The organism is Streptomyces beigongshangae (assembly GCF_019710745.1).
GTDB classification, from domain to species: domain Bacteria; phylum Actinomycetota; class Actinomycetes; order Streptomycetales; family Streptomycetaceae; genus Streptomyces; species Streptomyces beigongshangae.
The window spans coordinates 1-56,929 of sequence record NZ_JAHKJW010000039.1 but is presented as its reverse complement, the minus strand read 5'-3'; the positions used below and the strand labels follow the sequence as shown (position 1 = coordinate 56,929).

General features: G+C 72.2%; 47 protein-coding genes, 1 tRNA gene and 1 pseudogene (1 of these 49 cut by a window edge). 26 read left to right on the top strand and 23 right to left on the bottom strand.

The features are described from left to right. Nucleotides 1-213: the start of a DNA polymerase I gene (polA, locus tag KM933_RS26785; protein ID WP_221356609.1), read on the bottom strand. Its footprint begins 2,517 nt before the window's first position; 213 of the gene's 2,730 nt are visible here — the first part of the coding sequence; its start codon is at nt 211-213; its stop codon lies off the left edge, out of view. Nucleotides 214-417: 204 nt separating this feature from the next. On the opposite strand from polA, the gene KM933_RS26780 reads away from it, so the two are divergent. From KM933_RS26780 to KM933_RS26740, 9 genes are all read left to right on the top strand, one after another. Further along, the gene (locus KM933_RS26780) at nt 418-2,697 is read left to right on the top strand and encodes an FdhF/YdeP family oxidoreductase (protein WP_221356671.1); all 2,280 of its coding nucleotides are present in this window, start codon (nt 418-420) and stop codon (nt 2,695-2,697) included. A gap of 107 nt (nt 2,698-2,804) precedes the next feature. Beyond that, a complete protein-coding gene (locus KM933_RS26775) occupies nt 2,805-3,293 on the top strand; it encodes a PaaI family thioesterase (protein WP_221356607.1) in 489 nt (162 codons plus the stop codon). A 90-nt stretch (nt 3,294-3,383) separates the two neighbouring features. Continuing rightward, on the top strand, nt 3,384-3,812 hold the full coding sequence (locus KM933_RS26770; protein ID WP_221356605.1) for a hypothetical protein: 429 nt from the start codon (nt 3,384-3,386) through the stop codon (nt 3,810-3,812). Next, the gene (locus KM933_RS26765) at nt 3,809-4,504 is read left to right on the top strand and encodes a Tat pathway signal sequence domain protein (protein ID WP_308013555.1); all 696 of its coding nucleotides are present in this window, start codon (nt 3,809-3,811) and stop codon (nt 4,502-4,504) included. Before KM933_RS26770 ends, KM933_RS26765 begins: the two co-directional genes overlap by 4 nt. 212 nt (nt 4,505-4,716) lie before the next feature. Beyond that, nucleotides 4,717-5,949 (top strand): branched-chain amino acid ABC transporter substrate-binding protein, encoded by a 1,233-nt coding sequence (locus tag KM933_RS26760; RefSeq protein ID WP_221356602.1) that lies wholly within the window; start codon nt 4,717-4,719, stop codon nt 5,947-5,949. 112 nt (nt 5,950-6,061) lie between these two features. Continuing rightward, nucleotides 6,062-6,994 (top strand): branched-chain amino acid ABC transporter permease, encoded by a 933-nt coding sequence (locus KM933_RS26755; protein ID WP_221356600.1) that lies wholly within the window; start codon nt 6,062-6,064, stop codon nt 6,992-6,994. A 5-nt stretch (nt 6,995-6,999) separates the two neighbouring features. Further along, nucleotides 7,000-8,829 (top strand): branched-chain amino acid ABC transporter permease, encoded by a 1,830-nt coding sequence (locus KM933_RS26750; RefSeq protein WP_221356590.1) that lies wholly within the window; start codon nt 7,000-7,002, stop codon nt 8,827-8,829. 5 nt (nt 8,830-8,834) lie between these two features. Further along, complete coding sequence (locus KM933_RS26745) at nt 8,835-9,746, top strand: ABC transporter ATP-binding protein (protein WP_221356586.1); 912 nt, start codon at nt 8,835-8,837, stop codon at nt 9,744-9,746. Beyond that, nucleotides 9,743-10,459, top strand: coding sequence for an ABC transporter ATP-binding protein (locus tag KM933_RS26740; RefSeq protein ID WP_221356584.1), 717 nt, complete (start codon nt 9,743-9,745; stop codon nt 10,457-10,459). Before KM933_RS26745 ends, KM933_RS26740 begins: the two co-directional genes overlap by 4 nt. Before the next feature lie 79 nt (nt 10,460-10,538). Here KM933_RS26740 and KM933_RS26735 read toward each other — a convergent pair whose 3' ends face one another. Beyond that, complete coding sequence (locus KM933_RS26735) at nt 10,539-11,195, bottom strand: ANTAR domain-containing response regulator (RefSeq protein WP_221356582.1); 657 nt, start codon at nt 11,193-11,195, stop codon at nt 10,539-10,541. 101 nt (nt 11,196-11,296) lie between these two features. Here KM933_RS26735 and KM933_RS26730 point away from each other — a divergent pair. Continuing rightward, nucleotides 11,297-11,369 (top strand) — tRNA-Leu (locus KM933_RS26730). A gap of 110 nt (nt 11,370-11,479) precedes the next feature. Next, nucleotides 11,480-11,800, top strand: a pseudogene (locus tag KM933_RS26725) (transcriptional regulator); the annotation flags it as partial. Nucleotides 11,801-11,802: 2 nt separating this feature from the next. Here the strand turns inward: KM933_RS26725 and pyk are convergent. After that, nucleotides 11,803-13,245 carry a pyruvate kinase gene (gene pyk, locus KM933_RS26720; RefSeq protein ID WP_221356580.1) on the bottom strand — a complete coding sequence of 481 codons (1,443 nt, stop codon included), beginning with the start codon at nt 13,243-13,245 and terminating at the stop codon, nt 11,803-11,805. A gap of 141 nt (nt 13,246-13,386) precedes the next feature. Next, nucleotides 13,387-14,121: an SIMPL domain-containing protein gene (locus tag KM933_RS26715; protein WP_221356578.1), complete on the bottom strand. Its 735-nt coding sequence runs from the start codon at nt 14,119-14,121 to the stop codon at nt 13,387-13,389. Between the two features lie 139 nt (nt 14,122-14,260). Here KM933_RS26715 and KM933_RS26710 point away from each other — a divergent pair, with 139 nt between their 5' ends. Further along, the gene (locus tag KM933_RS26710) at nt 14,261-16,078 is read left to right on the top strand and encodes a bifunctional metallophosphatase/5'-nucleotidase (RefSeq protein ID WP_221356576.1); all 1,818 of its coding nucleotides are present in this window, start codon (nt 14,261-14,263) and stop codon (nt 16,076-16,078) included. Nucleotides 16,079-16,168: 90 nt separating this feature from the next. On the opposite strand, the gene KM933_RS26705 is transcribed toward KM933_RS26710, so the two are convergent. The 5 genes from KM933_RS26705 to KM933_RS26685 all read right to left on the bottom strand — a co-directional run bounded on the left by KM933_RS26705 (nt 16,169) and on the right by KM933_RS26685 (nt 23,610). Next, nucleotides 16,169-17,602 carry a lysine N(6)-hydroxylase/L-ornithine N(5)-oxygenase family protein gene (locus KM933_RS26705; RefSeq protein WP_221356574.1) on the bottom strand — a complete coding sequence of 478 codons (1,434 nt, stop codon included), beginning with the start codon at nt 17,600-17,602 and terminating at the stop codon, nt 16,169-16,171. Next, complete coding sequence (locus KM933_RS26700; RefSeq protein WP_221356572.1) at nt 17,599-19,059, bottom strand: pyridoxal phosphate-dependent decarboxylase family protein; 1,461 nt, start codon at nt 19,057-19,059, stop codon at nt 17,599-17,601. Before KM933_RS26700 ends, KM933_RS26705 begins: the two co-directional genes overlap by 4 nt. A gap of 328 nt (nt 19,060-19,387) precedes the next feature. Beyond that, nucleotides 19,388-21,931, bottom strand: coding sequence for an aminopeptidase N (gene pepN, locus KM933_RS26695; RefSeq protein ID WP_221356570.1), 2,544 nt, complete (start codon nt 21,929-21,931; stop codon nt 19,388-19,390). Between the two features lie 231 nt (nt 21,932-22,162). Beyond that, nucleotides 22,163-22,501, bottom strand: a complete 339-nt coding sequence (locus KM933_RS26690; RefSeq protein WP_221356568.1) for a chorismate mutase — start codon at nt 22,499-22,501, stop codon at nt 22,163-22,165. 314 nt (nt 22,502-22,815) lie between these two features. After that, nucleotides 22,816-23,610, bottom strand: coding sequence for a S1 family peptidase (locus tag KM933_RS26685; RefSeq protein WP_221356566.1), 795 nt, complete (start codon nt 23,608-23,610; stop codon nt 22,816-22,818). Between the two features lie 198 nt (nt 23,611-23,808). Between KM933_RS26685 and KM933_RS26680 the strand changes: the two genes are divergently transcribed. Continuing rightward, nucleotides 23,809-24,708: a hypothetical protein gene (locus KM933_RS26680; RefSeq protein WP_221356564.1), complete on the top strand. Its 900-nt coding sequence runs from the start codon at nt 23,809-23,811 to the stop codon at nt 24,706-24,708. Nucleotides 24,709-24,781: 73 nt separating this feature from the next. On the opposite strand, the gene KM933_RS26675 is transcribed toward KM933_RS26680, so the two are convergent. Together KM933_RS26675 and KM933_RS26670 are read right to left on the bottom strand one after the other, a co-directional pair. Continuing rightward, on the bottom strand, nt 24,782-25,804 hold the full coding sequence (locus KM933_RS26675; RefSeq protein ID WP_221356562.1) for an SDR family oxidoreductase: 1,023 nt from the start codon (nt 25,802-25,804) through the stop codon (nt 24,782-24,784). After that, a complete protein-coding gene (locus tag KM933_RS26670) occupies nt 25,797-26,549 on the bottom strand; it encodes an SDR family oxidoreductase (protein WP_221356560.1) in 753 nt (250 codons plus the stop codon). The genes KM933_RS26675 and KM933_RS26670 overlap by 8 nt, the downstream gene beginning before the upstream one ends. An 87-nt stretch (nt 26,550-26,636) precedes the next feature. Here KM933_RS26670 and KM933_RS26665 point away from each other — a divergent pair, with 87 nt between their 5' ends. Genes KM933_RS26665 through KM933_RS26650 form a run of 4 tightly spaced genes read left to right on the top strand, consistent with a single transcriptional unit; the run spans nt 26,637 to nt 30,073 of the window. After that, nucleotides 26,637-27,389 carry an enoyl-CoA hydratase family protein gene (locus KM933_RS26665; RefSeq protein ID WP_221356558.1) on the top strand — a complete coding sequence of 251 codons (753 nt, stop codon included), beginning with the start codon at nt 26,637-26,639 and terminating at the stop codon, nt 27,387-27,389. Further along, on the top strand, nt 27,382-28,245 hold the full coding sequence (locus tag KM933_RS26660) for a CoA transferase subunit A (RefSeq protein WP_221356556.1): 864 nt from the start codon (nt 27,382-27,384) through the stop codon (nt 28,243-28,245). Before KM933_RS26665 ends, KM933_RS26660 begins: the two co-directional genes overlap by 8 nt. Further along, nucleotides 28,242-29,012 carry a CoA-transferase subunit beta gene (locus tag KM933_RS26655; RefSeq protein WP_221356554.1) on the top strand — a complete coding sequence of 257 codons (771 nt, stop codon included), beginning with the start codon at nt 28,242-28,244 and terminating at the stop codon, nt 29,010-29,012. The genes KM933_RS26660 and KM933_RS26655 overlap by 4 nt, the downstream gene beginning before the upstream one ends. Then, complete coding sequence (locus KM933_RS26650; RefSeq protein WP_221356552.1) at nt 29,012-30,073, top strand: NAD(P)H-dependent flavin oxidoreductase; 1,062 nt, start codon at nt 29,012-29,014, stop codon at nt 30,071-30,073. The genes KM933_RS26655 and KM933_RS26650 overlap by 1 nt, the downstream gene beginning before the upstream one ends. 133 nt (nt 30,074-30,206) lie before the next feature. Here KM933_RS26650 and KM933_RS26645 read toward each other — a convergent pair whose 3' ends face one another. The 3 genes from KM933_RS26645 to KM933_RS26635 form a co-directional block, all read right to left on the bottom strand. Further along, nucleotides 30,207-31,364, bottom strand: a complete 1,158-nt coding sequence (locus tag KM933_RS26645) for an acetyl-CoA C-acetyltransferase (RefSeq protein ID WP_221356550.1) — start codon at nt 31,362-31,364, stop codon at nt 30,207-30,209. A 15-nt stretch (nt 31,365-31,379) separates the two neighbouring features. Next, the gene (locus tag KM933_RS26640; protein WP_221356540.1) at nt 31,380-32,033 is read right to left on the bottom strand and encodes a TetR/AcrR family transcriptional regulator; all 654 of its coding nucleotides are present in this window, start codon (nt 32,031-32,033) and stop codon (nt 31,380-31,382) included. 65 nt (nt 32,034-32,098) lie between these two features. Beyond that, the gene (locus tag KM933_RS26635; RefSeq protein WP_221356504.1) at nt 32,099-32,914 is read right to left on the bottom strand and encodes an SDR family oxidoreductase; all 816 of its coding nucleotides are present in this window, start codon (nt 32,912-32,914) and stop codon (nt 32,099-32,101) included. Between the two features lie 47 nt (nt 32,915-32,961). On the opposite strand from KM933_RS26635, the gene KM933_RS26630 reads away from it, so the two are divergent. After that, a complete protein-coding gene (locus tag KM933_RS26630; protein ID WP_221356477.1) occupies nt 32,962-34,128 on the top strand; it encodes an acyl-CoA dehydrogenase family protein in 1,167 nt (388 codons plus the stop codon). Then, nucleotides 34,128-35,195 (top strand): acyl-CoA dehydrogenase family protein, encoded by a 1,068-nt coding sequence (locus KM933_RS26625; protein WP_221356475.1) that lies wholly within the window; start codon nt 34,128-34,130, stop codon nt 35,193-35,195. Before KM933_RS26630 ends, KM933_RS26625 begins: the two co-directional genes overlap by 1 nt. Here the strand turns inward: KM933_RS26625 and qcrB are convergent. Continuing rightward, on the bottom strand, nt 35,167-36,801 hold the full coding sequence (qcrB, locus tag KM933_RS26620) for a cytochrome bc1 complex cytochrome b subunit (RefSeq protein ID WP_221356473.1): 1,635 nt from the start codon (nt 36,799-36,801) through the stop codon (nt 35,167-35,169). The two genes, KM933_RS26625 and qcrB, sit on opposite strands and share 29 nt — an antisense overlap. A 171-nt stretch (nt 36,802-36,972) precedes the next feature. Here qcrB and KM933_RS26615 point away from each other — a divergent pair, with 171 nt between their 5' ends. Then, on the top strand, nt 36,973-37,800 hold the full coding sequence (locus tag KM933_RS26615; RefSeq protein WP_221356470.1) for a chitosanase: 828 nt from the start codon (nt 36,973-36,975) through the stop codon (nt 37,798-37,800). 150 nt (nt 37,801-37,950) lie between these two features. Here KM933_RS26615 and KM933_RS26610 read toward each other — a convergent pair whose 3' ends face one another. From KM933_RS26610 to KM933_RS26600, 3 genes are all read right to left on the bottom strand, one after another. Continuing rightward, entirely contained in the window at nt 37,951-39,411 is a 1,461-nt protein-coding gene (locus KM933_RS26610) for a glutamate synthase subunit beta (protein WP_221356469.1), read from the bottom strand. Further along, a complete protein-coding gene (gene gltB, locus KM933_RS26605; protein ID WP_221356466.1) occupies nt 39,404-43,999 on the bottom strand; it encodes a glutamate synthase large subunit in 4,596 nt (1,531 codons plus the stop codon). The genes KM933_RS26610 and gltB overlap by 8 nt, the downstream gene beginning before the upstream one ends. Before the next feature lie 373 nt (nt 44,000-44,372). Next, the gene (locus KM933_RS26600; RefSeq protein WP_221356464.1) at nt 44,373-45,104 is read right to left on the bottom strand and encodes a VIT1/CCC1 transporter family protein; all 732 of its coding nucleotides are present in this window, start codon (nt 45,102-45,104) and stop codon (nt 44,373-44,375) included. Nucleotides 45,105-45,375: 271 nt separating this feature from the next. Between KM933_RS26600 and KM933_RS26595 the strand changes: the two genes are divergently transcribed. Genes KM933_RS26595 through KM933_RS26570 form a run of 6 tightly spaced genes read left to right on the top strand, consistent with a single transcriptional unit; the run spans nt 45,376 to nt 52,431 of the window. Beyond that, the gene (locus KM933_RS26595; RefSeq protein ID WP_221356462.1) at nt 45,376-46,383 is read left to right on the top strand and encodes an ADP-ribosylglycohydrolase family protein; all 1,008 of its coding nucleotides are present in this window, start codon (nt 45,376-45,378) and stop codon (nt 46,381-46,383) included. Next, nucleotides 46,380-47,759 carry an ADP-ribosylglycohydrolase family protein gene (locus KM933_RS26590; RefSeq protein ID WP_260334194.1) on the top strand — a complete coding sequence of 460 codons (1,380 nt, stop codon included), beginning with the start codon at nt 46,380-46,382 and terminating at the stop codon, nt 47,757-47,759. Before KM933_RS26595 ends, KM933_RS26590 begins: the two co-directional genes overlap by 4 nt. Before the next feature lie 7 nt (nt 47,760-47,766). Continuing rightward, the gene (locus KM933_RS26585) at nt 47,767-48,918 is read left to right on the top strand and encodes an ADP-ribosylglycohydrolase family protein (RefSeq protein WP_221356460.1); all 1,152 of its coding nucleotides are present in this window, start codon (nt 47,767-47,769) and stop codon (nt 48,916-48,918) included. Further along, a complete protein-coding gene (locus KM933_RS26580) occupies nt 48,915-50,345 on the top strand; it encodes an ADP-ribosylglycohydrolase family protein (RefSeq protein ID WP_221356457.1) in 1,431 nt (476 codons plus the stop codon). The genes KM933_RS26585 and KM933_RS26580 overlap by 4 nt, the downstream gene beginning before the upstream one ends. Continuing rightward, on the top strand, nt 50,342-51,550 hold the full coding sequence (locus KM933_RS26575; protein ID WP_221356456.1) for a CaiB/BaiF CoA transferase family protein: 1,209 nt from the start codon (nt 50,342-50,344) through the stop codon (nt 51,548-51,550). The genes KM933_RS26580 and KM933_RS26575 overlap by 4 nt, the downstream gene beginning before the upstream one ends. 44 nt (nt 51,551-51,594) lie before the next feature. Then, the gene (locus KM933_RS26570) at nt 51,595-52,431 is read left to right on the top strand and encodes an HpcH/HpaI aldolase/citrate lyase family protein (protein ID WP_260334198.1); all 837 of its coding nucleotides are present in this window, start codon (nt 51,595-51,597) and stop codon (nt 52,429-52,431) included. A 49-nt stretch (nt 52,432-52,480) separates the two neighbouring features. Here KM933_RS26570 and lgt read toward each other — a convergent pair whose 3' ends face one another. From lgt to trpM, 5 genes are all read right to left on the bottom strand, one after another. Beyond that, nucleotides 52,481-53,449: a prolipoprotein diacylglyceryl transferase gene (lgt, locus tag KM933_RS26565; protein WP_221356454.1), complete on the bottom strand. Its 969-nt coding sequence runs from the start codon at nt 53,447-53,449 to the stop codon at nt 52,481-52,483. Between the two features lie 155 nt (nt 53,450-53,604). Then, the gene (locus tag KM933_RS26560) at nt 53,605-54,378 is read right to left on the bottom strand and encodes a DsbA family protein (RefSeq protein ID WP_221356452.1); all 774 of its coding nucleotides are present in this window, start codon (nt 54,376-54,378) and stop codon (nt 53,605-53,607) included. 78 nt (nt 54,379-54,456) lie between these two features. Next, on the bottom strand, nt 54,457-55,272 hold the full coding sequence (trpA, locus tag KM933_RS26555) for a tryptophan synthase subunit alpha (protein WP_221356450.1): 816 nt from the start codon (nt 55,270-55,272) through the stop codon (nt 54,457-54,459). Next, nucleotides 55,269-56,561, bottom strand: a complete 1,293-nt coding sequence (trpB, locus tag KM933_RS26550; RefSeq protein ID WP_221356448.1) for a tryptophan synthase subunit beta — start codon at nt 56,559-56,561, stop codon at nt 55,269-55,271. The genes trpA and trpB overlap by 4 nt, the downstream gene beginning before the upstream one ends. Before the next feature lie 185 nt (nt 56,562-56,746). Then, nucleotides 56,747-56,929 (bottom strand): tryptophan biosynthesis modulator TrpM (trpM, locus tag KM933_RS26545; RefSeq protein WP_221356446.1); only part of this gene is annotated, 183 nt, incomplete at its 5' end.

Below are 56,929 nucleotides of genomic sequence, written 5' to 3'. Positions count from 1 at the left end.
GAAGTGCGTGGGCGCCTCGTCGCGCAGCGTGTTGGCGAGCATCGACGCGAAGCCGTAGATCGCGTTGGTCGGCTGGCCCGTCGCCGTCGTGAAGTTCTCCGCGGGCAGCGCGAAGAACGCCCTGTACGCCAGCGAGTGCCCGTCCATGAGCATCAGCCGCGGGCGCGCCTCGCCGGAGGTCTTCTCGGTCTTCTTCGATCCTGTCTCTGCCACACCCCGATCCTGCCACGCCCCACCGACAGTCGGCTCCGCCCCGCCGTCCGCGCCCGGGGCGCGCGCCCCGGGCGGCCCCCTCACGGGCCACCCGCGCGGCCGTCGCTCCCCCGCCCCGCCCCCCCCGCGCGGCACGATCGGTGTCACCACCACGTGGGAGGATCGCGGACGTACCGCACACGTGTGCTCGAAGAGGAGGCCGCGATGGCCGGCAAGCCGCCCCAGAACGATCCGGTCCAGGACGCGCCGCAGGTCACCGGGCCGAAGCACGCCGCGGCCGGGCTGCCGGCCGTCGGGCACACCCTGCGCGTCGCGCAGCGGCAGATGGGCGTGCGGCGCACGGCGCTGACGCTGCTGCGGGTCAACCAGAAGGACGGCTTCGACTGCCCGGGCTGCGCCTGGCCCGAGCCCGAGCACCGGCACACGGCGGAGTTCTGCGAGAACGGCGCCAAGGCGGTCGCGGAGGAGGCCACCCTGCGCCGCGTGACCCCGGACTTCTTCGCCGCGCACCCGGTCGCCGACCTCGCCACCCGCAGCGGCTACTGGCTGGGCCAGCAGGGCCGCCTCACACACCCCGTGTACCTCGCGGAGGGCGCCGACCGCTACGAGGCGGTGTCGTGGGAGCGCGCCTTCGGCATCGTCGCCGAGGAACTCACCGCCCTCGCCTCCCCCGACGAGGCGCTGTTCTACACCTCGGGCCGCACCAGCAACGAGGCGGCGTTCCTCTACCAGCTGTTCGCCCGCGAGTTCGGCACGAACAACCTGCCCGACTGCTCCAACATGTGCCACGAGTCGTCCGGTTCCGCACTGAACGAGACGATCGGCGTCGGCAAGGGCAGCGTCCTGCTGGACGACCTCCACCGGGCCGACCTGATCATCGTGGCCGGGCAGAACCCGGGCACCAACCACCCGCGCATGCTCTCCGCCCTGGAGAAGGCGAAGTCCGACGGCGCGCGGATCATCACGGTGAACCCGCTGCCCGAGGCGGGCACGGAGCGCTTCAAGAACCCGCAGACCCCCCGGGGCATGCTCAGGGGCGCCGCCCTCACCGACCTGTTCCTGCAGATCCGCATCGGCGGCGACCAGGCCCTCTTCCGCCTCCTGAACAAGCTGATACTCGACACGGAGGGCGCCGTCGACGAGACCTTCGTCGCCGAGCACACGCACGGTTACGAGGAGTTCGCCGAGGCCGCCCGCGCCGCCGACTGGGACGAGACGCTCACCGCGACGGGCCTCACGCGCGCGCAGATCGAGGAAGCGCTCGGCATGGTCCTCGCCTCGGAGCGCACCATCGTGTGCTGGGCGATGGGCCTCACCCAGCACAAGCACTCCGTGCCGACGATCCGCGAGGTCGTGAACTTCCTCCTGCTGCGCGGCAACATCGGCCGGCCGGGCGCCGGCGTGTGCCCCGTGCGCGGCCACTCGAACGTGCAGGGCGACCGCACCATGGGCATCTTCGAGCGCCCCGCGCCCGCCTTCCTGGACGCCCTGGAGAGGGAGTTCGGCTTCGCCCCGCCGCGCGGGCACGGCCACGACGTCGTCCGCGCCATCCGCGCGATGCGCGACGGCAAGGCCAAGGTCTTCTTCGCGATGGGCGGCAACTTCGTGTCGGCGTCCCCCGACACCGAGGTCACCGAGGCGGCGATGCGCCGCGCCCGCCTCACCGTGCACGTGTCGACGAAGCTCAACCGCTCGCACGCCGTCACGGGCGCCCGCGCCCTGATCCTGCCCACCCTCGGCCGCACCGAGCGCGACCTCCAGGCCGGCGGCGAGCAGTTCGTGACCGTCGAGGACTCCATGGGCATGGTGCACGCCTCACGCGGCCGCCTGGAGCCCGCGAGCGAGCACCTGCTGTCCGAGCCCGCCATCGTGTGCCGCCTCGCGCGCCGGGTCCTCGGCGAGGCGTCCCGCACGCCCTGGGAGGAGTTCGAGAAGGACTACGCGACCGTCCGTGACCGCATCGCGCGCGTCGTGCCGGGCTTCGACGACTTCAACACCAGGGTGGCCGACCCGGCCGGCTTCGCCCTGCCGCACGCCCCGCGCGACGAGCGGCGCTTCCCCACCGCCACCGGCAAGGCCAACTTCACCGCCGCGCCCGTCGAGCACCCGGAACTCCCCGAGGGCCGCCTGCTCCTGCAGACCCTGCGCTCGCACGACCAGTACAACACCACGATCTACGGCCTCGACGACCGTTACCGCGGCATCAGGAACGGCCGCCGGGTGGTCCTGGTGAACCCCGAGGACGCCCGCGAACTGGGTCTCGCCGACGGCTCGTACACCGATCTCGTCAGCGAGTGGAAGGACGGGGTGGAGCGCCGCGCCGCCGGTTTCCGCGTCGTGCACTACCCGACGGCCCGCGGCTGCGCGGCCGCGTACTACCCGGAGACGAACGTCCTGGTGCCGCTGGACGCCACCGCCGACACCAGCAACACGCCCGCCAGCAAGTCCGTCGTGGTCCGTCTGGAACAATCGGCCACCGGCTGAGCGTCCGCTCAGCCGCACGGTCCGGACACAGGCACAGGCACAAGTACAGGCACAAGTACAGGCACAGGCACCACGAGCACGACCGACGACGTAAGGAAGCGGACCCCATGGGCGAGCAGCACCACGTGAAGTTCCCGCAAGAGGTCATCGACGAGTACTCCGCACTGGGCGTGGACCTGGCCGCCCTGTTCTCCGCCGGGCACCTCGGCACGCGCATGGGCGTCCAGATCGTGGAGGCCTCCGCGGACCGCGTCGTCGCCACCATGCCGGTCGAGGGCAACACCCAGCCGTACGGGCTCCTGCACGGCGGCGCCTCCGCCGTGCTCGCCGAGACCCTCGGCTCGGTCGGCGCCATGCTGCACGGCGGCAGTTCCAAGATCGCCGTCGGGGTCGACCTCAACTGCACCCACCACCGGGGCGCCCGCTCCGGCCTGGTCACCGGGGTGGCCACCCCGCTGCACCGGGGCCGCTCGACGGCCACGTACGAGATCGTGATCAGCGACGAGGACGGCGGACGGGTGTGCAGCGCGCGGCTGACGTGCCTGCTGCGCGACGTGAACCCGGACGACGCCCGGCGGGCCGGCGCGACGGGCTGAGCGCCGGGCGGGCGTGGCCGGACGGGAGGCCGGACGGCCGGTGCGCGCACCGCCGTTGATCCCGGGCGCCCGGCGGCCTAACTTCGAGGGATGAGGACGGGTGGGGCCCCCTGGCGGGCGCCGGCACGGGCACTGGCGCTCCTGACCGGCGCACTGGTCACCGCGACCGCCGCGGTCACCGGATGCGGCGGGACCGGTACGCCGGAGACCACCCGCCGGGCCCCCGAGGGCGCCGGCGCGTCCGCGTCACCCACAGCGACCCCGCCCGAGGACCTGTGCACCCGTCTCGTCGCGCACTGGTCGCGGGAGATCCTCGACGGCGGGACCTACGGGGACTACCAGTCCATGGGCCTGTCCGACAGGCAGTACGAGATCGTGAGGGACGTCGTGGACGCCGCCAGGGCCGAGAGGGAGCGCGAGGACGCGCGGGCGGCGCGGCGGCTCGTCGACCGCACCGCGCGCGAACGCTGCGAGGAGCTGTACCGCGACGGCACACCGGGCGCAGGACCGTGGAGGTGAACGGGGTCGGTCCGGTCGAGCCGGGCGAGGGCACCCGCGTGTGGGACCCCGCCGGGCAGCCACCGCCGCCCGGCCACCGGCAGGCGTACGACCGCCTGTCCGCGTTCTGCGCCCGGCACCGCCGCGCCGTGCCGGCGGCCGCGGCGGCCGTCGTCCTGCTGGCGGGCGGCGGCTACCTCTTCGCGACCCGCGCGCAGGAGCCGCCCGCCGCGCCCTATCCGTCCCAGGCCATCGACATCCGCTACCTGGGCCGGGAGGGCCCGCCCGCGCACGCGCCGGGCGGGAGCTTCACCTTCGCCGTGCGGGTCACCGCGCTCTCCGGCCCCACGATCACCGTCGCCGGCATCTCCCAGCCCTACGCCGGCCTCTCCCTCACCTCGGTGCCCAAGCCGCCGTTCCGGACGAGGACGGGTTTCGGCCACAAGATCGTTGTCACCATGAATGTCACGGAATGCGCGAATACACCGCGGAACGCCGGACTTCCTTTCCTGGACGTAACTCTGCGTAATACGCGCGCAATAGAGGACCACAGTTACATCCTGGGGGAGCGCTATGCGCACGACTTCTCAGACGCCCTGCAAGTAGCCTGCAGCAACGATCCCCCGTCACTAGCAAAGCGTTGGAACGCTGCTGAAATCCCCGCCGTACGATCTGCGGGTTCTCACTATGCGGACCGGACGAATCGCCCGTAATTCCACTCATCCACCCACCGAGTACCGCTCTGCATTACCTCGTGTCATAACAAGAGCGTCACAGCCTTCGTCAGACACTCCTCCACGTTCCCCCCACACGCTTAGAGTCACGGCCAGTCACCGCGCCACCGGATTCGAAAACTCTTCGGCCCCAGCGCTCGACTCGGCCCGTTCCACGAGGAACGGCCGTGCCAGGGAAAGGACTGCTGATCGTGCGTCAACGTTCGCTCATCGCCATCACCGCCGCGCTGGCGGCGGGAGCACTCACCCTCACCGCCTGTGGCTCACGCGACGACGACGGCGGTTCCGACTCCGGCAGCGACGGCACCACTGTCGTCATCGGCGTCGACGCCCCGCTGACCGGCGAACTCTCCGCCCTGGGCCTCGGCATCAAGAACTCCGTGGACCTCGCCGCCAAGACCGCCAACAAGGACAAGACCGTCGAAGGCGTCACCTTCAAGGTCGAAGCCCTCGACGACCAGGCACAGCCCTCGTCCGGCCAGCAGAACGCCACCAAGTTCGTCGCCGACAAGGACGTCCTCGGCGTCGTCGGCCCCCTGAACTCCTCCGTCGCCGAGTCCATGCAGAAGGTCTTCGACGACGCCAAGCTCACCCAGGTCTCCCCCGCCAACACCAACCCGGCCCTCAGCCAGGGCACCAAGTGGAACGGCGGCACGAAGGAGCGCCCCTACAAGTCGTACTTCCGCACCGCGACCACGGACGCCATCCAGGGCCCGTTCGCCGCGCAGTACGTCTTCAACGACGCCAAGAAGAAAAAGGTCTACGTCATCGACGACAAGAAGACCTACGGCGCCGGCCTGGCCGCCACCTTCACCGACGAGTTCAAGAAGCTCGGCGGCAAGGTCGTGGGGACCCAGCACATCGACCCCGAGACCAAGGACTTCTCCGCCGTCGCCACCCAGGTCAAGAGCTCCGGCGCCGACGTCGTCTACTACGGCGGCGAATACCCGCAGGCCGGCCCGCTCAGCAAGCAGATCAAGGCAGCCGGCGTCAAAATACCCCTCGTCGGCGGTGACGGCATCTACAGCGCCGACTTCGTCAAGCTCGCCGGCGCCGCCGGCACCGGCGACCTCGCCACCTCCGTGGGCGCGCCCGTCGAGGACCTGCCCTCCGCCAAGGAGTTCGTCGCCAACTACAAGACGGCCGGCTACAAGGAGGCCTACGAGGCCTACGGCGGCTACTCCTACGACTCCGGCTGGGCGATCATCGAAGCCGTGAAGAAGGTCGTCGAGGACAACGACGGCAAGCTCCCCGACGACGCCCGCGCCAAGGTCACCGAAGCCATGCAGAACGTCTCCTTCGACGGCGTGACCGGCAAGGTCTCCTTCGACGAGTTCGGCGACGCCACCAACAAGCAGCTCACCGTCTACTCCGTCGAGGGCGGCGACTGGAAGGCCGTCAAGTCCGGCACCTACACCGGCTGACCCACACCCGCACCACACCACGAGCCGCGCGGGGCGCTGCAGGACAAGCGCCCCGCGCGGACCCACATCCGGTCACATCCCTCGACTATCCGAACGTCTCGGAGGACATGCGGTGAACGAACTGCCGCAGCAGCTGGTCAACGGCCTGCTACTGGGATCCATGTACGGGCTGGTCGCCATCGGCTACACGATGGTCTATGGCATCGTCCAGCTCATCAACTTCGCCCACGGCGAGATCTTCATGATCGGAGGCTTCGGCGCACTCACGGTCTACCTGTACGTACTGCCCGACGGCACCACCATGTGGATCGCCCTGCCCCTGATGCTCCTCGGAGCCATCATCGTCGCGACCACCGTCGCCGTGGGAGCGGAACGGTTCGCCTACCGCCCGCTGCGCACCGCACCACGCCTCGCCCCCCTCATCACCGCCATCGGCCTCTCCCTCGCCCTGCAGCAGGCCGTATGGGCGTGGTACCCCGAAGCGAAGCAGTCCATCAACTTCCCCGAGATCGAAGGCGGCCCCTTCAAGATCGGTGACGTCACCATCCAGACCGGCGACGTCTTCCTCCTCGTCGCCGCCCCCATCAGCATGGCGATCCTCGCCTTCTTCGTCATGAAGACCCGCACCGGACGCGGCATGCAGGCCACCGCCCAGGACCCCGACACCGCCAAACTCATGGGCATCAACACCGACCGCATCATCGTGGTCGCCTTCGCCCTCGGCGCGGTCTTCGCCGCCGTCGGAGCCGTCGCCTACGGCTTCAAATACGGCCAGGTCCAGTTCCGCATGGGCTTCATCCTCGGCCTCAAGGCCTTCACCGCCGCCGTCCTCGGCGGCATCGGCAACATCTACGGAGCCATGATCGGCGGCCTCGTCCTCGGCCTCGCCGAAACCATGGCCACCGCCTACATCGCCGACGTCCCCGGCATGGAACAGCTCGGTGGCCAGTCCTGGGCCAACGTCTGGGCCTTCGTACTCCTCATCCTCGTGCTCCTCTTCAGGCCCCAGGGCCTGCTCGGCGAGCGCGTCGCGGACAGGGCGTGACACCGATGACCACACACACCAACACCCCGCAGGCACCGGCCAAGGAGCCCACCGGCCCCGCCACCGGACTCATCGGCATCCCGCCGCACATCGGACGCGCCCTCGCCACCGGCGGCGGTGTCCTCACCATCGTCTCCGCCTTCCTCGCCTGGACCTGGACCGACGCCTTCCCCGGCGACCTCACCGTCTACGGCTACCCCGGCGGCCTCCAGGTCCTCGTCCTCATCGGCGGCGCCCTCACCGCACTGTTCGGCCTCGCCTCCTACGGCATCAAGGGCCTGCGCTGGCTGGCACCCGCCGGCGCCGACAGCGCCATCAAGTTCGCCGCGCTCGCCGCGTTCGCCACCGCCTGGTACACGGTCATCGCCATCGCCGTCGACCTCGGCGGCCTCGCCAACCTCGAACCCGGCGGCTGGGTCGCGGCCCTCGCCACCCTCGTGGCCCTGCTCGGCGCCCTCGCCCTGCCCTACGAACGCCCGGCACCCGACCCCATCGACCCGGACGACACCGGCTGGGAGCAGTTCCGCCACAAGGTCCGGCACACCGGCACCGTCGTCAAGGCGGCCTTCGCCTCCGGCACCACCAAGGCCCCGGCCCGCACGCTCCCCGCGTACGCCGAGATCCTCGTCATCGTCGCCGCCCTGGCCCTCGGCCTGACCGTCTTCACCTACGGCATCGGCACCGAGTACGACGAACTCTTCATCGGCTTCCTCATCACCGCCGGCTTCGGCTTCGCCGCCACCGCCAAAGCCGGACTCGTCGACCGGGTCGCCACCCTCACCGGCAAACACCGCAACGTCACGATGATCGGCGCGTTCGCCGCCGCCGCGGCGTTCCCCTTCACCCAGTCCGACGACCAGTACGCGACCATCGGCGTCTACATCCTCATCTTCGCCACCGTCGCCCTCGGCCTCAACATCGTCGTCGGCCTCGCCGGACTCCTGGACCTCGGATACGTCGCCTTCCTCGGCGTCGGCGCCTACACCGCCGCCATGGTCTCCGGCTCCCCCTCCTCGCCCTTCGACATCCACCTGCCCTTCTGGGCCGCCGCCCTCCTCGGCGCAGCCGTCGCCATGGTCTTCGGCGTCATCATCGGCGCCCCCACCCTGCGACTGCGCGGCGACTACCTCGCCATCGTCACCCTCGGCTTCGGCGAGATCTTCCGTATCGCCGTCCTCAACGCCGACGGCACCAGCGGACCCGACATCACCAACGGCTCCAACGGCATCTCCTCGATCCCGAACCTCAACATCTTCGGCTTCGACTTCGGCCAGGAACACACCGTCGCCGGCTTCACCATCGCGCGCTTCGCCAACTACTTCCTGCTGATGCTCCTCATCACGCTGGTCGTCGTCATCGTCTTCCGCCGAAGCGGCGACTCCCGCATCGGCCGCGCCTGGGTCGCCATCCGCGAAGACGAGACAGCCGCCCTCGCCATGGGCATCAACGGCTTCCGCGTCAAACTCATCGCCTTCGCCCTCGGCGCCGCCCTCGCCGGCCTCGCCGGATCCGTCCAGGCACACGTCACCTACACCGTGACCCCCGAGCAGTACCAGTTCGCCCACGTCGTCCCACCCAACTCGGCCTTCCTCCTCGCAGCGGTCGTGCTCGGCGGCATGGGCACCATCAGCGGCCCCCTCGTCGGAGCCGCACTGCTCTACCTCATCCCCGCCAAGCTCCAGTTCCTCGGCGACTACCAGCTCCTCGCCTTCGGCCTCGCGCTCGTCCTGCTGATGCGCTTCCGCCCGGAAGGCCTCATCCCGAACCGGCGCCGCCAGCTCGAATTCCACGAGGAAGCGGAAGCACCCACAGTCCTCAGCAAGGCAGGGGCCTGACCACCATGACCACCAACACCACCACCAAGGACACCGCCACGGGCCCCACCGCCCCCGGCGAGACCGTGCTCGACGCACGCGGCGTCACCATGCGCTTCGGCGGCCTCACCGCCGTCCGCAACGTCGACCTCACCGTCAACAGCGGCGAGATCGTCGGACTCATCGGCCCCAACGGCGCCGGCAAGACCACCTTCTTCAACTGCCTCACCGGCCTCTACATCCCCACCGAGGGAGAAGTCCGCTACAAAGGCACCGTCCTGCCGTCCCAGTCCTTCAAGGTCACCGCAGCCGGCATCGCCCGCACCTTCCAGAACATCCGCCTCTTCAACAACATGACCGTCCTGGAGAACGTCCTCGTCGGCCGCCACACCCGCACCAAAGAAGGCCTCTGGTCCGCCCTCCTGCGCGGCCCCGGCTTCAAAAAAGCCGAAAAAGCCTCCGAAGAACGCGCCATGGAACTCCTGGAATTCATCGGCCTCGCCCACAAGCGCGACCACCTCGCCAGGAACCTCCCCTACGGCGAACAGCGCAAGCTCGAAATCGCCCGCGCCCTCGCCAGCGAACCCGGGCTCCTCCTCCTCGACGAGCCCACCGCCGGCATGAACCCCCAGGAAACCCGCGCCACCGAAGAACTCGTCTTCGCCATCCGCGACATGGGCATCGCCGTCCTCGTCATCGAGCACGACATGCGCTTCATCTTCAACCTCTGCGACCGCGTCGCCGTCCTCGTCCAGGGCGAAAAACTCGTCGAGGGCGACAGCACCACCGTCCAGGGCGACGAACGAGTCGTCGCCGCCTACCTCGGCGAACCCTACGAAGACGCACCCGGCCAGGAAGAAGTCGCCGAGGTCGAGGCCGCCGAAGCACACGCCGACGCCCCCACGGACGGCGCGCCCCGCAAGGAGACCGACCGATGACCGCACTCCTGGAGGTCGAGGACCTCCGCGTCGCCTACGGCAAGATCGAAGCCGTCAAAGGCATCTCCTTCACCGTCGAAGCCGGCCAGATCGTCACCCTCATCGGCACCAACGGCGCCGGCAAGACCACCACCCTGCGCACCCTCTCCGGCCTCCTCAAGCCCGTCGGCGGCCAGATCAAGTTCCAGGGCAGATCACTCAAGAAGATCCCCGCCCACCAGATCGTCTCCCTCGGACTCGCCCACTCCCCCGAGGGCCGGCACATCTTCCCCCGCATGACCATCGAGGACAACCTCCGCCTCGGCGCCTTCCTCCGCAGCGACAAGGCAGGCATCGAGAAGGACATCCAGCGCGCCTACGACCTCTTCCCCATCCTCGGGGAACGCCGCAAGCAGGCCGCCGGCACCCTCTCCGGCGGCGAACAGCAGATGCTCGCCATGGGCCGCGCCCTCATGTCCCAGCCCAAACTGCTCATGCTCGACGAACCCTCCATGGGCCTCTCCCCGATCATGATGCAGAAGATCATGGCCACCATCGCCGAACTGAAGTCCCAGGGCACCACCATCCTGCTCGTCGAGCAGAACGCCCAGGCGGCGCTCTCCCTCGCCGACCACGGACACGTCATGGAGGTCGGCTCCGTCGTCCTCTCCGGCACCGGCCAGGACCTCCTCCACGACGAATCCGTACGCAAGGCGTACCTGGGCGAGGACTGAGCCCACCCCGTCGTACGGCTGTGGCCCGCACCCCCTGTCCTGGGGGGTGCGGGCCACAGCCGTACGGACCACTCGTGAGTCAGTCCTTCGCGGCCTTCTTCTCCGCCGCGTCCTGGATGACCGCCTCCGCCACCTGCTGCATCGACATCCGACGATCCATCGACGTCTTCTGGATCCACCGGAACGCCGCCGGCTCCGTCAGCCCGTACTGCGTCTGCAGCACCGACTTCGCCCGGTCCACCAGCTTCCGCGTCTCCAGCCGCTGCGTGAGATCCTCGATCTCCTTCTCCAGCGCCTTCAGCTCCGTGAACCGCGAGACGGCCATCTCGATCGCCGGAACCACATCGCTCTTGCTGAACGGCTTCACCAGGTACGCCATCGCACCCGCGTCCCTCGCCCGCTCGACCAGGTCACGCTGCGAGAACGCCGTCAGCATCAGCACCGGGGCGATCGACTCCTCCGCGATCTTCTCCGCGGCGGAGATACCGTCCAGCTTCGGCATCTTCACATCGAGGATCACCAGGTCGGGGCGGTGCTCCCGGGCCAGCTCGACGGCCTCCTCACCGTCACCGGCCTCACCCACGACCGAGTAGCCCTCCTCCTCCAGCATCTCCTTGAGATCGAGACGGATCAGCGCCTCGTCCTCGGCGATGACGACACGGGTCGTCAGCGGAGGCACGTGCGACTTGTCGTCATCGGACACGTCTGCGGGCTGGGGCGACTCGGGGGCGGTCACGGAGGGCTCCTCGTTGTGGGGCAGGTACTGCTCCCAAGAGCCTACCTAGCTGCGGTATGGTGGTGACACGGCGGGAGACCGCTGACCTTCGTTTCGAAGGGGCCCCGGTAGCCCAGCGGTAGAGGCCATGGATTCAAAACCCATACAGCGTCGGTTCGAATCCGACTCGGGGCACTTTTCCTTGGTTTCCAAGGTCACTACAAAAAAGCGGATGTTCCCATTCTCGTGAACATCCGCTTTTTACTGCACCACGCGGCGGTCAATCACACAGAGTGCCCGCATGGGGAATCGCCCTCGAACCCTGGCAACAGGAGATCGCGGCTGCCCACCCGTGGGAGTTCGTCCGGGGGCTCATCCACTCCGACGGGTGCCGCATCATCAACTGGACAACCCGGCTCGTGGCCGGTCAGCGCAAGCGCTACGAGTATCCCCGGTACTTCTTCACCAACGTCTCCGGCGACGTCCGGCCGCTCTGCACGGACACGCTCGACAAGCCGGGCGTCGAGTGGACGCACTGCACCCGCCGGGGCAATCCGTACGACATCTCCGTCGCCCGCCGCGCGTCCGTCGCCCTCATGGACGCCCACGTCGGGCCCAAGTACTGAGGTCAGGGCTGTTTCGGGGTGTCGTCCTCGCCTATGTGGTGGACGCGGACCAGGTTCGTCGAGCCGGAGACGCCGGGCGGGGAGCCGGCCGTGATGACGACGATGTCGCCCTTCTCGCAGCGGCCGTGCTTCAGGAGCAGCTCGTCGACCTGGTCGACCATCGCGTCGGTGGAGTCGACGTGCGGGCCCAGGAGCGATTCGACGCCCCAGGTCAGGCTGAGCCGGGAGCGGGTCGCCGGGTCGGGGGTGAAGGCGAGGAGCGGTATCGGGGAACGGTAGCGGGAGACGCGGCGGACCGTGTCGCCGCTCTGGGTGAAGGCGACGAGGAACTTCGCGTCGAGGAAGTCGCCGATCTCCGCGGCCGCGCGGGCGACCGCGCCGCCCTGGGTGCGGGGTTTGTTGCGGTCGGTGAGGGGCGGGAGGCCCTTGGCGAGGATGTCCTCCTCGGCCGCTTCGATGATGCGGGCCATGGTGCGGACCGTTTCGACGGGGTATTTGCCGACGCTGGTCTCGCCGGAGAGCATCACGGCGTCCGTGCCGTCGATGACGGCGTTGGCGACGTCGGATGCCTCGGCGCGGGTGGGGCGGGAGTTCTCGATCATCGAGTCGAGCATCTGGGTGGCGACGATGACCGGTTTGGCGTTGCGCTTGGCGAGTTTGACCGCGCGTTTCTGGACGATGGGGACCTGTTCGAGGGGCATTTCGACGCCGAGGTCGCCGCGGGCGACCATGATGCCGTCGAAGGCGGCGACGATGTCGTCGATGTTGTCGACGGCCTGGGGTTTTTCGACCTTGGCGATGACGGGGAGGCGGCGGCCTTCTTCGTCCATGATGCGGTGGACGTCGTCGATGTCGCGTCCGCTGCGGACGAAGGAGAGGGCGATGACGTCGCAGCCGGTGCGCAGGGCCCAGCGGAGGTCGGCTTCGTCCTTGTCGGAGAGGGCGGGGACGGAGACGGCGACGCCGGGGAGGTTGAGGCCCTTGTGGTCGGAGACCATGCCGCCTTCGACGACGGTGGTGTGGACGCGGGGTCCGTCGACGGAGGTGACTTCGAGGCAGACCTTGCCGTCGTCGACGAGGATGCGTTCGCCGGTGGTGACGTCGGCGGCGAGGCCGGTGTAGGTGGTGCCGCAGGTGTGGCGGTCGCCTGCCGTGTCCGGTTCGACGGTGATGGTGAAGGTGTCGCCGCGTTCGAGGAGTACGGGGCCTTCGGTGAAGCGGCCGAGTCGGATCTTGGGACCTTGGAGGTCGGCGAGGATGCCGACGCTGCGGCCGGTCTCGTCCGCGGCCTTTCGCACGCGCCGGTAGCGCTCCTCGTGCTCGGCGTGGCTGCCGTGGCTGAGGTTGAGGCGGGCCACGTCCATTCCGGCGTCGACCAGTGCTTTTATCCGGTCGTAGGAGTCGGTGGCGGGGCCCAGGGTGCAGACGATTTTCGCTCGGCGCATGTTTCGAGCGTAGGGCTTACCAGTGGGTAGGGAATTGGTCTTGTATGACTACTCAACGAGCGTTGCGTGAAGGGTTATTGACAACTGCCGAATTGTGCGCACACCCGCTCCGATGAGCATTTCAATAAGTCCGTGTGATGGTCAGAGTGCCGGTGGCGCCATGGTGAAGCGGGCGTCGACCTGTGCGAAGACGTGTTGCCGTTCGGGTTCGAGGTCGAGGGCCGGGGGCTGCTCGGGGGCGGCGGCGTCGAAGGTCATGGTGCGCAGGGAGCGGGCGGAGGTCTCGATGCCGTAGGGCTGGGCGCTCTGCACTCCGGTGTCGGCGAGTTCGACGAGGGCGGTGAGGGTGGTGCCGAGGGCTTCGGCGTATTCGCGGGCCCGCTGGACCGCTTCGCGCACTGCCTGCTGCCTGGCGCGGCGGTGGGCGGGTGAGTCGGGGCGCAGGGCCCACTGGGGGCCGTCGACGTGGGTGAGGTCGAGGTCGGCGAGGCGGGTGGTGAGTTCGCCGAGGGCGGTGAAGTCGGTGAGTTCGGCGGTGATGCGGACGCGGCCGTGGTAGGCGCGGACGCGTTCGCCGCGGCCGTGTCTGGTGAGTTCGGGGGTGAGGGAGAAGGCGCCGGTTTCGAGTTTCTCCACGGCGTCGGCGTAGGTCTTGACGAGGTCGAGGGCCGCGGTGTTGCGGCGGGTGAGGTCGGCGAGGGCGTCGCGGCGGTCGGTGCCGCGGGCCTGGACGGTGATGCCGAGGCGGGCGATCTCGGGGTCGACTTCGAGGTGGGCTTCGCCGCGGACGGCGAGGCGGGGGGCTTCGGGGGTGCCGTAGGGGGTGGCGGGTCCGGGGTGCTCGGGGTGTCCGGGGTGTCCGGGTGCTGGGGTCATACGTTCCACTCTGGCACCGGTGGGCCCTTCGTGGCTCCTGTCGGTCATCGAAATGAAACCTGTGGGGGGTGTCGCCGTGCGGGGTGGGCGGGTCAGAATCTACGCGCGTTGTTTCCGTTCCTCCGAGGGGTAGCCCGTCATGCCGTTGAACCGCCGGAAGTTCCTGAAGAAGTCCGCCGTGACCGGGGCGGGGGTCGCCCTGGCCGGTGCGGCGGTGGCGCCGGGCGCGGAGGCCGCGGTGGCTGCGGGGCACGGGAGGCCGGGGCAGGGGAAGCCGAAGCGGTACTCGCTGACGGTGATGGGCACGACGGACCTGCACGGCCACGTCTTCAACTGGGACTACTTCAAGGACGCGGAGTACCAGGACGCGGCGGGCAACGCGCAGGGGCTGGCGCGGGTGTCGACGCTGGTGAACGCGGTGCGCAAGGAGAAGGGCCGCGGGAACACGCTGCTGCTGGACGCGGGTGACACGATTCAGGGCACGCCGCTGACGTACTACTACGCGAAGGTCGATCCGATCACCGCCGAAGGCGGTCCCGTGCACCCGATGGCGCAGGCGATGAACGCGATCGGGTACGACGCGGTGGCGCTGGGCAACCACGAGTTCAACTACGGCATCGAGACGCTGCGGAAGTTCGAGCAGCAGTGCCGTTTCCCGCTGCTGGGCGCGAACGCGCTGGACGCGAGGACGCTGAAGCCGGCTTTCCCGCCGTACTTCATCAAGAAGTTCCCCGTGAAGGGCGCTCCGCCGGTGAAGGTGGCGGTCCTGGGGCTGACGAACCCGGGGATCGCGATCTGGGACAAGGCGTACGTGCAGGGCAAGCTGGTCTTCCCGGGTCTTGAGGAGCAGGCGGCGAAGTGGGTGCCGAAGCTGCGGTCGATGGGCGCGGACGTGGTGGTGGTGTCGGCGCACTCCGGTTCGTCGGGGACGTCGTCGTACGGTGACCAGGTGCCGTACGTGGAGAATTCGGCGGCGCTGGTGGCGCAGCAGGTGCCGGGGATCGACGCGATCCTGGTGGGGCACGCGCATGTGGAGATTCCCGAGCTGAAGGTGACGAACGCGAAGACCGGGAGGACGGTCGTCCTGTCGGAGCCGCTGGCGTACGCGGAGCGGCTGTCGCTGTTCGACTTCGAGCTGGTCTTCGAGCGGGGCCGGTGGACGGTCGAGTCGGTGGCCGCGTCGGTCCGCAACTCGAACACGGTGGCCGACGACCCGAGGATCACGAAGCTGCTGAAGGACGAGCACGACGTGGTCGTGGCGTATGTGAACCAGGTGGTCGGGACGGCGACGCGGACGCTGACGACGGCCGAGGCGCGGTACAAGGACGCCCCGATCATCGACCTGATCAACAAGGTGCAGGAGGACGTGGTCCGGGAGGCGCTGGCGGGTACGGAGTACGCGTCGCTGCCGGTGCTGTCGCAGGCGTCGCCGTTCTCGCGCACGTCGGAGATTCCGGCGGGGGACGTGACGATCCGGGATCTGTCGAGTCTGTACGTGTACGACAACACGCTGGTCGCGAAGTTGATGACGGGTGCGCAGGTGCGGGCGTACCTGGAGTTCTCGGCGGAGTACTTCGTGCGGACGGCGGCCGGTGCGGCGGTCGATGTGGAGAAGCTGACGAACGCGGGCAACCGGCCGGACTACAACTACGACTACGTGTCGGGGCTGACGTACGACATCGACATCGCGCAGCCGGCGGGGTCGCGGATCAAGAACCTTTCCCGCGGCGGTGTGGCGCTGGACGACGCGCAGCGGTTCGTGTTCGCGGTGAACAACTACCGGGCGAACGGCGGTGGCGCGTTCCCGCACGTGGCGTCGGCGAAGGAGCTGTGGGCGGAGTCGACGGAGATCCGTACGCGGATCGCGGAGTGGGTGACGGCGAAGGGTTCGCTGGACCCGGCGGAGTTCGCGTCGGTGGACTGGAAGCTGACGCGTGAGGGTACGCCGGTCTTCTAGTGGTCATGTGCTTCCGGTAGTTCTGTGGTCTCTGCAGTTTTCTGTGGTCTCTGTGTTTTCCGTGATTCCCGTGGTGGCCGGCTGTCTTCTTCAGTCGGCCACCAGTGGTGTGAGGGTCCTGGGCTGTCTGGCGGGCGGGATCTGGGGCTGCGGGGCGAGTCCGAAGGTGGTGAAGGCCGTCCGGCTCGGCAGGGGGTAGGAGTCTTCTCCGGTCAGCGAGTTGAGGATGCTCGCGCTGCGCCAGGCGATGAGGCCGAGGTCGGGGGCGCCGATGCCGTGGGTGTGGCGTTCGGCGTTCTGGATGTAGACGGAGCCGGTGACGGAGGGGTCGAGGACGAGGCGGTGCTGTTCGTCGATCCTGGGCCGTTCGGAGGCGTCGCGGCGCATGTAGGGGTCGAGGCCGGCGGCGATCTGGTCGAGGGGTCGTTCGCGGTAGCCGGTGGCGAGGACGACGGCGTCGGTGGTCATGCGGGTCCGGCCGGACTGCTGGACGTGTTCCAGGTGCAGTTCGATCTGGGTGGTGGCGATGCGTCCCGCGGTGCGGACCTGGACGCCGGGGGTGAGGACGGCGTCGGGCCAGCCGCCGTCGAGGGTGCGGCGGTAGAGCTCGTCGTGGATGGCGGCGATGGTGTCGGCGTCGATGCCTTTGTGGAGTTGCCACTGGGCGGGGACGAGGCGGTCGCGTACGGGCTCGGGCAGGGCGTGGAAGTAGCGCGTGTAGTCGGGTGTGAAGTGTTCGAGTCCGAGTTTCGAGTACTCCATGGGGGCGAACGCCTCGGTGCGGGCGAGCCAGTGGATCCTCTCGCGGCCCAGGGGGCGGTTTCTGAGGAGGTCGAGGAAGACCTCGGCGCCGGACTGTCCTGATCCGATGACGGTGATGTGGTCGGCGGCGAGGAGTTGTTCGCGGTGCTGGAGGTAGTCGGAGGCGTGGATGACGGGTACGCCGGTCGCTTCGACGAGGGGGCGGAGCGGTTCGGGGACGTGGGGGGCGGTGCCGATGCCGAGTACGACGTTCCGGGCGTAGGTGCGTCCGAGGGCTTCTGCTTCGCCGTCGGGGGCGATCTGGGTGTAGTCGACCTCGAACAGGTCGCGTTCGGGGTTCCAGCGGACGGCGTCGACCTGGTGGCCGAAGTAAAGCCGGGGGAGGTTGTCGCTGACCCAGCGGCAGTAGGCGGCGTATTCGGCGCGGTGGATGTGGAAGCGCTCGGCGAAGTAGAAGGGGTAGAGCCGTTCGCGGGTCTTGAGGTAGTTGAGGAAGGTCCAGGGGCTGGCGGGGTCGGCGAGGGTGACCAGGTCGGCGAGGAAGGGGACTTGGAGGGTGGCGCCTTCGAGGAGGAGGCCGGGGTGCCAGTCGAAGGCGGCGCGTTGTTCGTAGAAGACGGCGTCGAGTTCGTCCAGGGGGTGGGCGAGGGCGGCGAGGGAGAGGTTGCTGGGGCCGATGCCGACGCCGACGAGGTCGCGGGGGAGGTCGGGTGCGCGGCGGGTGGGGGGGGTGGCGGGTGTGGGGGGTGGCGTCGACCTCATCGGGCGGTGTGTCCTTCCACGAGTCTCAGGAGCGCGGCGAGGTCGCCGGGTCCGGTGTTGGGGTTGAGCAGGGTGGCTTTGAACCAGAGGCGGTCGTCGAGCCGGGCGCGGCCCAGGACGGCGTGGCCTTCGGTGAGGAGGGTGCGGCGTGCGGCGGCGACCGTGGTGTCGGGGGCGTCGGTGGGCCGGAACAGGACGGTGCTGATGGTGGGCCGGTCGTAGAGCTCGAAGTGCGGGTGCTGTCGGACGAGTTCGGCGAGGTCGGCCGCGTGGGCGCAGACCTGGTCGACGAGTGTGCCCAGTCCTCGGCGGCCGAGTGTCCTGAGGGTGACGGCGATCTTGAGGATGTCGGCGCGGCGGGTGGTGCGCAGGGAGCGTCCGAGGAGGTCGGGCAGGCCGGCCTCGGTGTCGTCGTCGGCGTTGAGGTAGTCGGCGGCGGGGTGGCCGAGCGCGGTGAGGTCGCGGGGGTCGCGTACGGCGAGGAGGCCCGCGGCGACGGGTTGCCAGCCGATCTTGTGCAGGTCGAGGGTGACGGTGTGGGCGCGGGCGAGGCCGTGGAGTTTGGGGCGGTGGCGGTCGCTGAGGAGGAGTCCTCCGCCGTAGGCGGCGTCGACGTGGAGGCGGGCGCCGTGGGTTTCGCAGAGGGTGGCGATCTCGGGGAGCGGGTCGATGAGGCCGGCGTCGGTGGTGCCGGCGGTGGCCGCGACGAGGAGGGCGCCGGGTGGGCCGGGGAGGGTGGTGAGGGCCTGGTCGAGGGCGGCGGGGTCCATGGTGCCGGCGGGGGCGGGCACGGTGACCGGTTCGGGGAGCCCGAGGAGCCAGGTGGCGCGGCGGAGGGAGTGGTGGGCGCTCGCGGCCTGGACGAGTTGTACGTGGCCGTGTTTCTCGCGGGCGAGGAGGAGGGCGAGGAGGTTGGCTTCGGTGCCGCCGGTGGTGACGAGGGCGTCGGGGCCCGCGGGGGCGGGATTTGTGGGGGTGGGACTTGCGGAGGTGGGGCCCGTGGGGACGGGGTTCGCGGGGACGGGGTTCGCGGGGACGGGGTTCGCGGGGGGATAGACCTCGCGGGCGAGGGCCCTGGTGACGAGGGTTTCCAGTGCCGACGCGGCGGGGGCCTGGTCCCAGGAGTCGAGGGACGGGTTGAGGACGGACGCGGCGAGGTCGGCCGCGGTGGCGACGGCGAGGGGCGGGCAGTGGAGGTGGGCGGCGCAGAGGGGGTCCGCGGGGTCCGCGGCGCCGGCCGCGAGCGCGTGGACCAGGGTGTGGAGGGCGTGTTCGTCGCCGTCGTCCGGGAGGGGGTCGCCGAGGGCCTCGCCCAGGCGGGCGGCGACCTCGGCGGGGCCTCCGGCTGGGAGGGGGCCGCGGCGGGCTTCGGCGCCGGTCGTCAGTGCGTCGAGCACGGTGGTGAGCAGCGGTCGCAGGGCGGCCGGTCCGTGGGGGCCTGACGCGAGCGGGCTCATTCGGTGGCCTCCGGGCGGCGGGACGTAGGGAGCAGTGGGAGCAGTGGGAGCAGTGGTGGTGGAGGTGATGGGGGTGGGTGTGGAGCGGGGCTTTCAGCTTGGCGCGTTTTGGGCGACGCGCCCGGGGGATCGGCGATCTGCACCCGAAAGGGGTACCGGGCTTTCAGCCGGAGTGGGGACCTCCGGTCAAGGCGGGTGACGTGCGGGCCCGCGGGGGGCCGGGCGCACGGTTTCCGTTCCCCGGGTGGGCGGGAGTCGCCGCGCGTGACGGAGCCCCGCGTCCCTTCGGAGGCGCGGGGCTCCGGGCCGGGTGGTCGGGGCCGGGTGGTCAGGACCGGCGTACGCGCAGGGCCCTTGCCAGGTCGTCCAGTTGGTCGGTGAGTTTGCGGTGGAGGGCCGGGGTGGGGTCGGCCTCGGTGAGGCACCGCTCGCCCAGGGCGAGGGTCTCGGGGGTGATGGCGTACGCGGGGAACGCCCAGCGGCCGGCGGCCTCGGCGATGGCGGGGCCCCGGCGGGCGGCGAGGGCGACGGCGTCCTCGAAGAAACGCGGCACGAACTCCCTTACGAGATCGGTCTGTTCGGGCTGCCAGAAGCCCTGGGCGGTGGCGGTGAAGAGGTAGTTGGACAGGTCGTCGTCGGTGAACATCGCCTTCCAGGCGGCGCGCTTGGCGGCCGGGTCGGGCAGGGCGGCGCGGCAGCGGGCGGCGCCCTCCTGGCCGGTGGCGCTGGGGTCCTGGACGAGTTCGGCCTCGATGACGGCGTCGTCGACGGCGCCGAGGACGGAGAGCCGGCCGAGGATGCGCCAGCGCAGTTCGGGGTCGAGTTCGGGTCCGCCGGGGACGGTTCCCTCGGAGATCCAGGCGCTGATGGTGTCGGGCTGGGCGGCGACGTCGATGAGGTGGCGCACCGCGACGAGGCGCAGTCCGGGGTTGTCGCCGTCCTCGGTGCGGCGGATCAGGTCGCGGCACAGGGAGGCCAGGGTGGCGAGGGCGGCGGGCCGTTCGTGCGCGGGCAGGTACCGGTCGGCGATCTGGGCGGCGGCGAAGGCGAGGACGCCCTGGACGACGGCGAGGTCGGTCTCCTCGGGGAGGTGGGCGCGGGCGGTCTCCAGGTAGGCGGCGGGGTCGAGGTCGCCGTCGCGGACCATGTCGCGCAGGGTGTTCCACAGGACGGCGCGGGTGAGGGCGTCGGGGACGCCGGAGATGCCGCGCAGGGCGGTCTCCTCGGACTCGTCGTCGAGGCGGATCTTGGCGTAGGTGAGGTCGAGGTCGTTGGGGACGACGAGGGCGGGGCGGGGCCCGGGGCGGGCCTCGGCGGGCTGGTTCTGCGGGATGTCCGTCTCGTAGCGCTCGCGCAGGACGAGGGCGCGGTCGCCGCTCATGCCGCGGTCGTAGACGCCGACGGTGACGCGGTGGGGGCGGCTGCCGTCGCGGTCGACGGTGAGGGTCCACTCCCCCGGCCGGGTGGCGACGGTCGCGGTGAGGGTGTCGACGCCGGTGGTGCGCAGCCAGGAGCCGGCCCAGGCGTGGACGTCGCGTTCGGTGGCCGCGGCGAGGGACTCGATGAAGTCGGCGAGGGTGGCGTTGCCGAACCTGTGGCGGCTGAAGTGGGTGTTGATGCCGGCGAGGAAGTCCTTCTCGCCGAGCCAGGCCACGAGTTGGCGCAGGGCGGAGGCGCCCTTGGCGTAGGAGATGCCGTCGAAGTTGAGGAGCGCGGAGGCGGTGTCGGGGACGGCTTCGGGGTCGGGGGCGACGGGGTGGGTGGAGGGCCGCTGGTCGGCGTCGTAGCCCCACGCCTTGCGGACGATCCCGAAGTCGGTCCAGGTGTCCGTGCCCCACTTCCTGGGACGAGTTCCCCCGGACCCGCCGAGGTTGGCTTCGGTGAGGGTCTGGTAGCCCATGTACTCCGCGAAGGACTCGTTCAGCCAGATGTCGTCCCACCAGCGCAGGGTGACGAGGTCGCCGAACCACATGTGGGCCATCTCGTGGGCGATGACCATGGCGCGGGTCTGGCGTTCGGTGTCGGTGACGGCGGAGCGGTAGACGAACTCGTCGCGGAAGGTGACGAGTCCGGGGTTCTCCATGGCGCCGGCGTTGAACTCGGGGACGAACGCCTGGTCGTAGGAGTCGAAGGGGTACGGCTCCTCGAACTTCTCGTGGTAGCGGTCGAAGCAGGCGCGGGTGACGTCGAGGATTTCGTCGGCGTCGGCGTCGAGGTGGGGGGCCAGGGAGCGGCGGCAGTGGATGCCGAAGGGCAGGCCGCGGTGTTCGGTGCGTACCGAGTGCCAGGGGCCGGCGGCGACGGCGACGAGGTAGGTGGAGACGGGCGGGGTGGGTGCCGCCCGCCAGACCCCGTCGTCGGTGCGGGTGGTGACGCTGTTGGCGAGGACGGTCCAGTGGTCGGGGGCCGTCACGGAGAGTTCGAAGACGGATTTGAGGTCCGGCTGGTCGAAGGCGGCGAAGACGCGCTGGACGTCGTCCATGAACATCTGCGTGTAGAGGTAGGTCTCGCCGTCGGCGGGGTCGGTGAAGCGGTGCATGCCCTCGCCGGTGCGGGAGTAGCGCATGGCGGCGTCGACGCGCAGTTCGTGCCGGCCCGGGGCGAGGCCGGTGAGGGGCAGCCGGTTCCCTTGGAAGGTGTCCGGGTCGAGGTGGTGTCCGTCGAGGCTGGCGGAGCGCAGTCCGGCGGGCTTGAGCTCGACGAAGGTGTCCTCCTCACCGGAGTCCCCGCGTACCGTGAAGGTGATGGTGGTGAGGGAGTCGAAGGTGTCGCCGTCGCGCGTCAGGTCGAGTTCGATCCGGTAGCGGTGGACGTCGAGGAGTGTGGCACGGGTCTGCGCTTCGTCGCGCGTCAGTACGGACATGGGTGCCATGCTGCCTGATGGGCGGGGCGCGGCACAGGGGCGGCCTGGTCCGCCGGTCCCGTGCGCGGTGGTCGTGCGCGCCGGATCCCCGGCGGTCGTGCGCCCGCGGCGGTTGCGGTCGCGCGCCCCTGTCCACGCGGTGTGGTCCTGTCCACGTGGTGTGGTCCTGTCCACGCGGTGTGGTCCTGCCGCGTGGGCCGGGGGCGGTGCCCGGCGGGGTGGGGTGGGCGGACTCGGGGGTCACTCCTGGGGGTTGGCGTCCTCCGCGATGCGTTCGTGGTGGCGGATGACCTCGGCGATGACGAAGTTGAGCAGTTTCTCCGCGAACGCCGGGTCGAGGTTGGCGTTCTCGGCCAGCCGTCGGAGCCGGGCGATCTGCTGGGCCTCGCGGGACGGGTCGGCGGGCGGCAGCTGGTGGGCGGCCTTGAGGTGGCCGACCTGCTGGGTGCATTTGAAGCGCTCGGCGAGCATGTGGACGACGGCGGCGTCGATGTTGTCGATGCTCTCGCGCAGCCGGGCGAGTTCGGCACGGACGGCCGGGGCGGCGTCGTCCGTACTGCCGGTGTTGCTGGTGGTCATGGAGAAACCCTACGGGGCGTGTCTCTGCGGGGTGTGTGGTCCCGGTCATCGGTGGGCGGCCGGGACCGGGGCCGGGACGCCGGTGCCGTTCGGGTCCGCCGTGGCGGGGGAACCGCGCGGCCTGGGGCCCCGGCCGAAGGTGGGGGACCACGGCGATGTCCTCACGGGTACGGCTCCCGCGGGCACGGTTGCCCGCGGGAGCCGTACCGGGTCTGCGGGCAGCGGCGCGGTTCCCCCTCCCCCGACGGCAGCGACGGCGTCGGCGTCGGCAGCGTCGACAACGACAACGGCAGCGGCGACGGCGACGGCGACGGCTAGAGTGCCGCCGCGGCCCGGGCTATCGCGCTCGCGAACGTGGACACCTCGGTGTACACCCCGGGCGTCATGGGCCGCGCGCACCCGTCGCCCCAGCTCACGATCCCGACCTGGATCCACTTACCGCTGTCGTCCTTGCGGAACATGGGCCCGCCCGAGTCCCCCTGGCACGTGTCCACCCCGCCCCGCGGGATCCCGGCGCAGAGCTCCTGTCCGGCGATCAGCCGGCCGCCGTAGTGCCGCTTGCACTTGAGGTCGGCCACGAAGGGCACCTTCGCCTTGAGCAGCTTCCTGGACCCGGTGTTCGCGTTCTCCGCGGTGTCGCCCCAGCCGGCGATCGTGAACGTCCCCCTGTTGTACCGGGTGTTCGTCGCGATCTTCAGCGTCGGCAGCTCGATGGGCCGGGCGAGCTTGACGAGCGCCCAGTCCTTGCCGTTGCCGTCGTAGCCGGGGGCCTGCACGACCTTGGTGGACTTGACCTTGATCGCTCCGGCGGCACCGAGGTCGGCGACGCCCGCGGTCGCGGTGATGCGGGTGGTGTTGCCCGAGCCGCTCACGCAGTGCGCGGCGGTCAGGACGACGTCCTTCTTGTAGAGCGAACCGCCGCAGCCCATGGAGAGGCTGACCATGAACGGGAACTCGCCCTGTCCGGCGGGCGTGCCACCGACTATCGGGGCGGGCGCGGCGTGCGCGGTGACGGGCTGGAGGCTGGCGGTCGCGAGGGCGACCGCGGCGATGGCCGCGGCCCGCCCGAAGGCCGATCTCCTGAGGAGACCGGGGGTTCTGTTGGTCAACAGGTTCCCTTTCACGAGTTCACGGGGGGGTGCGCGCAGGTGACTGGGCGCACAGGAGAGTGCACAGAAGTATGAAGATCATGCGACCGTGAGGGCAAGGGTAGATGTCACGTGACGGACAGCGAACCCAACCAATGAGAATCCGCTCGCGCCCCTCTAAGGTGGGAGGAGGTTCGGAACCTCCATGGGGGTACGGGCGTGACGAACGACGGTCCGGTCGAGCACGGCTACCCCCACCTGGAGACGGTGCGGGCGGCGGTCACCGCGCTGTACAGACGGCTCTCGTACGACACGGTCCGGACGTTCGCCACGAGCGTCCCCCCTGTCGACGTGGCGTTCCACGACACGGACGACCTGTATCCGGGCGCCCAGCGGGTGGCCCGTGAGCTGGTGCGCCACTTCAGGCTGCCGGACGCCCGGATGATCGTGGGCTTCCGCGAGATGCGGTACGCGGCGAGTGTCGAACTGGCCGCGGGCCCGGAGTACTTCATCGAGCTGAACGACCGCTTCCGTACCCACCGGCGGGACATCGGCGCGGCGCTGGCGCACGAGGTGATGCATGTCTACCTGCACCGCCTCGGGCTGTCCTTCCCGGGCACCCGCGACAACGAGATCCTCACGGACACGGCGACGACGTACCTCGGCGCGGGGTGGCTGCTGCTCGACGCGTACCGGGAGGACGCGTCGTCCTCGCAGAAGCTCGGCTATCTGACGCCGGAGGAGTTCGGGTACGTGCTGGCCAAGCGGTCCCTGGTGTTCGGTGAGGACCCGGCCACCTGGTTCACCAGCGCACAGGCGTACACGGCGTACACCCGGGGCATGGCGCGGGCCCGCGAGGACGGGCGGCAGCCGCCTCTGGCGGCCGCCGGGTGGGCGGGACGGCGGCGCTACGCGCGGGACCGGCGCCGTGCGCAGGACCGGGCCGTGGCCCGGGTGTCCGCGGACAGCGCCCCGTACGCCTTCACGCCGGACGGGCGGGGGCCACTGCGGGTCTCGTTCCCCTGTCCCACCTGCCATCAGCGGATACGGGTGCCGGTGCGGGGGCCGGTACGGGCCCGGTGCGGGCTGTGCCGGACGGTGCTGGAGTGCGACACGTGAAGGTCGCCCGCCGGGGGACACCGCGGGCGCGTTGTGGCTGATCGCGCAGTTTCCCGCGCCCCTTCGGAGCGCGCTACCGCGCTCCGTGGACGGGAGCCGGGGGCTGTGCCGCCGCCAGGAGGCGCAGGGCCGTGTCGCCCGCTTCGGCGGGGGTCCACCGGGCTCCCTTGTCCGCGCCGGGGCCCGGGTGCCAGCCGTCCATGACCGTGATCCGGCCGCCTTCCGTACCGAAGACCCGGCCGGTGACCCCGGCGCTCGCGGTGGAGCCGAGCCAGACGACGAGCGGTGACACGTTCTCGGGGGCCATCGCGTCGAAGCCGCTGTCCGGTGCCGCCATGGCCTGCGCGAAGGCCGTCTCGGTCATCCGGGTGCGCGCGGCCGGCGCGATGGCGTTGACCTGCACCCCGTAGCGGCCCGTCTCGGCGGCGGCCACCAGGGTGAGCCCGATGACGCCGGCCTTCGCCGCGCTGTAGTTGCCCTGTCCCACGGAACCCGAGAGGCCCGCCCCGGAACTGGTGTTGACGACGCGTGCCCGCGGCAGCCGCCCCGCCCTCGTCTCGGCCCGCCAGTGTGCGACGGCGTGCTTCAGCGGCAGGAAGTGGCCCTTCAGGTGTACGCGCACGACGGCGTCCCAGTCGTCCTCGTCGAGGTTCACCAGCATGCGGTCGCGGAGGAAGCCGGCGTTGTTCACGAGGGTGTCGAGCCGTCCGAAGGCGTCCACCGCCGTGCGGACGAGGGAGGCGGCGCCCTCGGTCGTCGCGACGTCCCCGGTGTGTGCGACGGCCTCGCCGCCCGCCGCCGTGATCTCCTCGACGACCTGCCGGGCCGGGCTGCCGGCCCCTGGCGAACCGCCGGGCCCGGGTGAACCGTCGGGTCCGACCCCCAGGTCGTTGACGACGACCCGTGCCCCCTCGGCCGCGAAGGCGAGCGCGTGGGCGCGGCCGAGGCCGCGGCCCGCCCCCGTGACGATCACCACCCGTCCGTCGCAGATCCCGGCGGCGGTGCCCGTGCCCGTGCTCGTCCCTGTTGCCGTGTCTGCCGTGTCTGCCGTGTCTGCCGTGTCTGCCGTGCCTGCTGCGTCTGCCGTGTCAGCCATGTCGGCGGTCCTCCTTGTCGACGTCGGCGGCCGCCGCGTCCAGGAAGGCGGGCCGCTCGCCGCCGCCGTGGACGAGGAGGCCGGCGCCGGTGATGTACGCGGCGGCGTCCGACGCGAGGAAGACGGCCGCCCCGCCGACGTCCGCGGGCGTGGCGAGCCTCCCCAGCGGGACGGTGCGGGAGACGGCCCCGATGCCGTCCTCTCCCCCGTAGTGGAGGTGCGACAGCTCGGTGCGGACCATGCCGACCACGAGGGTGTTGACCCGTACGTCCGGTGCCCACTCGACGGCCATCGAGCGCGCCAGGTTCGCCAGCCCGGCCTTGGCCGCCCCGTAGGCGGCCGTGCCGGGCGAGGGCCGGGTCCCGCTGACGCTGCCGATCATCACGACGGAGCCCCGGGCACGCTTCAGCCCGTCGTACGCCGCCAGGGAGGCCGTCAGGGGTGCGGTGAGGTTGAGGGCGATCACGCGTGCGTGCCGTTCGGCCTCCGTCCCGGCGAGCAGCCGGTGGGGGGTGCCGCCGGCGTTGTTGACCAGGACGTCGAGGCGGGGCAGCCGCCCGAAGAAGGCGCGCACCGCCGACGGGTCCCGCAGGTCGAGGGGGGCGAACCCGACGCCTTCCAGCGGGTCTCGGGGTGGTCTGCGTGCGCAGACCACGACCTCGTCCCCCGTGTCGGCGAACGCCCGGGCGATTCCGGCGCCGACGCCCCTGGTCCCGCCCGTGACCACCACGAGCCGTTTGTCCACAGGGCCTCCCGCTGACCGGCGCCGGCTGTTACCTTCACATCAGATCGCACCTAACAAACGTTTGGTGGAAAGGTAGCTGATGTCTCCATGGGTGTCTCCACCTCGTCCCCGGAAAAAGGGATTTCCGTCGTCACGGTCGACTTCCCGCCGGTGAACGCGCTGCCGGTGCACGGCTGGTTCGAGCTGGCCGGCGCGGTGCGCGCGGCAGGGCGCGACCCCGGGATCCGCTGTGTGGTGCTGGCCGCCGAGGGGCGGGGGTTCAACGCGGGCGTGGACCTCAAGGAGATACAGGCGCAGGGCGACAGCGCCCTGCTCGGCGCCAACCGCGGCTGCGCCGATGCCTTCGCGGCCGTGTACGAGTGCGAGGTGCCGGTGGTGGCGCAGGTGCACGGCTTCTGTCTGGGCGGCGGGATAGGTCTGGCGGGGAACGCGGACGTGATCGTGGCGAGCGAGGACGCCACGTTCGGGCTGCCCGAGCTGGACCGGGGAGCGCTGGGCGCGGCCACGCACCTGGCCCGTCTGGTGCCCCAGCACCTGCTGCGCGCGCTGTACTACACCTCGCGCACGGTGACCGCCGCCGAGCTGCACGGGCACGGGTCGGTGTGGCAGGTCGTGGCGCGCGACCGGCTGCGCCCGGCGGTGCTGGAGCTGGCCCGTGAGATCGCGGGCAAGGACGGCCGGCTGATCCGGCTCGCCAAGGCCGCGATCAACGGCATCGACCCGGTCGACGTGCGCCACAGCTACCGGTTCGAGCAGGGCTTCACCTTCGAGGCGGCCGTCGGCGGCACGGGCGGGCGGGTGCGGAGCACGTTCGGGGGAGGAGGGCCGTCGGGTGGGTGACAAGACGATGACCGCCGACGAGGCCGTCGCCCGGCTGGGGAGCGGGATGACCGTCGGCATCGGGGGCTGGGGCTCCCGCCGCAAGCCGATGGCCCTCGTCCGGGCGCTGCTGCGCTCACCGGTCACCGACCTCACGGTCGTGTCGTACGGCGGCCCGGACGTCGGCATGCTGGCGGCCGCCGGGCGGATACGGAAGCTGGTCGCCCCCTTCGTGACGCTCGACTCGGTCCCGCTCGAACCGCACTACCGGGCAGCGCGGGAGAGCGGCTCCCTGGACCTGATGGAGATCGACGAGGCGATGTTCATGTGGGGCCTGCGGGCGGCCGCCGTCCGGCTCCCGTTCCTGCCGGTGCGGGCCGGCATCGGCTCCGACGTGATGCGCGTCAACCCGGAGCTGCGCACGGTCACTTCGCCGTACGAGGACGCTGAGACGGGGGTGCACGAGACCTTCGCCGCCATGCCGGCCCTGCGGCTGGACGCGGCGCTGGTCCATGTGAACCGCGCCGACCGGGCGGGCAACGGCCGGTACCTGGGCCCCGACCCGTACTTCGACGACCTGTTCTGCGAGGCGGCCGGGGCGGCGTACGTGTCCTGCGAGCGGATCGTCGACACGGCGGAGCTGACGAAGGCCGCGCCCCCGCAGACCCTGCTGCTCAAACGGCTCCATGTGACGGGTGTCGTGGAGGCGCCTGGCGGGGCGCACTTCACGTCGTGCGCGCCCGACCACGACCGGGACGAGGGCTTCCAGCGGTTCTACGCGTCCACGCCGTGGCCCGAGTTCGCCGGGAGGTTCCTCGCGGGCGACGAGCCGGCCTACCGCGCCGCCGTGCGGACCTGGCACGAGGAGGGGCGGTGAGCGCGCCGCCGGGCGTCTGCCCGGACGGTTCCCGGCAGCGCGTCACCCGCGCCGAGTACTGCGTGATCGCCTGCGCCGAGGCGTGGCGGGGCGACGGCGAGGTGCTGGCCAGTCCGATGGGCCCGATCCCCTCGATCGGCGCCCGCCTCGCCCGGCTCACCTTCTCGCCCGACCTGCTGCTGACCGACGGCGAGGCGATGCTGGTGGGACCCGACGGCACCCCGGAGGGCTGGCTGCCGTACCGGCAGCACCTGGCGCTGGTGACCGGCGGGCGCCGGCACGTGATGATGGGCGCGAGCCAGCTGGACCGCTTCGGCAACCAGAACATCTCGTGCGTGGGCGACTGGGAGCGGCCCGCCCGGCAGTTGCTCGGGGTGCGGGGCGGTCCCGTCAACACGGTGAACAACCCGGTCAGCTACTGGGTGCCCGGACACTCGACGCGGGTCTTCGTGGAGAAGGTCGACCTGGTCGGCGGGGTGGGGTACGACAGCGCGGCGGCGGCCGGTCCCACGGCGACCCGTTTCCACCGCATCCCGCGCGTGGTGTCGAACCTGGGTGTGTTCGACTTCGCGACCCCGGACCGCTCGATGCGGCTCGCCTCGCTGCATCCGGGGGTGACGGTCGAGGAGGTCGCCGCGGCGACGGGCTTCGGGCTGACGGTCCCGGACGACGTCCCGTGCACCCGCGAACCGTCCGCGTCGGAGCTGGCGGCGATCCGCGAGGTCCTCGACCCGCGGGGCCTGCGCGACCGGGAGGTGAAGGGCTGATGGAGACCGCGTTCACCCGGCTCGTCGGCGTCCGGCACCCGATCGTGCAGACCGGGATGGGCTGGGTCGCGGGCCCGCGGCTGGTCTCCGCGGCCGCGAACGCGGGCGTGCTGGGCGTCCTCGCCTCCGCGACGATGACGCCGGACGGGCTGCGGACGGCGATCCGGGAGGTGCGCTCCCGTACGCGGGAGCCGTTCGGGGTGAACCTGCGCGCGGACGCGGGGGACGCCCGCGAGCGCGTGCGGATCATCGTGGAGGAGGGGGTGCGGGTCGCCTCCTTCGCGCTCGCGCCCTCCCGTGAGCTGATGGCCGAGCTCGGGGACGCGGGCGTGCTCGTCGTCCCCTCGGTCGGGGCCCGCCGCCACGCCGAGAAGGTCGCGGCCTGGGGAGCGGACGCGGTGATCGTGCAGGGCGGCGAGGGCGGCGGCCACACCGGCGAGGTGGCCACCACCGTGCTCCTGCCCCAGGTCGTGGACGCCGTGGAGGTACCCGTCGTCGCCGCCGGGGGTTTCTTCGACGGCCGGGGGCTGGTGGCGGCACTCGCGTACGGCGCCGCGGGGGTCGCCATGGGCACCCGTTTCCTGCTCACCTCGGACTCGGCGGTGCCGGACGCGGTGAAGGCCCGCTATCTCGCGGCCACGGTGCGGGACGTCACGGTGACGACCGCCGTGGACGGCCTGCCGCACCGCATGCTCCGTACGGACCTGGTCGACGCCCTGGAGGGAGCGGGCCGCACGAGGACGCTGGCCCGGGCGGTGCGCCGGGCCGCCGGCTTCCGGAAGCTCTCGGGACTCACCTGGTCCCGGATGATCCGCGACGGCCTGGCGGCGAGACACGGCAGGGACCTGACCTGGAGCCAGGTCCTCCTGGCCGCCAACACCCCGATGCTGTTGCGCGCGGCGATGATCGAGGGGAGGACGGACGTGGGGGTCATGGCGGCGGGCCAGGTGGCGGGGGTGATCGACGACCTGCCGTCGTGCGAGGTGCTGGTGGAACGGGTGATGGCACAGGCGCACGGAACACTGGACGCCCTCTCCGGTCCCTGGGGCCGGGGCCCTTAGATGCGCGGGGAACCGCGCGACCGGCCCCCACCGGCCCGCACCGGCCCGCACCCGACGGCCGACCGGAAGCCGCTCGACGGTTGGCGGACGGCGGACGGCGGACGGCAGGCGGCGGCGGACGGCAGGCGGCGGTCTAGAGCCGCTCGACGATCGTGACGTTCGCCTGGCCTCCGCCCTCGCACATCGTCTGCAGGCCGAACCGCCCTCCGCTGCGCTCCAGTTCATGGAGGAGGGTCGTCATCAGCCTCACCCCGGTCGCGCCCAGCGGATGCCCCAGGGCGATCGCGCCCCCGTTCACGTTGACCCGGTCGGGATCCGCGCCGGTCTCCTTCAGCCACGCCAGCACGACGGGCGCGAACGCCTCGTTGATCTCGACGAGATCGATCCCGTCGATCGGCATCCCGGTCCTCTCCAGGGCGTACGCGGTGGCGGGGATCGGCGCCGTCAGCATCCGTACGGGGTCCTCCCCCCGTACGGAGAGGTGGTGCACGCGCGCGCGTGGCGTGAGCCCGTGCTCGCGCAGGGCCCGCTCCGAGGCGAGCAGCATCGCGGCCGCCCCGTCGGACACCTGCGAGGAGCAGGCGGCGGTGACGGTGCCGCCCTCGACCACCGGTCGCAGACCCGCCATCTTCTCCAGCGAGGTGTCCCGCCGGGGTCCCTCGTCGACCGTGGCGTCCCCGAGCGGCACGGTCTCCCGCTCGAAGCGTCCCTCGTCGATCGCGCGCAGCGCCCGCCGGTGGGACCGCAGGGCGAACTCCTCCTGGTCCCGCCGGCTGATCCCCCACTCGGCGGCGATCAGCTCGGCGCCGTGGAACTGGTTGACGGGCTGTCCGCCGTACCGCGCCCGCCACCCCTCGCTGCCGGCGAACGGGCCCTCCGTGAGTCCCAGCGGCTCGGCCGCCCGGCGGGAGGCGAAGGCGATGGGGATCTGCGTCATGTTCTGGACGCCGCCCGCGACCACGAGGTCCTGCGTGCCCGAGAGCACTCCCTGGGCGGCGAAGTGCACGGCCTGCTGGGAGGAGCCGCACTGCCGGTCGACCGTCACCCCCGGCACCTCCTCGGGCAGTCCGGCCGCCAGCCAGGACGTCCGCGCGATGTCACCGGCCTGCGGTCCCACGGCGTCCAGGCAGCCGAAGACGACGTCCTCGACGGCGGCGGGGTCGATCCCGGAGCGTGCGACCAGGGCCTTCAGGACGTGCGCGCCCAGGTCGGCCGGATGGACCCCACCCAGGCCGCCCCCGCGACGCCCCACGGGTGTACGGACCGCTTCGACGATGTACGCCTCGGCCATGGCGACTCCCCTCGATCAGCTGCTGTCCGCGGCTGTCCCCCGCGGCTGCTTCCCGCGGTCGTTCCCCGCGGTGATCCCGTCCAGCACCATCGACAGGTACTGCCGGGCGATCTCGTCCGGGCTGTGCTGTCCACCGGGCCGGTACCAGGACGCGGCGACCCACACGGTGTCGCGCACGAACCGGTAGGTGAGCCGGATGTCGAGGTCGTCCCGGAAGACCCCGGCGCTCACGCCCCGCTCCAGCGTGGACAGCCACGCCTTCTCGAAGTTGCGCTGCGACTCGGCGAGGAACGCGAAGCGCTCCTGCGCGGCGAGGTGCCTGGACTCCTTCTGGTAGATCGCGACGGCCGCGCGGTGCCGGTCGATCTCCCGGAACGACTCGGTGACCAGGGCCTCCAGCGTCTCGCGGGGGCCGAGTTCGGCGTCCAGGACGGTGTCGTAGCCGTCCCAGAGCTCGTCCAGGAAGGTCCGCAGGATCTCCTCCAGCATCGATTCCTTGGAGTCGAAGTGGTAGTAGAGGCTGCCGGCGAGCATGCCGGCGTGGTCCGCGATCCGGCGCACGGTGGTGGCGTTGTAGCCCTGCTCGGCGAAGACCTCGGCGGCGGTGCCGAGGAGTTCACGGCGCCGCTCGGGCGAGGCGGCCGTCTGGGGCTTCTTCTTGGTGGGCACGGCTCCATTCTCATCCCGGTACGGGCCCGCCGGGCCCGGCGGCCCCGGCGGGCCCGGCGGAGCGCTCACGCGTGCTGGCTGCTCACGGAGACCACCTCACCCGTCAGGTAGGAGGAGTAGCCGGACGCCAGGAACACGATCACGTTGGCCACCTCCCACGGTTCGGCGTGCCGCCCGAATGCCTCGCGGGCCGTCAGTTCCGCCAGCAGTTCGGGGGTCGTCACCTTCACCAGGTGCGGGTGCAGGGCGAGGCTCGGCGCGACGGCGTTGACCCGCACTCCGAGCGCGGCCGCCTCCATGGCCGCGCACCGGGTCAGCGCCATCACGCCCGCCTTCGCGGCCGCGTAGTGCGCCTGGCCCGCCTGGGCCCGCCAGCCGACGACGGAGGCGTTGTTGACGATCACCCCGCCGCGGCCGCCCTCCCGGTAGGCCCGCAGGGCCGCGCGGGTGCACCGGAACGTGCCATTCAGCGTCACGTCGAGCACCTTCGACCACTGCTCGTCGCTCATGTCGACGAGGTTCGCCGTCCCGCCCAGTCCCGCGTTGTTGACCACGATGTCGAGCCGGCCGTGCAGCCGCACGGCCGTGCGGAAGAGCGCCTGCACCCGGGCCTCGTCGGTGACGTCGCAGACGAGCGCCGCGACACCCTCGAACTCCCCGGCCAGCTCCGCCTCGTACGCCTTCAGCCGCCGCTCGTGCGCGTCGCTGATCAGTACGCGCGCGCCCTCCTCCAGGAGGCGGCGGGCCGTGGCACCGCCGATGCCGGCGCCCGCGGCGGCCGTGACGACGGCGGTACGTCCCTCCAGCAGTCCGTGCCCGGGCGGGTACTCCGGGGCCTCGGCCGCTGGAGCCCCGGCCCTCGGGCTCTCGACGTCTGTCATGGACCCACGCTAACCTACCAAACACTTGTTAGGGAAGGTTGGCCGTCGTGGACCTCACGCACTCCCCCGCCGACGAGGCGTTCCGCGCCGAGGCCCGGGCCTGGCTCGGCGGACACGTGCCCACCGGACCGCTGCCCTCCCTGGAGACCGCGGAGGGCTTCGCGGCCCACCGCGCCTGGGAGGCCGAACTCGCCGCGGACCGCTGGGCGGTGGTGTCCTGGCCGGCGGCGTACGGCGGGCGGGACTGCGGGCTGGTCCGGTGGCTGGTCTTCGAGGAGGAGTACTGGGCGGCGGGTGCCCCGGGCCGGGTCGGCCAGAACGGCGTGAGCCTCCTCGCACCGACGCTCTTCGACCACGGCACCGAGGAGCAGCGCGCCCGGATCCTGCCGCCGATGGCCCGCGGCGAGACCGTCTGGGCGCAGGCATGGTCCGAGCCGGAGGCCGGGTCCGACCTCGCCTCGCTCAGGTCGAGAGCGGTGCGTACGGACGGCGGCTGGCTGCTGAGCGGGCACAAGACGTGGTCGTCCCGGGCCGCGTTCGCCGACCGCGCGTTCGGCCTGTTCCGCAGCGAGCCGAACCTGCCGAAGCCCCATCAGGGCCTCACCTACCTGATGTTCGACCTGCGGGCGCCGGGGGTGACAGTCCGCCCGATCGGCCGGCTGGACGGGAAGCCGGCGTTCGCCGAGATCTTCCTGGACGAGGTGTTCGTGCCGGACGAGGACGTGATCGGCGAGCCCGGCCGGGGGTGGCGGGTGGCGATGTCGACGGCGGGCAACGAACGCGGGCTGACGCTGCGCTCCCCCGGCCGCTTCCTGGCGGCGGCGGACCGGCTGGCCGCGCTCTGGCACGGGCGTGGCCGGGACCCGTCCACCCGTGACCGGGTGGCGGACGCGGTGATCGGTGCCCGCGCGTACCAGCTGTTCACGTACGCGGCGGCGGCCCGGTTCCTCGACGGCGCGCCCCTCGGGCCGGAGTCCAGTCTGAACAAGGTCTTCTGGTCCGAGTACGACATCGCCCTGCACGAGACGGCTCTGGACCTCCTGGGCGGGCAGGGGGAGGCGCCCGGCGGGGAGGGGGCGGACGGGGATGGCGGGGGCGGCTGGGGTGAGGGGTACGTCTTCTCGCTCGCCGGCCCCCTCTACGCGGGGACGAACGAGATCCAGCGCGACATCATCGCCGAGCGGCTTCTCGGGCTGCCGAGGGGGCGCCGCTGATGCGCTTCCTCCTGGACGACGGGCAGACCGCCTTCGCCCGCTCCCTGGACGCCCTGCTGACGGCGGCGGACACGCCCGCGGCCGTACGGGCCTGGGGCGCCGGGGACCCCGCGGCCGGGCGCGCGCTGTGGTCGCGTGTCGCCGACGCGGGGGTGTTCGCGCTGGCGGTGCCCGAGGCGTACGGGGGGTTCGGGCCGCGTCCCGTCGACCTCGTGGTGGCCTTCCTGGAGCTGGGGAGGCACGTGGTGCCGGGGCCGCTGGTGGAGACGGTGGCGGCGGCCGCGCTGCTGACGGAGCCGGGGCCCGCGGAGAGGTTCCTGCCGGGGCTGGCGGCCGGGGGGACGGTCGCGACGGTGGCCCTGCCGGGCTCCGGGCCGTACGTGCTGGACGGGGACGCGGCGGATGTGGAGTTCGCCGTGACCGGGACGGCGGGGACGGCAGGGAGTGCAGGGAGTGCGAGGAGCGCGGGTGGGGAGTTGTGGGTTCGGGGGTGTTCCGTTCCGTGTGTGCGGCGGTCCCTGGATCCCGCCCGCCGGCTGTGTCCTCCGCGTTCCGGTGGTGAGCTCGTGGCCGCCGGCCCCCGGGTCGTCGCGGGTGCCGCCGACGCCCTGCGGTGGGCGCGTCTCGCGGTCGCCGCCCAGGCCCTCGGGGTGGGGCTCGCCCTTCTCGACCGGACCGTGGCGTACGTCGGGCAGCGCCGTCAGTTCGGCGTCCCGGTCGGTTCCTTCCAGGCGGTCAAGCACCGGCTGGCCGACGCGTTGATCGCGTTGGAGTTCGCGCGTCCGCTGCTGTTCGGGGCCGCGCTGTCGATGGGCCCGGCGGACATCGCCGCCGCCAAGGTCGCGGCCTGCGAGGCGGCGTACGCCACCGCCCGTACGGCCCTGCAACTGCACGGGGCGATCGGTTACACCGCCGAGTACGACCTCTCGCTGTGGCTGACCAAGGCGCGGGCGCTGCGCTGCGCCTGGGGCGGCCCGGGCGAGTGCCGGGCGCTGGTGCTCGACGGCGACGGGTCCGGTGGTGGGCCCGGTGGTGGGGTCAGTGGGAGTGCTCGTCGTCGCCCGTGAGTTCGCGGTACTCCTCGACGGTCGGCTTGGGGACGTACGTGTTCTCTCCGTACATGGCGCGGGCGAGGCGGGCCCGCAGCCGCTGGGAGGCCCTGACCTTGCGTTCGACGCCGTTCGCGTCGACGAGCGGGCCCACGTCGTAGGGCGGGGCCTGCTCGTGCTGGGTGAGGGTGAACCGCTGTGCCGGGGTGAGGGGTTCGTGCACCTCCACGTACTCGCCGTGCGGCAGCCGCTTGATCCTGCCGGACTCCCTGCCGTGCAGGACCTTGTCCCGGTCGCGGCGCTGCAGGCCGAGGCAGACGCGTCTGGTGACGACGAAGGCGAGGACCGGCACCGCGAAGAACGCGATCCGCACGAACCAGGTGATCGCGTTGATCGACAGGTGCAGACGGGTGGCCACGATGTCGTTGCCGCCGCCGATCAGCAGCACCGCGTACAGGCTCAGCCAGGCCACGCCGAGCGCGGTGCGCGTGGGGACGTTGCGGGGGCGGTCCAGGATGTGGTGCTCGCGTCTGTCGCCGGTGATCCACGCCTCGACGAAGGGGTAGACGCCGATCGCCAGCAGGATCAGCGGGAACAGGGTGAAGGGGATGAAGACGCCCAGTGCCAGGGTGTGGCCCCAGGCGTTGATCTCCCATCCCGGCATCACCCGGATCAGCCCTTCGGAGAAGCCGAGGTACCAGTCCGGCTGGGCGCCGGTGGTGACCAGGTCCGGGCGGTAGGGGCCGAACGCCCAGACGGGGTTGATCGTGGCGATCGCGCCCATCATCGACAGCACGCCGAAGACCAGGAAGAAGAAGCCGCCCGCCTTGGCCATGTAGACCGGCAGGAACGGCATGCCGACGACGGACTTCTCGTCACGGCCGGGGCCCGGGTACTGCGTGTGCTTGTGGTAGAAGACGAGGATCAGGTGGGCGACGACCAGGCCGAGCATGATGCCCGGCAGCAGGAGGACGTGGACCGGGAAGAGCCGGGAGATGATGTCGTGCCCCGGGAACTCCCCGCCGAAGAGGAAGAAGGAGAGGTACGTGCCGACGACCGGCACGGACAGGATCGCGCCCTGGGCGAAGCGGATGCCGGTGCCGGAGAGCAGGTCGTCGGGGAGCGAGTAGCCGGTCAGGCCGGTGAGGATGCCGAGGAACAGCAGGGTCCAGCCGAAGAGCCAGTTCAGCTCGCGGGGCTTGCGGAACGCGCCGGTGAAGAACACGCGCATCATGTGCACGAGCATTCCGGCGACGAAGACGACGGCTGCCCAGTGGTGGATCTGGCGGATCAGGAGTCCGCCGCGCACGTCGAAGCTGATGTCGAGGGTGGACTCGTACGCCCTGGTCATGACGATGCCGTTGAGGGGCTCGTACGAGCCGTTGTAGACGACCTCGACGCCGCTCGGTTCGAAGAAGAGGGTGAGGTAGACGCCGGTGAGGATCAGGACGACGAAGCTGTAGAGGCAGATCTCGCCCAGCATGAAGGACCAGTGGTCCGGGAACACCTTGCGCATCTGGTTCCTGGCGAGGGTGTGGATGCCGAGACGGCCGTCGGCCCAGTCGGCCACGCGCTCGCCCTTGCCTGCGGCTGTCGCTGTCCTTGTGTCGTTCCGCCTGTCCATGAGTGGCCCTCCCCTGGGGTGAGTTCAGGGTGGCACGGGGCTCCGCGAAGCCAAAGGGGTCGTGTCGCGGCCGACCGCCGGTGGGGGCCGGCCGCGCCGTTCCCCGCGCCCCCGGGTGGGCGGGGCCACGCCGGATGTTCGTCCACCGGCCGGCGCTCGTACTCTTTGCGCATGGAACGCGCCGGCCGCCTGCTGTCCCTCGCCGTCTGCCTCCTCGCGGTGGCGGCGTGCTCCGCCGGATCCGGCGGGAGCGGTGACGGTGCGCGCCCGGACGCCCGGGTCTCCGCCCCGGCCCCGTCCGCGGGGCTGGACGCGCCGGGCAAGAAGGACCTGGCGCAGCGGATCGTGTCCAGTGCGGAGAACTCCAGCCTCGACTGGCGCGCGCAGTACGACTACGTCGAGGACATCGGTGACGGGCGCGGGTACACCGCGGGGATCATCGGCTTCACCACCGGTACGCACGATCTGCTGGTGCTGGTCGAGCGGTACACGAAGTCCCACCCGGACAACGCGCTGGCCCGCTATCTGCCCGCCCTGCGGGAGGTGGACGGCTCCGGCTCCCACGAGGGTCTGGGGGCCGGTTTCGAGGCGGCCTGGCAGGCGGAGTCCCGGAAGCCGGCGTTCGAGCGCGCGCAGGACGCCGAGCGGGACCGGGTGTACTTCGGTCCGGCGGTGCGGCTCGCGAAGCGCGACGGTCTGGGTGCGCTCGGCCAGTTCGTCTACTACGACGCCATGGTGATGCACGGGCCCGGTACCGATCCCGGTTTCCACGGCCTCCGCGAGCGGGCCGTCGCGCAGGCGGACACCCCTGCGGAGGGGGGCGACGAGAAGGCGTACCTCGACGTCTTCCTGGACGTGCGCCGCGAGGCGATGAAGTCGGAGGGCCGCGACACGTCCCGCGTGGACACGGCTCAGCGGCGTTTCCTGTACGACGGCAATCTGGGTCTGGAGACGCCGTTGAAGTGGGAGGTCTACGGCCAGCCGTACGAGATCCGCTGAGCGTCGTCGAGTTCAGGGGCGCTCTCCAGGGGCGCGGGGAACTGCACGGCCCGTGGACGCACCACGGCGCCCGCCAGTGTCCGGTCGGGGACGAGGGCGGGCGCCGCGTTCAGTTCCGTACGCCGTTGTACGGGACGTCCGGGGGGAGCGTCAGACCATCAGGGAACGGTCCGTGGGGCGGACCGGTGCCGGCAGTTCGCTGGTTCCGGTCAGGAAGCGGTCGACCCCGCGGGCGGCCGAGCGGCCCTCCGCGATGGCCCACACAATGAGGGACTGGCCGCGTCCGGCGTCACCGGCGACGAAGACGCCGGGGACGTTGGTCGCGTAGTCGCCGTCGCGTGCGATGTTGCCGCGCTCGTCGAGTTCGAGGGCGAACTGGGAGACCAGCCCGTTCTCCTGGTCGGTGCCGGTGAAGCCCATGGCGAGGGTGACCAGCTGGGCGGGGATCCTGCGCTCCGTGCCCGGCTTCTGCGTGAGCCGGCCGTCGACGAACTCGACCTCGACGAGGTGCAGCCACTGGACGTTGCCGTCCTCGTCGCCCTCGAAGTGGGTGGTGGAGACGGAGTAGACCCGCTCGCCGCCCTCCTCGTGCGCGGAGGTCACCTTGTAGAGCATGGGGAACGTCGGCCAGGGCTGGTGCGGGGCCCGGTCCGCGCCCGGCTGCGGCATGATCTCCAGCTGGGTGACGGAGGCCGCACCCTGGCGGTGGGCGGTGCCCACGCAGTCCGCGCCGGTGTCGCCGCCGCCGATGACGACGACGTGCTTGCCCTCGGCGGTGATGGGGGGCGCCACGAAGTCGCCCTCCTGCACCTTGTTGGCGAGCGGCAGGTACTCCATCGCGAAGTGGATGCCGTTCAGCTCGCGCCCGGGGACGGGCAGGTCGCGGGAGACGGTCGCGCCGGCCGCGACGACCACGGCGTCGTACCGCTTGCGCAGGTCGGTGGCCTTGAGGTCGCGGCCGATCTCGACGCCGGTGCGGAAGCGGGTGCCCTCCGCGCGCATCTGCTCGATGCGGCGGTTGATGTGCCGCTTCTCCATCTTGAACTCGGGGATGCCGTAGCGCAGCAGGCCGCCGACGCGGTCGGCGCGCTCGTAGACCGCGACCGTGTGGCCCGCCCGGGTCAGCTGCTGGGCGGCGGCCAGGCCAGCGGGGCCCGAGCCGATGACGGCGACCGTCTTGCCGGACAGGCGTTCGGGGATCTGGGGGGCGACGTTCCCGCCGTCCCACGCCTTGTCGATGATGGAGACCTCGACGTTCTTGATGGTCACGGGCGGCTGGTTGATGCCCAGCACGCACGCCGACTCGCAGGGGGCGGGGCACAGCCGGCCGGTGAACTCCGGGAAGTTGTTCGTGGCGTGCAGCCGGTCGGAGGCGGCGGACCAGTCCTCGCGGTACGCGAAGTCGTTCCACTCGGGGATGAGGTTCCCGAGCGGACAGCCGTTGTGGCAGAACGGGATGCCGCAGTCCATGCAGCGCGAGGCCTGCGTGGGGATGATCGGGAGGAGGGAGCCGGGGACGTAGACCTCGTTCCAGTCCCTGACGCGCTCCTGGACGGGGCGCGTCCTGGCGACCTCGCGGCCGTGGTGGAGAAAGCCCTTGGGATCAGCCATTGGTCGCCGCCTCCATCATCTTCTCGGTGATCGCGGACTCGTCGAGTCCGGCTCGCTCGGCGGCGTCCTTGGCGGCGAGCACTGCCTTGTACGTACTGGGGATGATCTTGCTGAAGCGGTTCACTGCGGTGTCCCACTCGGCCAGGAGCTTCTCGGCGACGGTGGAGGCCGTCTCCTCCTGGTGGCGGCGCACCACGTCGTGCAGCCACTGCTTGTCGGCGTCGTCCAGGGCCTCGACCGCGCCGAGGTTGCCGGCGTTGACGTTGTCGCGGTCCAGGTCGATGACGTACGCGACACCGCCGGACATGCCGGCCGCGAAGTTGCGGCCCGTCTCGCCGAGCACCACGGCGTGGCCGCCGGTCATGTACTCGCAGCCGTGGTCGCCCACGCCCTCGGCGACCACGGTCGCGCCGGAGTTGCGGACGCAGAAGCGCTCGCCGGTGCGGCCGCGCAGGAAGAGCTCGCCGCCCGTGGCGCCGTACGCGATGGTGTTGCCGGCGATGGTGGAGTACTCGGCGAGGTGGTCGGCGCCCCGGTCGGGGCGGACGATCACGCGGCCGCCGGAGAGGCCCTTGCCGACGTAGTCGTTGGCGTCGCCCTCCAGGCGCAGGGTGACGCCGCGCGGCAGGAACGCGCCGAAGGACTGGCCCGCGGAGCCGGTGAAGGTGATGTCGACGGTGTCGTCGGGCAGGCCCGCGCCGCCGAACTTCTTGGTCACCTCGTGGCCGAGCATGGTGCCGACCGTGCGGTTGATGTTGCGGATGGCGACCTGGGCGCGCACCGGCTGGGCGTCGGCGGGACCGGCCGCGTTGAGGGCGTCGGCGGCGAGCCTGATCAGCTCGTTGTCGAGCGCCTTCTCCAGGCCGTGGTCCTGCTGGACGGTCTGGTGGAGCGCCGCGCCCTCGGGCAGCGCGGGCACGTGGAAGAGCGGGGACAGGTCCAGGCCCTGCGCCTTCCAGTGGTCGACGGCCCGGGTGACGTCGAGCGCCTCGGCGTGGCCGACGGCCTCCTCGACGGAGCGGAAGCCCAGCTCGGCGAGGATCTCGCGGACCTCCTCGGCGATGAACGTGAAGAAGTTGACGATGTACTCGGCCTTGCCGGTGAACCGGTCGCGCAGGACCGGGTTCTGCGTGGCGATGCCGACCGGGCAGGTGTCCAGGTGGCAGACGCGCATCATGACGCAGCCGGAGACGACGAGCGGCGCGGTCGCGAAACCGAACTCCTCGGCGCCGAGGAGGGCGGCGATGACGACGTCCCGGCCGGTCTTCAGCTGGCCGTCGGTCTGCACGACGATGCGGTCGCGCAGACCGTTCAGGAGCAGCGTCTGCTGGGTCTCGGCGAGGCCGAGCTCCCAGGGGCCGCCGGCGTGCTTGAGCGAGGTGAGCGGGGAGGCGCCCGTTCCGCCGTCGTGGCCGGAGATCAGGACGACGTCCGCGTGGGCCTTGGAGACACCGGCGGCGACCGTGCCGACGCCGACCTCGGAGACCAGCTTCACGTGGATCCGCGCCTGCGGGTTCGCGTTCTTCAGGTCGTGGATGAGCTGGGCGAGGTCCTCGATGGAGTAGATGTCGTGGTGCGGCGGCGGGGAGATCAGGCCCACGCCGGGGGTGCTGTGCCGGGTCTTGGCGACCCAGGGGTACACCTTGTGGCCGGGCAGCTGGCCGCCCTCGCCGGGCTTGGCGCCCTGGGCCATCTTGATCTGGATGTCGTCCGCGTTGACGAGGTACTCGGAGGTGACGCCGAAGCGGCCGGAGGCGACCTGCTTGATGGAGGAGCGGCGCGCCGGGTCGTACAGGCGGTCCGGGTCCTCGCCGCCCTCGCCGGTGTTGGACTTGGCGCCCAGCTGGTTCATGGCGACGGCGAGCGTCTCGTGGGCTTCCTTGGAGATGGAGCCGTAGGACATGGCGCCGGTGGAGAAGCGCTTGACGATCTCGCTGACGGGCTCGACCTCGTCGAGGGGGACCGGCGGGCGGCCCGAGTCGAAGCCGAACAGGCCGCGCAGCGTCATCAGGCGCTCGGACTGCTCGTTCACGCGGTCCGTGTACTTCTTGAAGATGTCGTAGCGGTTGCTGCGCGCCGAGTGCTGGAGGCGGAAGACCGTCTCCGGGTCGAACAGGTGCGGCTCGCCCTCGCGGCGCCACTGGTACTCGCCGCCGATCTCCAGGGCGCGGTGGGCGGGCGCGATGCCGCTGGCCGGGTACGCCTTGGCGTGGCGGGCGGCGACCTCCTTGGCGACGACGTCGATGCCGACGCCGCCGATCTTGGTGGCGGTGCCGCTGAAGTACTTCCGCACGAAGGCCGAGTCGAGGCCGACGGCCTCGAAGACCTGGGCGCCGCGGTAGGAGGCGACGGTGGAGATGCCCATCTTGGACATGACCTTCAGGACGCCCCTGCCGAGGGCGTGTATGAGGTTGCGGATGGCCTGCTCGGGCTCGATGCCGGGCAGGAACGTGCCGGCCCTGACCAGGTCCTCGACGGACTCCATCGCCAGGTACGGGTTGACGGCGGCGGCGCCGTAGCCGATGAGGAGGGCCACGTGGTGGACCTCGCGGACGTCGCCGGCCTCGACCAGCAGGCCCACCTGGGTGCGCTGCTTGGTGCGGATGAGGTGGTGGTGGACGGCCGCGGTGAGCAGCAGCGAGGGGATCGGCGCGTGCTCGGCGTCGGAGTGCCGGTCGGAGAGGACGATCAGGCGCGCGCCGTTCGCGAGGGCGGCGTCGGTCTCGGCGCAGATCTCCTCGATGCGGGCGGCGAGGGAGTCGCCGCCGCCGGAGACGCGGTACAGGCCGGAGAGCGTCGCGGCCTTCATGCCCGGCATGTCGCCGTCGGCGTTGATGTGGATGAGCTTGGCCAGCTCGTCGTTGTCGATCACCGGGAAGGGCAGGGTGACGCTGCGACAGGACGCGGCGTTCGGCTCCAGCAGGTTGCCCGCGGGGCCGAGGGAGGAGCGCAGCGAGGTCACGAGCTCCTCGCGGATGGCGTCCAGCGGCGGGTTGGTGACCTGCGCGAACAGCTGGGTGAAGTAGTCGAAGAGCAGCCGCGGGCGCTCGGACAGGGCCGCGATCGGCGAGTCCGTGCCCATGGAGCCCAGCGGCTCGCCGCCGGTCTTGGCCATCGGGGCGAGGATGACGCGCAGCTCCTCCTCGGTGTAGCCGAAGGTCTGCTGGCGGCGGGTGACCGAGGCGTGGGTGTGCACGATGTGCTCGCGCTCGGGCAGGTCGGACAGCTCGATCTCGCCGGCTTCCAGCCAGTCCGCGTACGGGTTCTCGGCGGCGAGGCCGGCCTTGATCTCGTCGTCCTCGATGATGCGGTGCTCGGCGGTGTCCACGAGGAACATCCGGCCGGGCTGGAGGCGGCCCTTGCGGACGACCTTCGCGGGGTCGATGTCGAGGACGCCGACCTCGGAGCCGAGGACGACGAGGCCGTCGTCGGTGACCCAGTAGCGGCCGGGGCGCAGGCCGTTGCGGTCGAGGACCGCGCCGACCTGGGTGCCGTCGGTGAAGGTGACGCAGGCCGGGCCGTCCCAGGGCTCCATCATCGTGGAGTGGAACTGGTAGAAGGCGCGGCGGGCGGGGTCCATGGTGTCGTGGTTCTCCCACGCCTCCGGGATCATCATCAGCACGGAGTGCGGCAGGGACCGGCCGCCGAGGTGCAGCAGCTCCAGGACCTCGTCGAAGGAGGCGGAGTCGGAGGCGTCGGGCGTGCAGACCGGGAAGATCCGGTCGAGGTCCTTGCCGGCGCCGAAGAGGTCCGAGACGAGCTGGGACTCGCGGGCGACCATCCAGTTGCGGTTTCCCTTGACCGTGTTGATCTCGCCGTTGTGCGCGACGAAGCGGTAGGGGTGGGCGAGCGGCCAGCTCGGGAAGGTGTTCGTGGAGAACCGGGAGTGCACGAGCGCGATCGCGGAGGCGAAGCGGCGGTCGGACAGGTCCGGGAAGAAGGGCTCCAGCTGTCCGGTGGTCAGCATGCCCTTGTAGACGATGGTGCGGGCGGAGAGCGACGGGAAGTACACGCCGACCTCGCGTTCGGCGCGCTTGCGCAGCACGAACGCCTTGCGGTCGAGGTCGATGCCCTGGCTGGAACCGTCCGTCACGAAGACCTGGCGGAAGAGGGGCATCGTCGAGCGGGCGGTGGCACCGAGGAGTCCGGGGGCGACCGGGACCTCACGCCAGCCGAGGACCGTGAGGTCCTCCTCGGCGGCGATCGCCTCGATCCGTGAGACGGCCTCGTCGAGGGCCTCCTCCGGGAGGAAGGCGATGCCCACCGCGTACGAGCCCGCCTCGGGCAGCTCGAATCCGGCCACCTCGCGGAAGAAGGCGTCGGGGACCTGGGACAGGATGCCCGCGCCGTCACCCGAGTCGGGTTCCGAGCCGGTCGCACCGCGGTGCTCCAGGTTGCGGAGCACGGTCAGCGCCTGCTCGACCAGCGCGTGGCTCGCCTCACCGGTGAGGGTCGCCACGAAGCCGACGCCGCAGGCGTCGTGCTCGTTGCGCGGGTCGTACATGCCCTGCGCGGCAGGGCGAGCATCCATGAAGGACCACTTCTGGCCATTCGCGGAGTGCTGGGACGGCTGGCGCGGCGTACGCATCGGCTCTCCCGTCGTCGTCGTGGCATATGCATAGTGCAGAGGGACGACGTTGGCCCTGAGCGAGGAGTGCGAAATTTCGTGCAGGTTACATGATGGAGCGATTCTCGTGAACCGGATACCGCGTTTCATCATGCGGACGCCGTGGGTCGCGGCGACGGGCCGCTCGTGGCGGCTGGGAGGGGGACCTTTTCGGACAGATCCATGACCGTCGGTCCGACCGCGACAGGCAACGTCACCCGCCGGTTGAAGGTGCGGAGCGGGCGTCATTGCCCGCAGCGCTTACGGGTCATGCCCCGTGGTCATCAAATCGAAACCGCCGGGTAACAGCTGCTTGCCCGGCCCCCCGCGGGGGCGCCCGGCCGGGCGGTGCGCGTCATCCCACGGCCGTCCCGAACAGGCTGCCCAGGGCGTAGGTCACACCGGCGGCGGCTCCGCCCAGCGCGAGCTGCCGCAGGCCGCTGAACCACCAGGACCTCGCGGTCACCCTGGCCACCACCGCGCCGCAGGCGAAGAGGCCGAGGAGCGCGAGGAGCACGGCGGGCCAGAGGGTGGTGGCGCCCAGCAGGTACGGCAGGACGGGGAGCAGGGCGCCCAGGGCGAACGCGCCGAAGCTCGACACGGCGGCGAGGCCCGGCGAGGGCAGGTCGCCGGGGTCGATCCCCAGCTCCTCGCGCGCGTGGATCTCCAGTGCCTGCTCCGGGTCCCGGGACAGCTGCCGGGCGACCTCGCCGGCGAGGTCGCCGTCGACGCCGCGGGCCTCGTACAGCAGGGCGAGCTCGCGCTCCTCGTCCTTCGGGTGCTTCCTCAACTCCCGTCGCTCCACGTCGAGTTCGGCCTCGACCAGTTCACGCTGGGAGGCGACGGAGGTGTACTCGCCGGCGGCCATGGAGAAGGCACCGGCGGCCAGGCCCGCGAGTCCGGTGATGACGACGGTCCGGTGCGAGACGGCCCCGCCCGCCACACCGGTCATCAGTGCCAGGTTGGAGACGAGGCCGTCCATCGCGCCGAAGACGGCGGGGCGCAGCCAGCCGCCGTTCACGTCCCGGTGGGTGTGGTTGTCGCGGTGCGCCTCGTGCAGCGCCGCCTCGGTCTCGATGAGGGCCATGCGGGATCTCCCGTGATGCTCGACCGAAGCACTCGGCCGAGTGCTTCCATTTTTGGACAACGTCTAAAGTACGCCGGTCATTCCGCTCCCGCCAGCAAGGAAGGCCGTACTTACCTGCGGCGATGCCCCTCTCCGCCCGCCCGCGGCGCCCCGTGCGCGGAGGTCGTCCGGGTGACGCCGGGGCCCGCGGGGCTCCGCCGGATCACTCCGTGGGGACACATGCGCAAAGGGCTCCCGATCGCCCGGGACCCCGCGACGGAGAGGCACCGCCATGGCTCCTACCGCCTGCGTTCCGCCGGTACCCGCCCCCGGGGAGGCCACCGCCCTGCGCGAACGCGCGCGCGGCGCGCTGCTGGGACTGGCCGTGGGGGACGCGCTGGGGGCGCCGGCCGAGAACATGAAGCCGTCCGGGATCCGCGCGCGCTGGGGCCGCATCACCGGGTACGTGGCCGAGCACCCGGCCGGCACGGACGACACGGAGTACGCGATCTTCTCGGGGCTGCTGCTCGCCCGGCACGGCTCGGCGCTCACGGTGGCGCGGGTGGAGGCCGCCTGGCACCGGTGGATCGCGGACCGGGACGAGGGGCCGTTCCGGGGCGCGGGCTTCAGCGAGCGCGGCACGCTGGAGAACCTGCGCCGGGGACTCGCCGCCCCCATCTCCGCCCAGCACCGGCACGCCTGGAGCGACGGTCTGGCCATGCGGGCGGCCCCCTTCGGCGTCTTCGCGGCGGGCCGTCCCGCGGAGGCGGCGCGGCTGGTGGCGATCGACGGTTCGGTGAGCCACGACGGCGAGGGCATCTACGGCGGGCAGGCCGTCGCGGCCGGTGTCGCCGCGGCGATGACCGGCGCCCCCACGGAGGCGGTCGTCGCCGCCGCGCTGGCCGTCGTCCCCGGCGACTCCTGGACGGCCCGCTCCCTGCGCCGGGCCGTGGACTGCGCGCACCGCGGCGAACGCGCGGTGCGCTCCGCGGTCGTCGTCGGCGGCTACCCCTGGACGGACCTGGCCCCCGAGGCGGTGGCCCTGGCCTTCGGCGCGTACGCGGCGGCCGGCGGCGACTTCGAGGGGGCGGTCCTCACGGCCGTCAACATGGGCCGCGACGCCGACACCACGGCAGCGGTGGCGGGCGCCCTGGCGGGTGCGACGAAGGGCGCCGCCGCCATCCCGCCCGCCTGGTCGTCGGCCATCGGCCCCGCGCGGGGAACCTGCCTCCCCTCCATGCGGGGCCACCACATCCTGGACGTGGCGGACCTGCTGGTCCCGGACGAGGGCGCCCGATGACCCCCGAGCTGCTCGACGGGCCCGGGCGAGGGGCCCCGGAAGGGGCGCGGGGAGCCGTCCGCCCGCTCCCCGCGGACCCGCACACGGCACACCGGGCGGCACCGCCTTCCGGGACGCGGGACCGTGACACGCACGGCCCCGGGACGAGGGACCACGACACGCGGGGCCAGGATCCGCACGGCCCCGCCGCGGGGGCGCGGCACACCGCGGCGCACCCGCGCGCCGCCCGCCGTCCCGGCACCCCGCGCCGCATCGAGGGCCTCCTGCTGGGCCTGGCCGCGGGCGACGCCGCGGGCTGGCCGGCCGCACGGCACCGGGCGGCCCGCATGCCGGAGTGGACCAGGCGCCTGACCCGCGAACTCGACACCTTCGCGGAACAGAACGCGACCACCACCCTCCCCGTCCCCATCGCCCTGAACCAGCCCTCCGAACCCCTCAGGCTCGGCCCCTCGGACGACGCCGAGTGGGCGGTGTTCGCGGCGGAGGCGGTCCTGTGTGCCGCGGTCGCGGCCGTGCCCGGCGGCCCCGGCCGCGACCGCCGCCTGCGTGCGGCCGTCGACCTGTCCTGGAACACGATCGCCGCCGAGGTCGCCGCCGCCGCGGACCGCGCCCCCGAGGTCGAGTCGGCGGTCCTGCCCCTGCGCGCCCGCATCTCGGTACGGGCCGGCCTCGGCAACCTCGCCAACGGCCTGCGCCCGCCCGCCTGCGGCCACGACAACCCGCACTACTTCGACGACGCGGCCTGCGTACGGGCCTGTGTCCTGGCCGTCGCCCATCCGGGGGACGCCCGCCGCGCGGCGGAGCTCGCCGAGTTCGACGCCCGCTACACCCAGGACGGCGACGGTGTGCACGGCGCCCGCGCGATGGCCGCGGCGCTCGCGCTCGCGCTGGCCGGCGCGGACGCGGACGCCTGCGCGGCGGCGGCCCTCGACGAGCTCCCCGAGGCCACGGAGATCGGCCGCAACGCCTGCCACGCCCTCGCGCTCGCGGACGACTGCGTGGCACGGGGGGACGGCGCGTTCGGGCTCGTCCCCCTCCTGGAGCACCAGATCGTCGACCACGTGTACAGCTACGGCATCGCCGCCGCCGAGACCGTCCCGGTCGCGCTCGCACTCGCCGTCGCCGCACGGGGCCGTATCGCCGAGGCGGTCCCCGCGGCCGCCTGTCTGTCCCGGGTCGCGGACTCGGCCCCGGCCCTCGCCGGCGCGCTGACCGGCGCCCTCGGCGGCGGCGCGGCCGTGCCCGCCGCCTGGCGGGCCGCCTGCCGCACCCTGCCGGGCTGCACGCTGCCGCGGCTGACCGGCACGGACCTCGTCGGACTCGCCGGGCTGCTGGAGGCCCTGGAAACCACGGAACGACCCCTTCCGGAGGGATGATCCGGACATGGTGAACAAAAGCGAAGGAACGGGCACCCTCGACGAACGCATCGCGGGAGCCCTCGTCGGGGCCGCCGTCGGCGACGCGCTCGGCGGCCCGGTGGAGGGCTGGTCCCCCGACCAGATCGTCGAGCGGCACGGCGGACGCGTCCACGGTGTCGTCGGCCCCTGGCACGGCGACGAATGGCGCACGGCACGCCCCCTCGCCCCGTACCACAAGGGCGACGGACACGTCACCGACGACACCCTGATGACCCACGCGCTGGTACGGGTGTACGCGACGGTCCGCGACCACCTCGACGCCCACGCCGTCGCCGGGCACCTGGTGCCGGACCTGATGACGACGCCCCGCTGGATCCCGGAACTGGAGGCGGAGGCCCTGCCCCTCCAGCGGATCTTCCTCGCCGAGAAGTGGCTGGTGGCCCGGCTCCACTACGGTCACGTGGACCCCCGCGAGGCCGGCACCGGCAACATCGTCAACTGCGGTGCCGCCATGTACATGGCCCCGGTCGGCCTGGTCAACGCGGCGAACCCGGCGGGCGCGTACGCCGAGGCCCTGGACGTCGCGGGTGCCCACCAGTCGTCGTACGGACGTGAGGCGGCCGGTGTCTTCGCGGCGGGCGTGGCGGCGGCCTGCGCCCCCGGCGCCACCCCCGACTCGGTGGTCGGGGCCTGCCTCGCCGTGGCGAAGGACGGCACACGGGCCGCGATCGAGACGGTCTGCGACACGGCCGCCCGGTACACGGACTTCGAGTCGGCGCTGCGCCCGCTGCGGGAGGCGATCGCCCCCTACGACACGGTCGGCGCGGACTACCGCAACCCGTCCCTGGGCGCCCGCCGCCCCTCGCGCATCCACTCCGTCGAAGAACTCCCGGTGGCCCTCGGCATGCTGCTGATCGCCCGCGGCGACCACCGGCACGCGGTACTGGGCGCGGTGAACTACGGCCGCGACTGCGACTCCACCGCCACGATGGCCGGTGCCCTCGCGGGCGCCCTGGGCTCGGAGATCCCGGCCGGCTGGGCCAAGACGGTCGCGGAGGCCAGCCGCCTGGACCTGCGGGCCCCCGCGCGGACCCTCACGGAGGTGGCCCGTGAGATCTTCGCCCGCGACGTCGCCCGCCGCCGCGCCCACGAGACGGCGTACGCGGAGCTGTCATGACCTCCCTGCGCCTGACCTGGGTCCAGCCCGAGGACCTGCTCGGCCACGAACTGCGCCAGGCCCGGCAGGACGGCCGCGAACCGTCGGCCGTCGAGGCCCGCTGGCGGGCGGCGGGCGGCCCGCCCGCTCCCCCGCGCGCGGGCGCGTCCCCCGCCCCGGTCTCCCCCTACCTGCGCTCCCTGGCCCGGGACCTCCTGGACGAACTGGCCGACCTCCCCAGCGCGCTCGCCGACGACGAGCCGACCTCCCTGCCCGCGATCAAGGCCCGGTGCCCCGGCTGGCCCGCCCCGGCCGGGGGCCCGGCCCCCACCGTCTCCCGCCCCCGCCTGGAGGCGGCCTGGCTGGGCAGGGCAGCGGGCTGCCTCCTCGGCAAACCGGTGGAGAAGCTCCCCCTGACCGGTATCCGCCGGCTCGCCCGCGCCACCGGCAACTGGCCCCTCACCACCTGGTTCACGGAACGGGGCCTGCCCCCCGCGCTGAAGGCCGAGTTCCCCTGGAACCGCCGCTCCGCCGCCACCTCCCTCGCCGAGAACATCGACGGCATGCCGGAGGACGACGACCTCGACTACCCGCTGCTGAACCTGTTGCTGCTGCAACGCCACGGCAGGCGCTTCAGCACCGCGGACGTGGCCCGCCTCTGGCTGGACGAACTCCCCGCGGGCCGTACGTTCACCGCGGAGCGCGTCGCCTACCGCAACCTCCTCGACGGCGTCGAACCCCCGCACACGGCCCGCCGGCGCAACCCGTTCCGCGAGTGGATCGGCGCCCTGATCCGCGCGGACGTGCACGGCTGGACCAACCCCGGCGCCCCCGGCGCCGCCGCGGAACAGGCCCACCGCGACGCCGTCCTCACCCACACCGCCAACGGCGTCCACGCGGCGATGTTCGCGGCGGCCGCCATCGCCGAGGCGGCCACCGGCGCGAGCGACGTCCACACCTGTCTGCGTACGGGGCTCACCGTGGTGCCCCCCGGCTCCCGCCTGGCCCGCGCCGTCCGCCACGCCGTGCGGCTGGCCCGCGTCCACCACGACTTCGACCGGGTCGTGGACGAGCTGCACGCCACCCACGCCTCGTACCACTGGGTGCACGCCGTCCCCAACACGGCGCTGCTCGCCGCCGCCCTCACCCACGCCGACGGGGACTTCTCGGCCTCCGTCTGCCGCGCGGTGTCGGGCGGCTGGGACACCGACTCGAACGGCGCGACGGCCGGCTCGATCGCGGGCCTGCTCGCGGGCGGCCCGCAGGCGCTGCCGGCCCGCTGGACGGCCCCCCTCAAGAACCGCCTGGCCACCTCCGTCGGCGACTTCGACGGCATCGGCTTCGACACCCTCGCCCAGCTGACAGCCCGGCTGGCGGCCCGGCCGCCCGCCCCGACGGACACCGCGCGGGCAGCGCGCCCGAGCCACCCGGAGGCCCCGCACCCATGACCCCCGCCACCGCGACCACGCCCCGTCCCCTCGACGGTCTGCGCGTCCTCGACCTCGCGACCCTCTTCGCCGGTCCGCTCGCCGCCACGATGCTCGGCGACTTCGGCGCGGAGGTCGTCAAGGTCGAGCACCCCCGCCGGCCCGACCCCTCCCGCGGCCACGGCCCGTCGAAGGACGGCATCGGCCTCTGGTGGAAACTCCTCGGCCGCAACAAGCGCACCATGACCCTGGACCTCGCCACGCACGGCGGCCGCGACACCCTGCTGCGCCTCGCCGCCTCCGCCGACGTGGTCGTCGAGAACTTCCGGCCCGGGACGCTGGAGAAGTGGGACCTCGGCTGGGCGGAGCTGTCGGCCGTGAACCCCCGGCTCGTCCTCGCCCGCGTCACCGGCTTCGGCCAGTTCGGCCCGTACGCCCGCCGCCCCGGGTTCGGCACGCTCGCCGAGGCGATGAGCGGGTTCGCCGCGATGACCGGCGAGGCGGACGCCCCGCCGACCCTGCCGCCCTTCGGCCTCGCCGACTCCATCGCGGGCCTGGCCACGGCGTACGCGGTGATGACGGCGCTGGCGGCCCGCGACCGCACGGGCCGCGGGCAGGTCGTGGACATGGCGATCATCGAGCCGATCCTCACGGTCCTCGGCCCGCAGCCGCTCTGGTACGACCAGCTGGGCCATGTACAGCCCCGCACCGGGAACCGCTCCCGGAACAACGCGCCGCGCAACACCTACCGCACCGCCGACGGGTCCTGGGTCGCCGTCTCCACGTCCGCCCAGTCGGTCGCCGAACGCGTGATGCGCCTGGTGGGCCGCCCCGACCTGGTCACCGAACCGTGGTTCGCCACGGGCGCGGACCGGGCCCGCCACACCGACGTCCTCGACGAGGCCGTCGGCACCTGGATCGCCCGTCACTCCCGCGCCGACGTCGTCGACGCCTTCGAGAAGGCGGAGGCGGCGGTGGCCCCCGTCCAGGACGTGCGCGACGTCATGACGGACCCGCAGTACGCGGCCCTCGGCACGATCACCACCGTGGAGGACCCCGAACTGGGCCCGCTGCGCATGCAGAACGTCCTCTTCCGCCTCACCGACACCCCCGGCGCGATCCGCTGGGCCGGCCGGCCGCACGGCGCCGACACGGACGCGGTCCTCACCGAACTCGGCCTGACGGACGGCGACATCGCCAAGCTCCGGGCGGAGGGCGCCCTGTGACGCCGCGGGCCACCGACGTCACCGGGACCGCGGGTCCCGTCGACCTGGCACCTGTCCTCCCCCTCACCTGGCTGTACGTCCCGGGCGACCGCCCCGGGACGATGGCGAAGGCCCTGGCCGCCGGTGCCGACGTGGTCGTCGTCGACCTGGAGGACGCGGTCGCCCCCGACCGCAAGGGGTACGCCCGTGCCGCCACCGCGGACCTCCTCTCCGAACGGCCCCCGGTCCCGGTCCACGTCCGCGTCAACGCCCCGGGCACCCCGGAGTCCGCGGCCGACCTCCGCGTCCTCGCCGGGCTCCCGGCCCTCTCGGGGCTGCGCCTGCCGAAGGTCTCCTCCCCCGCCCGGGTCCGCCGCACGGCGGCCGGCGCTCCGGGCCTGCCCCTGTACGCCCTCCTGGAGTCGGCCCTGGCCGTCGAGCACGCCTACGCCATCGCCACGGCCCACCCCGCCCTGCGCGGCATCGCGCTCGGCGAGGCCGACCTCCGTGCCGACCTCGGCGTGCGCGACGACACGGGCCTGGACTGGCCGCGCTCCCGGGTGGTCCCGGCGTCCCGGGCCGCCGGCCTCGCCCCGCCGTCCCAGTCCGTGCACCCCGACGTGTGCGACCTGGCCGGGCTGGCCGCGTCCTGCGCCCGCGGCCGCGCCCTGGGGTTCGTCGGGCGCGCGGCGATCCACCCCCGTCAGCTCCCCGTGATCGAGGCCGCCTACCTGCCGACCCCGGAGGAGATCGAGAGGGCCGAGTCGGTCGTCGGGGCGGCGGCCGCCCGCCCCGGTGCCCAGGCCCTGCCCGACGGCCGCTTCGTCGATCCGGCGGTGGTGGCGGGGGCCCACCGCACACTGGCGCTGGCCCGCCGCACGCGGGGGGTGGTGGGCAGGTGAAAGGGGGCGCCCCGAATTCTCGGGGCGCCCCCTTTCACCTGCGTGCGGATCAGGACTTCTTGGCCGACCCGGCCTCGTCCTTGGCTTCTGCCTCGTCCTTGGCCACTGCCTCGTCCTTGGCCGCGTCTTCCTTCCCGGTCTCCTTCTTCTCCTCGGCGGAGGCGGAGGCGGAGTCGGGGTCGGAGCCGGCGTCCCCGTCCGGGGCGGCCGGTTCGACGACCTCCTCGCGGCCCGGCCTGCGCCGCGCCGACAGCACGATGTAGACCACGGCGAGCAGGAAGACCACGATCGCGGTCCAGTTGTTCAGACGCAGGCCGAGGAACTCGTGCGCCTCGTCGACACGCATGTACTCGATCCAGAAGCGGCCCACGCAGTACGCCGCGACGTACAGCGCGAAGGCCCGCCCGTGACCGAGCCTGAAGCGGCGGTCGGCCCAGATGACGAGGACCGCGACACCGACGCACCACAGCGACTCGTACAGGAACGTCGGGTGGTAGTAGCCCGGCTCACGGCCGTCCGTCACGGACGTGATGTGCAGCGCCCAGGGCAGGTCGGTCTCGCGCCCGTACAGCTCCTGGTTGAACCAGTTGCCCCAGCGGCCGATGGCCTGCGCGAGGACGATGCCGGGGGCGAGGGCGTCGGCCCAGGCCGGCAGCGGGATGCCACGGCGGCGGCAGCCGATCCAGGCGCCGACCGCACCCACCGCGATGGCCCCCCAGATACCGAGGCCGCCCTCCCAGATCTTGAAGGCGTCGACCCAGTCCTGGCCCTCGCTGAAGTACAGCTGGTAGTCGGTGACGACGTGGTACAGCCGCCCGCCGACGAGGCCGAACGGCACGGCCCACACGGCGATGTCCGCCACGGTGCCCGGTCGGCCGCCGCGCGCGATCCACCGCCTGTTGCCGAGCCAGACGGCCACGAAGACGCCGATGATGATGCAGAACGCGTAGCCGCGCAGCGGAATGGGGCCGAGGTGCAGCACTCCGCGCGAGGGGCTGGGGATATAGGCAAGTTCCATGGCGGACACGACGCTACCCTGCCGGGGCGCACGTACGGCAACCCGCTCCGGCTACGGGTCCATAACGAGACCGGTGGGACCGGCGGGGCCGCCGCGGTGCCACGGGCGGCCCCCGTGACACCCCCTTTCCACCGACGGGACCGGTCGGTCCCCGGTCACGCCTCGGCGGCCCGCCGCACCAGCTGCTTCAGCTTGGCCGGGGTCATCGTCCGGTCCTCGTAGATGTTCTTCCCGTTCAGCAGGACCGTCGGCGTGCCGCTGAAGCCGCCGCCCTGGAACGCCTTGTGGGACTTGGCGACCCAGCTGTTGTGCGTACCGTCCTCGACGCACTTCTCGAAGGTGCCGGTGGCGAGCCCGCCGACCTTGCCGGCCAGCTCGATCAGCCTGCTGTTCCTCGCGTACGCGTCGTCCGTCTCGGCGGGCTGGTTCTGGAACAGCACGTCGTGGTAGGCGGGGAACTTCCCGGCGTCCTGGGCGCACGCCGCGGCGTTGGCGGCGTGCAGGGAGCCGCTGCCTCCCATGTTCCCGTCGATCAGGGTCGCCAGGTGGTACTCGGTCCTCAGCTGTCCGGCGGCCGTCAGCTCGTGGATCACCGAGCGGTAGCCGTCCTCGAAGCCCTTGCAGGCCGGGCAGCGGAAGTCCTCCCAGACGGTGAGCGTCGACTTCGCGCTCTCCTCGCCGACGGGGATGGCGAGGCTGTCCTCGCCGCCGGCCCCCGAGGGGGCCGTCAGCGGGCCCGCGGTGTCCCCCTCGCCGTCGCCCGCGTTCGCGGCCAGGACGCCGATCACCGCGGCCAGGGCCAGCACGCCGGTGACCGCCCCGCCCACGACCAGCGCCCGGCGCCGCTTGTCCGCCGACCTCTGCCTGTCTCGCTCTTCCGCCAGCCGCTCGCGGGCGGTGCGCTTTCCCTCACGGTTCTTCTCGCTCACATCCCGCAGAACGAACCGGGGAGGCGCACCGCGCCTCCCCGGCCCCAGGTCCACCCGTTCGAGTGAGCGGGCCGTCCGTCATCCCGTACCGCGCACGCCCTTCGCGAGGTCGGCGGCGAGGGCGCGTACGGCGTCCAGGCCCGCGGCCCCGTCGGGGGCGTCCAGCATCAGCTTCACGAAGGCCGAGCCGACGATGACGCCGTCGGCGAAGCCCGCCACCTCGCGCGCCTGTGCGGCGTCGGAGACGCCGAGGCCGACGCAGACCGGGAGGTCGGTGGTGGCCCTGGTGCGCCGGACGAGGTCCTGCGCCTGGTCGCCCACGGACTCGCGGGTGCCGGTGACGCCCATCAGCGAGGCCGCGTACACGAAGCCGGAACCCGCCGCGGTGATCTCGGCGAGCCGGGCGTCCCTGCTGCTGGGGGCGACGACGAAGACGGTCGCGAGGCCGTGCTTCCCGGCGTGCTCCCGCCACAGCGCCGACTCCTGCACGGGGAGGTCGGGCAGGATGCACCCGGCGCCGCCCGCCTCGGCGAGTTCGGCGGTGAAGCGCTCGACGCCGTAGCGGTCGATCGGGTTCCAGTAGGTCATCACGAGGACGGGCTTGCCGGTGGCCTCGTACGCCTCGCGGACCGTGCGCATCACGTCGGCGATCCGGACGCCGCCGCGCAGGGCGATGTCGTCGGCGGTCTGGATGACCGGGCCGTCGAGGACGGGGTCGCTGTGCGGCAGCCCCACCTCGACGACGTCCGCGCCGCCCTCGAAGACGGCCTTGACGGCCGCGATCCCGCCGTCGACGGTCGGGAAGCCGGCCGGGAGGTACGCGATGAGGGCGGACCTCCCTTCCGCCTTCGCACCGGCGAGGGTGTCGTTCAGCAGTTCGACGTTGCCGCTCATTCGGCGTCCCCTTCGATCTCGGCGGGTCCGGCGTCGGCGTCCGCCTCGACGACGGCGTCCGCCCGGGTGTCGTACAGGCCGAAGTAGCGGGCGGCCGTGTCCATGTCCTTGTCCCCGCGGCCGGAGAGGTTGACGACGATCAGCCCGTCCGGGCCGAGTTCCCGGCCGACCTCCAGGGCCCCGGCGAGCGCGTGGGCGCTCTCGATGGCCGGGATGATGCCCTCGGTGCGGGAGAGCAGGCGCAGCGCCTGCATGGCCGCGTCGTCGGTGACGGCGCGGTACTCGGCGCGGCCGCTGTCCTTGAGGTGGGCGTGCTCGGGACCGATGCCCGGGTAGTCCAGTCCGGCCGAGATCGAGTAGGGCTCGGTGATCTGGCCCTCGTCGTCCTGGAGGACGTACGAGCGGGAGCCGTGCAGGATGCCGGGCTCGCCCGCCGTCAGGGTCGCCGCGTGCTCGCCGCTCTCGATGCCGTGCCCGGCGGGCTCGCAGCCGATGAGGCGGACGTCCGCGTCCGGGATGAAGGCGTGGAAGAGACCGATGGCGTTGGAGCCGCCGCCGACGCAGGCCACGGCCGCGTCGGGGAGACGTCCCGCGCGTTCCAGGAGCTGGCGGCGGGCCTCGACGCCGATGACGCGGTGGAAGTCGCGGACCATGGCCGGGAAGGGGTGCGGGCCCGCGACCGTGCCGAACAGGTAGTGGGTGCGGTCGACGTTGGCGACCCAGTCGCGGAACGCCTCGTTGATGGCGTCCTTGAGGGTGCGGCTGCCGGACTTCACGGCGACGACCTCGGCGCCGAGCATCCGCATCCGGGCCACGTTCAGGGCCTGGCGCTCGGTGTCGATCTCGCCCATGTAGATGGTGCATTCGAGGCCGAACAGCGCGCACGCGGTGGCCGTGGCGACGCCGTGCTGGCCCGCGCCGGTCTCGGCGATGACGCGCGTCTTGCCCATGCGCCGGGTGAGCAGCGCCTGGCCCAGCACGTTGTTGATCTTGTGGGACCCGGTGTGGTTGAGGTCCTCCCGCTTCAGGAACACCCGGGCGCCGCCCGCGTGCTCGGCGAAGCGGGGCACCTCGGTGAGGGAGCTGGGGCGGCCGGTGTAGTGGACGAGCAGGTCGTCCAGTTCCCGGGCGAACTCCGGGTCGGACTTCGCCTTGTCGTACTCGGCGGCGACCTCGTCCACGGCGGCGACCAGCGCCTCCGGGATGAACTTTCCGCCGAACGCGCCGAAGTACCCCTCGGCACCGGGCACCCGGCCCTCCGGGTCGGGAATGAAGAACTCACTGGGCATGCGGACACCTCGCAGGGGCACGGACTGCCCCGGTCTACAGGTCGGATGACGGTCACGGGTCGGACGGGGATCACGCACGCGCCGCGCCGGGCCCACCGGTGGTCCACCGGGGTGCGCACCACCGTCCGCCGCGACGGCGGAGGGCCGTGGGGCGGTGGTCCGCGGTGCCGGACCGGGCCGCGCCCTCAGCGAACGGGGCGGAGCCCACCGGTGGCGGCGGCGCGTGCGCGCCGGCGCCATCGCATGCCGTTCACCTGGCCGGGCTCGTCCCCGATGACGTACCGCACCCGCCGTCCGCGCACGCGCCGCGCGGGCGCCCGGCAGCCGCGCGGACGGCAGCCGCGGGCGAGCCGGGCGTAGGGGTCGCG

Excerpts from the sequence above, each read along its gene's own strand:
- KM933_RS26780 (WP_221356671.1), top strand. The coding sequence starts at position 418 with ATGGCCGGCAAGCCGCCCCAGAACGATCCGGTCCAGGACGCGCCGCAG.
- KM933_RS26775 (WP_221356607.1), top strand. The coding sequence starts at position 2,805 with ATGGGCGAGCAGCACCACGTGAAGTTCCCGCAAGAGGTCATCGACGAG.
- KM933_RS26770 (WP_221356605.1), top strand. The coding sequence starts at position 3,384 with ATGAGGACGGGTGGGGCCCCCTGGCGGGCGCCGGCACGGGCACTGGCG.
- KM933_RS26750 (WP_221356590.1), top strand. The coding sequence starts at position 7,000 with ATGACCACACACACCAACACCCCGCAGGCACCGGCCAAGGAGCCCACC.
- KM933_RS26745 (WP_221356586.1), top strand. The coding sequence starts at position 8,835 with ATGACCACCAACACCACCACCAAGGACACCGCCACGGGCCCCACCGCC.
- KM933_RS26740 (WP_221356584.1), top strand. The coding sequence starts at position 9,743 with ATGACCGCACTCCTGGAGGTCGAGGACCTCCGCGTCGCCTACGGCAAG.
- pyk (WP_221356580.1), bottom strand. The coding sequence starts at position 13,245 with ATGCGCCGAGCGAAAATCGTCTGCACCCTGGGCCCCGCCACCGACTCC.
- KM933_RS26715 (WP_221356578.1), bottom strand. The coding sequence starts at position 14,121 with ATGACCCCAGCACCCGGACACCCCGGACACCCCGAGCACCCCGGACCC.
- KM933_RS26710 (WP_221356576.1), top strand. The coding sequence starts at position 14,261 with ATGCCGTTGAACCGCCGGAAGTTCCTGAAGAAGTCCGCCGTGACCGGG.
- KM933_RS26705 (WP_221356574.1), bottom strand. The coding sequence starts at position 17,602 with ATGAGGTCGACGCCACCCCCCACACCCGCCACCCCCCCCACCCGCCGC.
- KM933_RS26700 (WP_221356572.1), bottom strand. The coding sequence starts at position 19,059 with ATGAGCCCGCTCGCGTCAGGCCCCCACGGACCGGCCGCCCTGCGACCG.
- pepN (WP_221356570.1), bottom strand. The coding sequence starts at position 21,931 with ATGGCACCCATGTCCGTACTGACGCGCGACGAAGCGCAGACCCGTGCC.
- KM933_RS26690 (WP_221356568.1), bottom strand. The coding sequence starts at position 22,501 with ATGACCACCAGCAACACCGGCAGTACGGACGACGCCGCCCCGGCCGTC.
- KM933_RS26675 (WP_221356562.1), bottom strand. The coding sequence starts at position 25,804 with ATGGCTGACACGGCAGACGCAGCAGGCACGGCAGACACGGCAGACACG.
- KM933_RS26665 (WP_221356558.1), top strand. The coding sequence starts at position 26,637 with ATGGGTGTCTCCACCTCGTCCCCGGAAAAAGGGATTTCCGTCGTCACG.
- KM933_RS26650 (WP_221356552.1), top strand. The coding sequence starts at position 29,012 with ATGGAGACCGCGTTCACCCGGCTCGTCGGCGTCCGGCACCCGATCGTG.
- KM933_RS26645 (WP_221356550.1), bottom strand. The coding sequence starts at position 31,364 with ATGGCCGAGGCGTACATCGTCGAAGCGGTCCGTACACCCGTGGGGCGT.
- KM933_RS26635 (WP_221356504.1), bottom strand. The coding sequence starts at position 32,914 with ATGACAGACGTCGAGAGCCCGAGGGCCGGGGCTCCAGCGGCCGAGGCC.
- KM933_RS26625 (WP_221356475.1), top strand. The coding sequence starts at position 34,128 with ATGCGCTTCCTCCTGGACGACGGGCAGACCGCCTTCGCCCGCTCCCTG.
- qcrB (WP_221356473.1), bottom strand. The coding sequence starts at position 36,801 with ATGGACAGGCGGAACGACACAAGGACAGCGACAGCCGCAGGCAAGGGC.
- KM933_RS26615 (WP_221356470.1), top strand. The coding sequence starts at position 36,973 with ATGGAACGCGCCGGCCGCCTGCTGTCCCTCGCCGTCTGCCTCCTCGCG.
- KM933_RS26610 (WP_221356469.1), bottom strand. The coding sequence starts at position 39,411 with ATGGCTGATCCCAAGGGCTTTCTCCACCACGGCCGCGAGGTCGCCAGG.
- gltB (WP_221356466.1), bottom strand. The coding sequence starts at position 43,999 with ATGCGTACGCCGCGCCAGCCGTCCCAGCACTCCGCGAATGGCCAGAAG.
- KM933_RS26600 (WP_221356464.1), bottom strand. The coding sequence starts at position 45,104 with ATGGCCCTCATCGAGACCGAGGCGGCGCTGCACGAGGCGCACCGCGAC.
- KM933_RS26595 (WP_221356462.1), top strand. The coding sequence starts at position 45,376 with ATGGCTCCTACCGCCTGCGTTCCGCCGGTACCCGCCCCCGGGGAGGCC.
- KM933_RS26590 (WP_260334194.1), top strand. The coding sequence starts at position 46,380 with ATGACCCCCGAGCTGCTCGACGGGCCCGGGCGAGGGGCCCCGGAAGGG.
- KM933_RS26585 (WP_221356460.1), top strand. The coding sequence starts at position 47,767 with ATGGTGAACAAAAGCGAAGGAACGGGCACCCTCGACGAACGCATCGCG.
- KM933_RS26580 (WP_221356457.1), top strand. The coding sequence starts at position 48,915 with ATGACCTCCCTGCGCCTGACCTGGGTCCAGCCCGAGGACCTGCTCGGC.
- KM933_RS26575 (WP_221356456.1), top strand. The coding sequence starts at position 50,342 with ATGACCCCCGCCACCGCGACCACGCCCCGTCCCCTCGACGGTCTGCGC.
- lgt (WP_221356454.1), bottom strand. The coding sequence starts at position 53,449 with ATGGAACTTGCCTATATCCCCAGCCCCTCGCGCGGAGTGCTGCACCTC.
- trpA (WP_221356450.1), bottom strand. The coding sequence starts at position 55,272 with ATGAGCGGCAACGTCGAACTGCTGAACGACACCCTCGCCGGTGCGAAG.
- trpB (WP_221356448.1), bottom strand. The coding sequence starts at position 56,561 with ATGCCCAGTGAGTTCTTCATTCCCGACCCGGAGGGCCGGGTGCCCGGT.